At 65.5% G+C, this 55,333-nt stretch carries 55 protein-coding genes and 4 pseudogenes (1 of these 59 running past the window's edge); 32 read left to right on the top strand and 27 right to left on the bottom strand.

Going from position 1 to position 55,333, the window contains the following annotated elements; genetic code table 11:
• Positions 1-209 precede the first annotated feature (209 nt).
• Positions 210-650 (top strand): GNAT family N-acetyltransferase, encoded by a 441-nt coding sequence (locus WS68_RS21550; RefSeq protein ID WP_059572672.1) that lies wholly within the window; start codon positions 210-212, stop codon positions 648-650.
• A gap of 311 nt (positions 651-961) precedes the next feature.
• Here the strand turns inward: WS68_RS21550 and WS68_RS21545 are convergent, their stop codons facing one another.
• Together WS68_RS21545 and ygfZ are read right to left on the bottom strand one after the other, a co-directional pair.
• A complete protein-coding gene (locus WS68_RS21545; RefSeq protein WP_059572671.1) occupies positions 962-1,831 on the bottom strand; it encodes an NRDE family protein in 870 nt (289 codons plus the stop codon).
• Between the two features lie 97 nt (positions 1,832-1,928).
• Positions 1,929-2,954 carry a CAF17-like 4Fe-4S cluster assembly/insertion protein YgfZ gene (ygfZ, locus tag WS68_RS21540; RefSeq protein WP_059572670.1) on the bottom strand — a complete coding sequence of 342 codons (1,026 nt, stop codon included), beginning with the start codon at positions 2,952-2,954 and terminating at the stop codon, positions 1,929-1,931.
• A gap of 89 nt (positions 2,955-3,043) precedes the next feature.
• Between ygfZ and mltG the strand changes: the two genes are divergently transcribed.
• The 10 genes from mltG (at position 3,044) to WS68_RS21490 (ending at position 12,363) form a co-directional block, all read left to right on the top strand.
• Positions 3,044-4,063 (top strand): endolytic transglycosylase MltG, encoded by a 1,020-nt coding sequence (gene mltG / locus WS68_RS21535; protein WP_059572669.1) that lies wholly within the window; start codon positions 3,044-3,046, stop codon positions 4,061-4,063.
• Complete coding sequence (tmk, locus tag WS68_RS21530; protein WP_059572668.1) at positions 4,063-4,683, top strand: dTMP kinase; 621 nt, start codon at positions 4,063-4,065, stop codon at positions 4,681-4,683. Before mltG ends, tmk begins: the two co-directional genes overlap by 1 nt.
• Before the next feature lie 22 nt (positions 4,684-4,705).
• Positions 4,706-5,740 (top strand): DNA polymerase III subunit delta', encoded by a 1,035-nt coding sequence (locus WS68_RS21525; protein ID WP_059572667.1) that lies wholly within the window; start codon positions 4,706-4,708, stop codon positions 5,738-5,740.
• Positions 5,741-5,790: 50 nt separating this feature from the next.
• Complete coding sequence (locus WS68_RS21520) at positions 5,791-6,300, top strand: GNAT family N-acetyltransferase (protein WP_059572666.1); 510 nt, start codon at positions 5,791-5,793, stop codon at positions 6,298-6,300.
• Between the two features lie 55 nt (positions 6,301-6,355).
• A complete protein-coding gene (locus WS68_RS21515; RefSeq protein ID WP_059572691.1) occupies positions 6,356-7,165 on the top strand; it encodes a TatD family hydrolase in 810 nt (269 codons plus the stop codon).
• A gap of 12 nt (positions 7,166-7,177) precedes the next feature.
• Positions 7,178-7,900, top strand: coding sequence for an ankyrin repeat domain-containing protein (locus WS68_RS21510; RefSeq protein ID WP_059572665.1), 723 nt, complete (start codon positions 7,178-7,180; stop codon positions 7,898-7,900).
• A 73-nt stretch (positions 7,901-7,973) separates the two neighbouring features.
• On the top strand, positions 7,974-8,336 hold the full coding sequence (locus WS68_RS21505) for a Rap1a/Tai family immunity protein (protein WP_059572664.1): 363 nt from the start codon (positions 7,974-7,976) through the stop codon (positions 8,334-8,336).
• A gap of 81 nt (positions 8,337-8,417) precedes the next feature.
• Positions 8,418-9,614 carry a mechanosensitive ion channel family protein gene (locus tag WS68_RS21500; RefSeq protein ID WP_059572690.1) on the top strand — a complete coding sequence of 399 codons (1,197 nt, stop codon included), beginning with the start codon at positions 8,418-8,420 and terminating at the stop codon, positions 9,612-9,614.
• Positions 9,615-9,798: 184 nt separating this feature from the next.
• A complete protein-coding gene (locus WS68_RS21495; protein ID WP_059572663.1) occupies positions 9,799-10,974 on the top strand; it encodes an AAA family ATPase in 1,176 nt (391 codons plus the stop codon).
• 324 nt (positions 10,975-11,298) lie between these two features.
• Positions 11,299-12,363: a glycosyltransferase family 4 protein gene (locus WS68_RS21490; RefSeq protein ID WP_059572662.1), complete on the top strand. Its 1,065-nt coding sequence runs from the start codon at positions 11,299-11,301 to the stop codon at positions 12,361-12,363.
• 123 nt (positions 12,364-12,486) lie between these two features.
• Here the strand turns inward: WS68_RS21490 and WS68_RS21485 are convergent, their stop codons facing one another.
• The 3 genes from WS68_RS21485 to WS68_RS21475 all read right to left on the bottom strand — a co-directional run bounded on the left by WS68_RS21485 (position 12,487) and on the right by WS68_RS21475 (position 14,194).
• The gene (locus tag WS68_RS21485) at positions 12,487-13,074 is read right to left on the bottom strand and encodes a BPSL1445 family SYLF domain-containing lipoprotein (RefSeq protein WP_059572689.1); all 588 of its coding nucleotides are present in this window, start codon (positions 13,072-13,074) and stop codon (positions 12,487-12,489) included.
• A 177-nt stretch (positions 13,075-13,251) separates the two neighbouring features.
• Positions 13,252-13,695 (bottom strand): hypothetical protein, encoded by a 444-nt coding sequence (locus tag WS68_RS21480; RefSeq protein WP_059572661.1) that lies wholly within the window; start codon positions 13,693-13,695, stop codon positions 13,252-13,254.
• Between the two features lie 211 nt (positions 13,696-13,906).
• Positions 13,907-14,194 carry a PsiF family protein gene (locus WS68_RS21475; RefSeq protein ID WP_059572688.1) on the bottom strand — a complete coding sequence of 96 codons (288 nt, stop codon included), beginning with the start codon at positions 14,192-14,194 and terminating at the stop codon, positions 13,907-13,909.
• 248 nt (positions 14,195-14,442) lie between these two features.
• Here WS68_RS21475 and WS68_RS21470 point away from each other — a divergent pair, with 248 nt between their 5' ends.
• Entirely contained in the window at positions 14,443-15,483 is a 1,041-nt protein-coding gene (locus tag WS68_RS21470) for an asparaginase (RefSeq protein ID WP_059572660.1), read from the top strand.
• Positions 15,484-15,635: 152 nt separating this feature from the next.
• Here the strand turns inward: WS68_RS21470 and lysM are convergent, their stop codons facing one another.
• The 4 genes from lysM to gcl form a co-directional block, all read right to left on the bottom strand.
• Complete coding sequence (lysM, locus tag WS68_RS21465; RefSeq protein ID WP_059518211.1) at positions 15,636-16,106, bottom strand: peptidoglycan-binding protein LysM; 471 nt, start codon at positions 16,104-16,106, stop codon at positions 15,636-15,638.
• Positions 16,107-16,636: 530 nt separating this feature from the next.
• Positions 16,637-17,542 (bottom strand): 2-hydroxy-3-oxopropionate reductase, encoded by a 906-nt coding sequence (locus tag WS68_RS21460; RefSeq protein WP_059572659.1) that lies wholly within the window; start codon positions 17,540-17,542, stop codon positions 16,637-16,639.
• Positions 17,543-17,584: 42 nt separating this feature from the next.
• Positions 17,585-18,394: a hydroxypyruvate isomerase gene (gene hyi, locus WS68_RS21455; protein WP_059572658.1), complete on the bottom strand. Its 810-nt coding sequence runs from the start codon at positions 18,392-18,394 to the stop codon at positions 17,585-17,587.
• 88 nt (positions 18,395-18,482) lie between these two features.
• Complete coding sequence (gcl, locus tag WS68_RS21450; RefSeq protein WP_059572657.1) at positions 18,483-20,258, bottom strand: glyoxylate carboligase; 1,776 nt, start codon at positions 20,256-20,258, stop codon at positions 18,483-18,485.
• A gap of 156 nt (positions 20,259-20,414) precedes the next feature.
• On the opposite strand from gcl, the gene WS68_RS21445 reads away from it, so the two are divergent.
• Entirely contained in the window at positions 20,415-21,326 is a 912-nt protein-coding gene (locus WS68_RS21445; RefSeq protein WP_059572656.1) for a substrate binding domain-containing protein, read from the top strand.
• A gap of 13 nt (positions 21,327-21,339) precedes the next feature.
• Here the strand turns inward: WS68_RS21445 and WS68_RS21440 are convergent.
• Positions 21,340-21,728: pseudogene (locus WS68_RS21440) on the bottom strand (cupredoxin domain-containing protein).
• Positions 21,729-21,799: 71 nt separating this feature from the next.
• Positions 21,800-22,405 (bottom strand): annotated as a pseudogene (locus WS68_RS21435) (metallophosphoesterase family protein); the annotation flags it as partial.
• Between WS68_RS21435 and WS68_RS21430 the strand changes: the two are divergent.
• The 8 genes and pseudogenes from WS68_RS21430 to WS68_RS21395 all read left to right on the top strand — a co-directional run.
• Positions 22,292-22,795, top strand: a pseudogene (locus WS68_RS21430) (hypothetical protein); the annotation flags it as partial. The pseudogenes WS68_RS21435 and WS68_RS21430 overlap by 114 nt on opposite strands.
• Positions 22,796-22,994: 199 nt before the next feature.
• A complete protein-coding gene (gene rpsF, locus WS68_RS21425; protein ID WP_039221416.1) occupies positions 22,995-23,369 on the top strand; it encodes a 30S ribosomal protein S6 in 375 nt (124 codons plus the stop codon).
• Positions 23,370-23,402: 33 nt separating this feature from the next.
• Positions 23,403-23,702 carry a primosomal replication protein N gene (gene priB, locus WS68_RS21420; protein WP_059572655.1) on the top strand — a complete coding sequence of 100 codons (300 nt, stop codon included), beginning with the start codon at positions 23,403-23,405 and terminating at the stop codon, positions 23,700-23,702.
• 2 nt (positions 23,703-23,704) lie between these two features.
• Entirely contained in the window at positions 23,705-23,980 is a 276-nt protein-coding gene (gene rpsR, locus WS68_RS21415) for a 30S ribosomal protein S18 (protein ID WP_004193360.1), read from the top strand.
• A 27-nt stretch (positions 23,981-24,007) separates the two neighbouring features.
• Positions 24,008-24,460, top strand: a complete 453-nt coding sequence (gene rplI / locus WS68_RS21410; RefSeq protein ID WP_059572654.1) for a 50S ribosomal protein L9 — start codon at positions 24,008-24,010, stop codon at positions 24,458-24,460.
• Positions 24,461-24,592: 132 nt separating this feature from the next.
• Positions 24,593-25,975: a replicative DNA helicase gene (locus WS68_RS21405; RefSeq protein ID WP_059518196.1), complete on the top strand. Its 1,383-nt coding sequence runs from the start codon at positions 24,593-24,595 to the stop codon at positions 25,973-25,975.
• A 148-nt stretch (positions 25,976-26,123) separates the two neighbouring features.
• A complete protein-coding gene (locus WS68_RS21400) occupies positions 26,124-26,750 on the top strand; it encodes a DUF47 domain-containing protein (protein WP_059572653.1) in 627 nt (208 codons plus the stop codon).
• A 10-nt stretch (positions 26,751-26,760) separates the two neighbouring features.
• Positions 26,761-27,771, top strand: coding sequence for an inorganic phosphate transporter (locus WS68_RS21395; protein ID WP_059572652.1), 1,011 nt, complete (start codon positions 26,761-26,763; stop codon positions 27,769-27,771).
• A 339-nt stretch (positions 27,772-28,110) separates the two neighbouring features.
• On the opposite strand, the gene WS68_RS21390 is transcribed toward WS68_RS21395, so the two are convergent.
• Entirely contained in the window at positions 28,111-29,343 is a 1,233-nt protein-coding gene (locus tag WS68_RS21390; RefSeq protein WP_059572651.1) for a C40 family peptidase, read from the bottom strand.
• 238 nt (positions 29,344-29,581) lie between these two features.
• Positions 29,582-31,390 (bottom strand): PhoH family protein, encoded by a 1,809-nt coding sequence (locus tag WS68_RS21385; RefSeq protein ID WP_059572650.1) that lies wholly within the window; start codon positions 31,388-31,390, stop codon positions 29,582-29,584.
• Between WS68_RS21385 and WS68_RS29070 the strand changes: the two are divergent.
• Positions 31,319-31,557 (top strand): annotated as a pseudogene (locus WS68_RS29070) (hypothetical protein). The gene WS68_RS21385 and the pseudogene WS68_RS29070 overlap by 72 nt on opposite strands.
• 158 nt (positions 31,558-31,715) lie before the next feature.
• Here the strand turns inward: WS68_RS29070 and WS68_RS21380 are convergent.
• The 9 genes from WS68_RS21380 to WS68_RS21340 form a co-directional block, all read right to left on the bottom strand.
• A complete protein-coding gene (locus tag WS68_RS21380) occupies positions 31,716-32,177 on the bottom strand; it encodes a peroxiredoxin (protein WP_059572649.1) in 462 nt (153 codons plus the stop codon).
• Between the two features lie 91 nt (positions 32,178-32,268).
• Positions 32,269-33,165: a polysaccharide deacetylase family protein gene (locus WS68_RS21375; RefSeq protein ID WP_059572687.1), complete on the bottom strand. Its 897-nt coding sequence runs from the start codon at positions 33,163-33,165 to the stop codon at positions 32,269-32,271.
• 10 nt (positions 33,166-33,175) lie between these two features.
• Positions 33,176-34,231: a bifunctional UDP-4-keto-pentose/UDP-xylose synthase gene (locus WS68_RS21370; RefSeq protein ID WP_059518179.1), complete on the bottom strand. Its 1,056-nt coding sequence runs from the start codon at positions 34,229-34,231 to the stop codon at positions 33,176-33,178.
• The gene (locus WS68_RS21365) at positions 34,228-35,175 is read right to left on the bottom strand and encodes a formyltransferase (protein ID WP_059572648.1); all 948 of its coding nucleotides are present in this window, start codon (positions 35,173-35,175) and stop codon (positions 34,228-34,230) included. Before WS68_RS21365 ends, WS68_RS21370 begins: the two co-directional genes overlap by 4 nt.
• Positions 35,172-36,179 (bottom strand): glycosyltransferase, encoded by a 1,008-nt coding sequence (locus tag WS68_RS21360; RefSeq protein ID WP_059518175.1) that lies wholly within the window; start codon positions 36,177-36,179, stop codon positions 35,172-35,174. Before WS68_RS21360 ends, WS68_RS21365 begins: the two co-directional genes overlap by 4 nt.
• A gap of 6 nt (positions 36,180-36,185) precedes the next feature.
• Positions 36,186-37,337, bottom strand: a complete 1,152-nt coding sequence (locus tag WS68_RS21355) for a DegT/DnrJ/EryC1/StrS family aminotransferase (protein ID WP_059572647.1) — start codon at positions 37,335-37,337, stop codon at positions 36,186-36,188.
• A 111-nt stretch (positions 37,338-37,448) separates the two neighbouring features.
• Positions 37,449-37,820: an SMR family transporter gene (locus WS68_RS21350; RefSeq protein WP_059572646.1), complete on the bottom strand. Its 372-nt coding sequence runs from the start codon at positions 37,818-37,820 to the stop codon at positions 37,449-37,451.
• 15 nt (positions 37,821-37,835) lie between these two features.
• Positions 37,836-39,512 carry a glycosyltransferase family 39 protein gene (locus WS68_RS21345; protein ID WP_059572645.1) on the bottom strand — a complete coding sequence of 559 codons (1,677 nt, stop codon included), beginning with the start codon at positions 39,510-39,512 and terminating at the stop codon, positions 37,836-37,838.
• A 106-nt stretch (positions 39,513-39,618) separates the two neighbouring features.
• Complete coding sequence (locus WS68_RS21340; protein ID WP_059572644.1) at positions 39,619-39,993, bottom strand: Mth938-like domain-containing protein; 375 nt, start codon at positions 39,991-39,993, stop codon at positions 39,619-39,621.
• 288 nt (positions 39,994-40,281) lie between these two features.
• Between WS68_RS21340 and WS68_RS21335 the strand changes: the two genes are divergently transcribed.
• The 6 genes from WS68_RS21335 to WS68_RS21305 all read left to right on the top strand — a co-directional run bounded on the left by WS68_RS21335 (position 40,282) and on the right by WS68_RS21305 (position 47,081).
• Positions 40,282-41,520 (top strand): pyridoxal phosphate-dependent aminotransferase, encoded by a 1,239-nt coding sequence (locus WS68_RS21335; protein WP_059572686.1) that lies wholly within the window; start codon positions 40,282-40,284, stop codon positions 41,518-41,520.
• Between the two features lie 45 nt (positions 41,521-41,565).
• Positions 41,566-42,894, top strand: a complete 1,329-nt coding sequence (locus tag WS68_RS21330) for a homoserine dehydrogenase (protein WP_059572643.1) — start codon at positions 41,566-41,568, stop codon at positions 42,892-42,894.
• 9 nt (positions 42,895-42,903) lie between these two features.
• On the top strand, positions 42,904-44,358 hold the full coding sequence (gene thrC, locus WS68_RS21325; protein WP_059572642.1) for a threonine synthase: 1,455 nt from the start codon (positions 42,904-42,906) through the stop codon (positions 44,356-44,358).
• Positions 44,359-44,784: 426 nt separating this feature from the next.
• Entirely contained in the window at positions 44,785-46,041 is a 1,257-nt protein-coding gene (locus tag WS68_RS21315; RefSeq protein ID WP_059572685.1) for a molybdopterin molybdotransferase MoeA, read from the top strand.
• 20 nt (positions 46,042-46,061) lie between these two features.
• Positions 46,062-46,319, top strand: a complete 258-nt coding sequence (gene moaD / locus WS68_RS21310; protein WP_059572640.1) for a molybdopterin converting factor subunit 1 — start codon at positions 46,062-46,064, stop codon at positions 46,317-46,319.
• Positions 46,320-46,598: 279 nt separating this feature from the next.
• Entirely contained in the window at positions 46,599-47,081 is a 483-nt protein-coding gene (locus tag WS68_RS21305) for a molybdenum cofactor biosynthesis protein MoaE (RefSeq protein WP_059572639.1), read from the top strand.
• A gap of 33 nt (positions 47,082-47,114) precedes the next feature.
• Here WS68_RS21305 and WS68_RS21300 read toward each other — a convergent pair whose 3' ends face one another.
• The gene (locus WS68_RS21300) at positions 47,115-47,669 is read right to left on the bottom strand and encodes a group III truncated hemoglobin (RefSeq protein ID WP_059572638.1); all 555 of its coding nucleotides are present in this window, start codon (positions 47,667-47,669) and stop codon (positions 47,115-47,117) included.
• A 189-nt stretch (positions 47,670-47,858) separates the two neighbouring features.
• Here WS68_RS21300 and WS68_RS21295 point away from each other — a divergent pair, with 189 nt between their 5' ends.
• Positions 47,859-48,365, top strand: a complete 507-nt coding sequence (locus tag WS68_RS21295; protein WP_059572684.1) for an RrF2 family transcriptional regulator — start codon at positions 47,859-47,861, stop codon at positions 48,363-48,365.
• 179 nt (positions 48,366-48,544) lie between these two features.
• Positions 48,545-51,142 (top strand): ATP-dependent chaperone ClpB, encoded by a 2,598-nt coding sequence (clpB, locus tag WS68_RS21290; protein WP_059572637.1) that lies wholly within the window; start codon positions 48,545-48,547, stop codon positions 51,140-51,142.
• 142 nt (positions 51,143-51,284) lie between these two features.
• Here the strand turns inward: clpB and WS68_RS21285 are convergent, their stop codons facing one another.
• Both WS68_RS21285 and WS68_RS21280 read right to left on the bottom strand, forming a co-directional pair.
• Complete coding sequence (locus WS68_RS21285) at positions 51,285-51,710, bottom strand: YidB family protein (RefSeq protein WP_059572636.1); 426 nt, start codon at positions 51,708-51,710, stop codon at positions 51,285-51,287.
• 77 nt (positions 51,711-51,787) lie between these two features.
• The gene (locus WS68_RS21280; protein ID WP_059572635.1) at positions 51,788-52,408 is read right to left on the bottom strand and encodes a ComEA family DNA-binding protein; all 621 of its coding nucleotides are present in this window, start codon (positions 52,406-52,408) and stop codon (positions 51,788-51,790) included.
• A gap of 282 nt (positions 52,409-52,690) precedes the next feature.
• Between WS68_RS21280 and WS68_RS21275 the strand changes: the two genes are divergently transcribed.
• Together WS68_RS21275 and WS68_RS21270 are read left to right on the top strand one after the other, a co-directional pair.
• Positions 52,691-53,191 carry a MerR family transcriptional regulator gene (locus tag WS68_RS21275; RefSeq protein ID WP_059572634.1) on the top strand — a complete coding sequence of 167 codons (501 nt, stop codon included), beginning with the start codon at positions 52,691-52,693 and terminating at the stop codon, positions 53,189-53,191.
• Positions 53,143-53,583 (top strand): carboxymuconolactone decarboxylase family protein, encoded by a 441-nt coding sequence (locus WS68_RS21270; RefSeq protein WP_059572633.1) that lies wholly within the window; start codon positions 53,143-53,145, stop codon positions 53,581-53,583. Before WS68_RS21275 ends, WS68_RS21270 begins: the two co-directional genes overlap by 49 nt.
• 126 nt (positions 53,584-53,709) lie before the next feature.
• Here WS68_RS21270 and WS68_RS21265 read toward each other — a convergent pair whose 3' ends face one another.
• Both WS68_RS21265 and WS68_RS21260 read right to left on the bottom strand, forming a co-directional pair.
• A complete protein-coding gene (locus WS68_RS21265; protein WP_059572632.1) occupies positions 53,710-55,089 on the bottom strand; it encodes an MATE family efflux transporter in 1,380 nt (459 codons plus the stop codon).
• Positions 55,090-55,092: 3 nt separating this feature from the next.
• A protein-coding gene (locus WS68_RS21260; RefSeq protein WP_059572631.1) for an ArnT family glycosyltransferase crosses the window boundary here: on the bottom strand, positions 55,093-55,333 show its 3' end. It continues 1,511 nt past the right edge of the window; 241 of the gene's 1,752 nt are visible here — the last part of the coding sequence; its start codon lies beyond the right edge, outside the window; the stop codon is at positions 55,093-55,095.

Here is a 55,333-nt window from a genome sequence, read left to right as displayed (position 1 = left end):
ATTCGATCGGCGGATACATCGCGATTCGGTGGCCTGGCGCATCAACGTCCAGCGTCTTCATCTGACGCTTTTATATTTCGGACGCGTGAACGCCATCGTGCATCAGGCCGGATGCCGGCCGCGTCCGCCGTCGCGTGCATTTATCCGGCCAAGAAGCAAACGCGCGCCGTGTACGCGGGGTGCGACACCGGCAATGGACGAGGGCGCAGATGGGCAACATCGAGGTCGAAACTGGCGATTGGGCGCGACTGGGCAGCGATGCGGCGCGAATTCGCGATGCGGTGTTCGTGCGCGAGCAGCGGATTCCCGCCGAACTTAATCTCGACGACGACGATCCGCTCGCGCGCCATGCGATCGCCTATCTCGTTCAGCGCCGCGGTGGCGCGCGGCGCGCGGTCGCGACTGGCCGCCTGCTGTCGACGGGCGCGATCGGCCGGGTGTCGGTGCTGGCCGACGCACGCCGGCGCGGCGTCGGCACCCGTGTTCTCGACGCACTGCTCGCCGAAGCGCGCTCGGGCGGCATGGCGCTCGTTTGGCTGTATGCGCAGCAGCGCGTGGCCGCGTTTTATTTGCGGCTCGGCTTCAGGGTGGTCGGTGAGCCGTTCGTCGAGGCCGGCGTTGCGCATATCGAAATGGCGCGCGAACTCTGAGTGCGCGCTGTCGACCGTGCCGCCGCCATGCGGCGGAGGCTGAAGCGGGGAATGACGGAAATATTGCAGTCGAAAACTGCCGCGGGCGTCGTCCCATGAATCAGACGAATCGGCGGTGACATGCCGTGCCGGATCGGCGTGGATTCAGGCCGCTACGGTGCCCGCTCGTTGGCATCGTCCTTTGCATGCTCAAGTTTCGGGGCATGCCGGATCCGATTTCAACGATTCAATGGATTGGGCGGGCGCATTGCGGCCGTCGGGCCGTCGTTTTGGCGCCGGCGCACCGCGCTCGCGGCGGGCATACGCCGCGCCTAGCGCCGCGCCGCGCCGCCGCTTGCGTCGACATCGAACGCGAAGGCCCGCTCGAATGCGCCCGGCCGCACGATTCGGTGCGAGCCGTCGTCGTCGTTGCGTTCCTTGGCGTCGATTCTCAGCCTTCCTTCGATGTCGCGCACCACGCGCAGCGCCGTCGTGCCGCGCGTGCCGTATTCGGGTGTCTCGATAAACGCGGCGGACAGCGCGCGCTCGCGCTCGAACGGAATGCCGGTGCGCGGCAACGCATCGTCGGCGGCCTGGCGCGTGTCGCGCATCATCTCGATCAGCGCATCGAGAGGCGTCGCCGCATCGCGAGTGAGCAGGGCGCCGAGTTCGCTGCGCTTCGTGACGAGCTTCGGCCACGGCGTGTCGAGCCGCGCGTTCGACAGCCCGTGCATACCCGGCCCGATGAGCGCGGGCGCGTCGAGCGCGGGCGGCCCGCTCGCGGACTGGGCGCCCGCCGACCGGTTGCAGAACCATGCGAGCTGGCCGCGCGCGCAGTCACCGACGAGCAGCGTGAAGCCGTTGTAGAACATCGCCCGTTCGGCGACGTGCGCGAGATAGTCGAGCGGCGCGATGTTCGGGCCGCCGAGAAATTCCGATACCAGCTTGCCGCGCGTCGGCGCGCCGGCGCGGATGTCGAACGGCGCGCGGTAATTGGTGATGGCGGCGAAGCGGCCGTCGCGCGCAATCCCGAGCCAGGTGCCGCCGCCTTCGAGATCGCGGCCCGCGAGCACGCCGGGCGCGTCGCTCCACCAGGACAGCGGCGCACTCGTGCGTCGGTAGAATTCGTCGCGGTTCGCGGCGAGCGTCAGCACCGGGCCTTGGGTGGCCTCGGGCTGCCAATCGAATACGATCAGGCACATCGGGCGATATCCTCGCTGAGTGAGCGTCCTCGGTAAGCGTCGTTGCGTGCCGGGGCGGCGCGTCTCGTATCGTTATTCCGTTTGACCGCGCGGGCCGTCAAACCTCCGTCGGCAGCGCGTAGGGCAGTGGCCGGAACGCGAGCGCCGGGCCATGCGCCGACGCCAGATGGACCGATCCGCTGTCGAGCGCGGCGAGCTTGATCTCGACGAGCGCGTCGACGCCGCCTTCGGGCGCCGCCGCCGCGTTGACGATCATCCCGCACGGCTGCCCAGGGTCGTCCGAATGATAAAGCTCGACGCCCGCGCGTACCGCATCGGGTTCGCCCGCGACGTGCGCGAGCGCGGCGCGGCGCTTGATCGTGCCGCGATACTGGCTGCGCGCGACGATTTCCTGCCCCGGATAGCAACCTTTGCGGAAATTGACGCCGCCGATCACGTCGAAATTGACCATTTGGGGCACGAACTGCTCGACGACGGGCTGCGTGATGCGCGCTTCGCCCGCGCGCACGTCGAGCCAGTCCCAAACGGCGGACGGCACGCGGCGCAGGCTGCCGGCGAGCGCGGCCACGCGCGCGTCGACGTCCGCGCGCGCGCCGATCCACAGGTAGCGCGCGCGGCCGGCGGCGTCGGGCAGCCGGATCAGCGCGCCGGCCGGCGCGTCGACCTTCGTATGGACGCCGTCGGGCAGTGCGTCGAACACGCCCGACAGCGCGGTGCGCACGTCGCCGGCGAAGCCGACCGCGACGAGTGTGCCGCCGGCGTCGGCGAGCTTGGCCTTCGCGCGCAGCACGAACATCGACAGGCGCTTTTGCACGGCGGGCTGCACGTCCTTCGACACCAGCAGGCGCACGTCGTGGCCGGCACGCCACGCGAGAAACGACGCGAGCAGGCGCCCCTTCGGCGAGCAGTAGCCGGCGAGCCGCGCGGTGCTGGCGTCGAGGTGCTCGATGTCGTTCGTCAACTGGCCGTGCAGGAACGTTGCGGCGTCGGCTCCCGACACGTCGACGATGCCGAATTGTTCGAGCACCGAGAACGCGCCGCGCTCGAGCACGGCGGCGAAATCGTCGGCAGATGGGCGCGGCGGCAGCGGCGCGTCGGCCGTAGAGGCGATCGGTGTGCTCATTGGAATGGGACAGCAGTCAAAACAGTCAATCCTGACTTTGGATGAGACAAGCAAGTTATTATATGAAGTCTATCTGATTCACGTTCCGCATGTCCGTTCTGAAGAAGTGCGCCGCGTTCGCGGTGCTGGCCGTTGTTTTGCTGGGCGCCGCGTGCGCGGGCGGCGCTTATTGGTGGGTCACCCGGCCCGTGGCGCTGGCCGGTCCCGTCGTCGACGTCACCATCATGCCGCGCAGCAGCGTGAGGAGCGTCGCACAGCAGCTTGCACGCGGCGGCGTTCCGATCGAGCCGAAGTGGTTCGTCGCGTTGACCCGCGTGCTGGGGGTGTCGGGCCAGCTCAAGTCGGGCAATTACGAATTCAAGGCGGGCGTGACGCCTTACCAGGTGGTGCGCAAGGTGTCGCGCAGCGATCCTGGCGAATCCGCCGCCGCGGTGATCGAAGGCTGGACCTTCAAGCGCATGCGCGCGGAACTCGACGCGAACCCGGCGCTGCTGCACGCGAGCGCGGGGATGACCGATGCGCAACTGCTGCGCGCGATCGGCGCATCCGACGACGAAATCGCGCGCGGCAGCGGCGAAGGGCTATTCTTTCCCGACACTTATTTATTCGATCATGGTGCGCGCGATCTGGACGTCTATCGCCGCGCGTACCGTTTGATGCAGGCGCGCCTGGCCGAAACGTGGGCGGCGCGCGCGAACGGCCTGCCGTTCGGCACACCTTACGAAGCGCTGACAATCGCGTCACTGGTCGAAAAGGAAACCGGGCACGCGGCCGACCGCGCGCTGATCGCCGCGGTGCTTGCGAACCGGCTACGGCGCGGCATGCCGTTGCAGACCGACCCGTCGGTGATCTACGGGCTCGGCGACGCGTATTCGGGGCGGCTGTTCAAACGCGATCTGCAAACCGACACTCCGTACAATACCTATACGCGCCGCGGGCTGCCGCCGACGCCGATCGCGCTACCCGGCGAGGCGGCGCTGCGGGCCGCGGTCAATCCCGCCGTGACGTCGGCGCTCTATTTCGTGGCGAAGGGCGACGGCACCAGCGTGTTTTCCGACACGCTGGGGGATCACAACAAGGCCGTAGACAAATACATCAGAGGTCAGTAATGGCGCGTGGCAAATTCATCACGTTCGAAGGCATCGATGGAGCGGGCAAGACGACGCATCTGCAATGGTTTTGCGAACGGCTCGGCGAAAAACTCGCCGCAAGCGGCCGGCAAGTCGTCGTCACGCGCGAGCCGGGCGGCACGCAGCTTGGCGAAACGTTGCGCGAGATACTGCTCAAGCAGCCGATGGACATCGAAACCGAGGCGCTTCTGATGTTTGCCGGCCGGCGCGAGCACCTTGCGCTCGTGATCGAGCCCGCGCTTGCGCAGGGCAACTGGGTCGTCTCCGACCGCTTCACCGATGCGACGTTCGCCTACCAGGGCGGCGGCCGCGGGCTGCCGCGCGACAAGCTCGAGGCGCTCGAGCGCTGGGTGCAGGGCGGCTTCCAGCCGGATCTGACCGTGTTGTTCGATTTGCCGCCGCAGGTGGCGAGCGCGCGGCGGGGAGCGGCGCGCGCGCCGGACAAGTTCGAAAGCGAATCCGATGCGTTCTTCGCGCGCACCCGCGCCGAGTATCTGCGCCGCGCGCAGGAAGCGCCGCACCGCTTTGCGATCGTCGATTCGAGCGAATCGGTTGCGCAGATCCGCAAGAAGCTCGAAGGCGTGCTCGCCGCGCTGTAACGAACGGACAACGCAAACCATCATGATCTATCCGTGGCAGACCGACGACTGGAACCGCTTGCAGACATTGCGCGCGCATTGGCCGCACGCGCTATTGCTGCATGGTCAGGCCGGCATCGGCAAGCTCGCGTTCGCGCGGCATCTGGCCAAGGGGCTGCTGTGCGAGACCCCGCGCGAGAACGGCGAGCCGTGCGGCGCATGCGCCGCGTGCACGTGGTTCGAGCAGGGCAATCATCCCGATTATCGGATCGTCGTGCCCGAAGCGCTGGCGGGCGAGGCGGGCGTGGCGGGTGCCGCCGACGAGCCGAAGGCCGCCGACGCCGATGACGGCGGCAAGAAAACCAAGACGCCGAGCAAGGAAATCAAGATCGAGCAGGTGCGCGCGCTGGTCGATTTCTGCGCCATTGCGTCACATCGCGGCGGCGCGCGGATCGTCGTATTGTATCCGGCCGAAGCGCTCAACGTCGCGGCGGCGAACGCATTGTTGAAAACGCTCGAGGAACCGCCCGCGGGCGTCGTGTTCGTGCTCGTGTCGGCGCGCATCGACCGGCTGCTGCCGACGATCGTGAGCCGCTGCCGCCAATGGCCGATGACGATGCCCGCGCCACAGGCGGCGGTTGCCTGGCTCGCCGCGCAGCGCGTGGCCGATGCGCCCGCGCTTGTCGCCGAGGCGGGCGGCGCGCCGCTCGCGGCGCTCGCGCTCGCGAGCGACGAGAACCGGCCGCTGCGCGACTGGACGCTAGCGCAGCTCGCGGCCGGCGCCGCGTGCGATCCGTTCGCATGCGGCGAGACGCTGCAGAAGCTGCCGGTGCCCGTGGTGCTCGGCTGGCTGCAACGGTGGCTGTACGATCTGCTGGCCGAGCGCATGGCGGGCGCGCCGCGTTACTTTCCCGCGCAGCGCACGGCGCTCGCACGTTGCGCGCAGAGGCTCGATGCGGGCGCGTTCGCGCGCTTCATGAAGACGGTCACGCGGCAGCGGGCGGCCGAGAACCATCCGCTCAACGCGCGGCTGGTGTTCGAGGAACTCTTTCTCGGCTATCGCGAGCTGTTTGCGTAGTGCGCGGCTTCCCATCGTTCCGTTCATCGCTTTGCCCACCATCCCCCGCCATGAGCCAGCTTGCATACCGCGACGCGACCCTGGACGATCTGCCCGCGATCGTCGCCATCTACAATTCGACGGTTGCGTCGCGCCAGGTGACGGCCGACACCGAGCCGGTGAGCGTCGACAGCCGGCGCCCGTGGTTCGACGCGCATCAGCCGCACACGCGGCCGCTGTGGGTCGTCGAGGAGGCGGGGCGGATCGTCGCGTGGCTGAGTTTTTCCGATTTCTATGGCCGGCCGGCGTATGGCCACACGGCGGAGATCAGCATCTATCTGGATGAGTCCGCGCGCGGCAAGGGGCTCGGCAGCCGGTTGCTCGACGCGGCGCTGGCGCGCGCGCCGGCACTCGGCGTGCATACCGCGCTGGGCTTCATCTTCGGTCACAACGCGCCGAGCCTCGGGCTCTTCGCGCGCCACGGCTTTACGACCTGGGCAACGCTGCCGCGCGTCGCGGTGCTCGACGGCGTCGAGCGCGATCTCTTGATCGTCGGCAAGCGGCTCGTCGGCGACGCATAGTGCGCCGCGCTGTCCGCACGTTTCGCGCCGTATGCGTGGTAGCAAGGAATACATCATGTTTGTCGATTCTCACTGTCATATCAATTTCGAAGGGCTGGCCGAGAGGCTGCCGCAGGTGCTCGCGAACATGCGCGAGCATGGCGTCACGCATGCGCTATGCGTGTCGGTCGATCTCGAGACGCTGCCGTCGGTGCTCGCGATCGCGCGTGATCACGACAACATCTTCGCGTCGGTGGGCGTGCATCCGGATCACGAGCATGCGCGGGAGCCGACGCTTGCCGAGCTGGTCGAACTGGCCGCGCATCCGAAAGTGGTCGCGATCGGCGAGACAGGGCTCGACTACTATCGCCTCGACGGGCGCTCGATCGCCGACATGGAATGGCAGCGCGAGCGCTTTCGCACGCATATCCGCGCCGCGCACGCGACCGACAAGCCGCTGATCGTCCATACTCGCGCCGCCGCCGCCGACACGCTGCGCATCATGGCCGAGGAGCGCGCGAGCGTGCCGGGCGGCGTGATGCATTGCTTCACGGAGCCGTGGCCTATTGCCGAGCAGGCGCTTGCACAGAACTTCCATATCTCGCTGTCGGGGATCGTCACGTTCAAGAGCGCGGCCGACGTGCAGGACGTCGCGCGGCGCGTGCCGCTCGAGCGCTTGCTGATCGAAACGGATTCCCCGTATCTCGCGCCCGTGCCGTATCGGGGAAAGCCGAATGAACCTGCGCACGTCAGCCATGTCGGACGCTTTATCGCGGCGCAACGCGGGATGACCGACGAAGCGCTGGCCGCCGCGACATCGAGCAATTTTTTCCGGCTGTTCAAGATCGTCCAAACGGGCGGCGCCAGCCTAGTCAACCAGGGGTAGGAGTTGAAAAAAATGAAGTCGATCAAGTACTTGCCGAATAAGCGCGGGTTCGGCGCCGGATGCCGCGCGCTGCTGGTCGCGGGCGGGCTCGGCGTGCTCGCCGCGGCGGGCGCGCATGCGGAATCGCTCGACGGGATCGTGAAGGCGGTCAAGTTCGACGACATCAAGGACATCGCCAAGCAGCTCAAGAACGGCCTCGATCCGAATACGGTCGCCTCGAACGGAGACCCGCTGCTTGTGATCGCAGCACGTGAAAAATCGGATCAGGTGGCTGCTGCGCTCGCGTCGGCGCCGAACGTCGATCTCGAAAAAGAGGACAAGGCGGGCGAGAACGCGCTGATGCTCGCCGCGCTGAACGGCGATCTGCCGCTCGTGAAGCTGCTGGTCGACAAGGGCGCCGAGGTCAGCAAGAAGGGCTGGTCGCCGCTGCACTACGCGGCGACGAACGGGCATGACGAGGTCGTCAAGTATCTGCTCGAGAAGTCCGCCTACATCGACGCCGCGTCGCCGAACGGCACGACGCCGCTGATGATGGCCGCGCGTGGCAACCACGGCTCGACGGTCACGCTGCTGCTCGATCAGAATGCCGATCCGGCGATCAAGAACCAACTCGGCGTCACCGCGCTCGATTTCGCCAAGCACTACAACGCGCCCGATGCGCTCGCGATCCTGTCGAAGCGCACGACGCGCCTCGGAGACGCGCCGGCGCCCGACGCGCAAAAGGGTGCAAAATAAGTTGCGTCGGCGCGGCCCTGGGCCGCGCCTTTCGTTGTATCGGCGGTTACGCCTTCTGACACGAGGAAGATTCATGTTGCGGGCTATGTTTTGCGCCGCCGCGCTGGCCATGCTTACTGCGCCGTTGACGGCCGCGGCCTTCACGGCGGGCGATCTGGATAAGCTGTGCGCGAAAACCGACGTCAAGTCGCGGGCGTCGTGCGCGGCGTATATCGAAGGCGCGGCCGATGGCGTCTACAACACGATCGACGCGATCGGCGGCACCACGGGGCCGCGCGTCGGCCAATATTTCTGCTTGCCGGCCGACATCAAGGCGCAGCAGATGACGGATGCGGTGCGCAAGTACATCGCGGAAAACCCGAAGCTCGCCGACTACAACGCGAGCACGGCGGTGTCGCTCGGGCTCGGCAAGGCATTTCCCTGCCGAAGTTATTGACCGGTTTGGCGCGGATTGCGGCGCCACGCATTCGTGCGTGTGCCGCCTCCGTGCGTTGCACTCGACGGAGTCACGGCGCGCATGATGACGATCGACGATCTGTGGCGCATCGCCGATGCGCCGCTGCACACCTGGCTCGGCACGCTCGCCGTGTCGGCGCTCGTGCTGCTCGCGGTCACGCTCGTTCATCGGATCGGCGCGCGCGTCGTGGCGCGGATCGCGCGGCCTTATCCATTCATGGGCGTGATCGTGCCATACCTCGATCGGCCGTCGCTCGCCGTGCTGCTGTTTCTCGCGCTCGAATTCCAGTGGTTGCAAATCGCCGATGCGCTGCCGCTCGCGGGCGCATTGCGCACGATCGCGGCGGTCGGCGTGATCATCGCGATCACGTGGCTGCTGATGCGGCTTGCCGCGGCGGTGGGCGAGGCGATCGTGCGCGCGCATCCGATCGACGCGCCCGACAACTTGCAGGCGCGCCGCATCCATACGCAGACGCGCGTGCTCGCGCGCACCGTGATGGTGATGATCGTCGTGATCGGCACCGGCGCCGCGCTGATGACGTTTCCGAACGTGCGGCAGGTCGGCGCGAGCTTGCTCGCGTCGGCGGGCGTCGCGGGGCTCGTTGCCGGTATTGCCGCGCGGCCGGTGCTCGGCAACATGATCGCCGGTTTGCAGATCGCGCTGTCACAGCCGATCAGGCTCGACGATGTCGTCGTGATTCAGGGCGAGTGGGGGCGCATCGAGGAAATCACCGGCACCTACGTATCGGTGCGTCTGTGGGATCAGCGCCGGCTCGTCGTGCCGTTGCAGTGGTTCATCGAGAATCCTTTCCAGAACTGGACGCGCAGCAGCGCCGAGATCATCGGCACGGTATTCCTGTATGTCGACTACCGGCTGCCGCTGGAGCCGCTGCGCGAGGCGTTCGCGCGGATCGTCGCCGATGCGCCCGAGTGGGACGGCCGCGTTCACGTGTTGCAGGTGACCGATGCGACCGAGCGGTCGATGCAGTTGCGCGCGCTCGTCAGCGCGCGCGATTCGTCGCTCGCGTGGGATTTGCGCTGCCGCGTGCGCGAGGGGCTCATCGCGTTCATTCAGCAGCATTATCCGGAGTGTCTGCCGCGCGAGCGCGCGGAATGGTCGACGCCGTCCGATTCCACGGCACGCACGCCTCGGGCGGCTGCCGTGGCGGGCACTGCGGAGCCCGCCGCGAGCACCGCGGCGTTCACGGCGGCCGATCCGACCGCGCCCGAGGCGGGCGGCGCGCGTGCGCCGCATTGAGCAGCGGCGGAGGATGAGGGCGGGCACTTTGCGCGCTGGATTTGCTGGGTTCGCCGAAACCGCCGAAACCGCGGCGCAAAACCCATGCCGCTTCGCGCGGCCATTTCCGATCTGGCTGCCGCGCCTGCGCCGATATTCACCAGGCCCGCCCGTAACCTGATCCGATCCGTCGATCCTTCATCCTATGCCGCCTCTCACAGCTCTCGCCATTGCCGGCTACCGGTCACTGCGCGACTTCGTCATGCCGCTCAGCGCGCTCAACGTGATCACGGGGCCGAACGGCAGCGGCAAATCGAGCGTTTATCGATCACTGCGTCTGCTCGCTGATACCGCCCAGGGGCGCGTGATTCCGTCGCTCGCACGCGAAGGCGGCTTGCCGTCGACGCTTTGGGCCGGCCCCGAGCGTTTCTCGCGCGCCATGCTGTCGGGCGAGGTGCCGGTGACGGGCACGATTCGCAATCAGCCGGTCAGCTTGAAACTCGGCTTCGCGTGCGACGATTTTGGCTATGCGATCGATCTCGGCCTGCCGATTCCGAGCCGCTCGGAATTCGGGCTCGATCCGATCGTCAAGCGTGAATGCATCTGGAGCGGGCCGGTGCCGCGGCCGTCGACGCTGCTGGTCGACCGGCACGGCGCGCAGTTGCGTACCCGTGACGCAACCGGCGCATGGCAGACCGTGCCGCAGCCAGTCGCGAGTTTCGACAGCATGATGACCGAGTTCGCGGACCCGCGCGGTGCACCGGAGATGATCGCGTTGCGCGAACGGATTCGTTCATGGCGCTTCTACGATCACTTGCGTACCGACGCCCTCGCGCCTGCACGGCTGCCGCAGGTGGGCACGCATACGCCGGTACTGGCCGACGACGGCGCCGATCTGGCCGCCGCGTTACAGACGATCCGCGAGATCGGCGATCGTGCGGCGCTGGAAGCGGCGATCGATGACGCGTTTCCGGGCGCGCGGATCGATATCGACAATCCGGGCAGGCAGGGCCGCTTCGAGACGCTGATGCATCAGCCGGGCTTGCTGCGGCCGCTGCGCGCGGCCGAGCTGTCGGATGGCACGCTGCGCTATCTGCTGCTCGTCGCGGCGTTGCTGACGCCGCGCCCGCTCGCGCTGCTCGTGTTGAACGAGCCGGAGACAAGCCTTCATCCCGATCTGCTGCCGGCGCTTGGCCGCCTGATCGCGCAGGCCGCCGAGCGCTCGCAGGTGATCGTGGTGTCGCATGCGGCGCGTCTCGTCGCGTCGCTCGAGCGCGAGCCGGGTAGCCGCTCGATCGTGCTCGAGAAGGTGCTCGGTGCGACACGGATCGCCGACGCGGATGCGCTCGATCTGCCGCCATGGAAATGGCCGACGCGCTGAACGGCGTCGACAACGCTTGCGGTGATGCGAGTGTGGCGGGCGGATGCCGCGGATCGATGCGGCAGATAGCAGATAGCACGCTCATGGGCTCCTCAACGCCGCAACTGTCTGCCGATGCTGCAAGGCAATAACCCAACGAAACTTTTGGCGCGGCTGGACAACGGCCTGCGCGACTGCAAACATGCGGGTTTTCCGAATGTATCCGTTCTGTAACAAGACCGAAAAAATGCAATCGGCCGCGCAGGGCCACGCGCCGGTGGCGATAATGATTTATCGCGATGGCGTTCGACGCCGGCGCGCCGGCCGTCATGGGAGGCAGTACCGATGAGAATTGCGCAGATCGCCCCGTTGACCGAGTCCGTGCCGCCCAAGTTGTACGGCGGCACCGAGCGCGTCGTGTCGTACATCACCGAAGCGCTCGTCGATTTGGGGCACGACGTCACGCTGTTCGCCAGCGGCGATTCGGTTACGCGCGCGAAGCTCGACGCAGTGTGGCCGCGCGCGTTGCGGCTCGACACGTCGATCCGGGACCGGATCGCGCCGCACATGCTGCTGATGGAAACCGTCGCGCGTCGCGCGCAGGAATTCGACGTGCTCCATTTCCACATGGACTACTACTCGTTTTCGGTCTTCAACCGTCAGCAGACGCCGTTCGTGACCACTCTGCATGGCCGTCTCGACCTGCCGGAACAGCAGCCGGTGTTCGACACGTTCGATACGGCGCCCGTCATTTCGATTTCGAATGCGCAACGCCAGCCGATGCCCCAGGCGAAATGGCTGACGACCGTCTATCACGGCTTGCCGGAAAAGCTTTATACGCCGCAGCCCGCCGAGCAGGCTTATCTCGCCTTCCTCGGCCGGATTTCGCCGGAAAAGCGCGTCGATACGGCAATCCGGATCGCGCAGCGCTGCGGGATGCGAATCCGGATCGCAGCGAAGATCGATTCGGCCGACGAGGCGTACTTCGAGCGCGAGATCAAGCCGCTCTTCGCGCTGCCGCACGTCGAATTCATCGGCGAGATCGCCGATCATGAAAAGGCCGCGTTTCTTTCCGGCGCGCACGCATTGCTGTTCCCGATCGACTGGCCGGAGCCGTTCGGCCTCGTGATGATCGAAGCGATGGCGTGTGGCACGCCCGTCATCGCGTTCAATCGCGGCGCGGTGCCTGAAGTGATCGACGACGGCGTGTCGGGCTTCATCGTTGAAGACGAGATCGGCGCGGCCGCGGCGGTGAGCCGCCTGCCGGCGCTGTCGCGTGCGCGCGTGCGGCAGCGTTTCGAGCAGCGCTTCACGGCCAGGGGAATGGCGCAGCAATACGTCGACGTCTATCAAGCGCTGATTCGCGCGCAAAAGCGCTCGCGCTTCAAGGTGATCGATTCGGCATCGTGAGCGGCGAGGGCGGCGTCGGCAACGCCGCGCGCGGATGCGCTGCATAAAAAAACGGCGATGCGCGCCTGCGCCTCGCCGTGGTGCATTCGCCGCTCGCTATGCGAGCGGCAATTGATGCGTGCATCAGATCTTCAGCTTCGTGACCTTGGTGCCGCTGATCGACACGTCGCCCATCAGGCCAGCGTTCGTCAGCACGATCACTTCGACGGGCGCGGTGGCGGTCGTCGTGTCGATGGCGCCGTTCGCGCCCATCTTCACGAGCGCGACGGAAGCATCGGCGCCTGCGGCCCAGCCGTCCGAGCTGCGGAATTTGTCGAGCGCGTCCTGCGTCATGAAGAGGAACACGATCGCCTTCGACTGCGCACCCGCCTGCAGGCCGACCGAGATCGACGACGTGTTGTAGTAGCCGACCGTCGCGCCGCCGACGCGCAGCGCGCCATTGCCGCTCTGGCCGCCGATGATGAGACCTGCTTGGATCACGTCCGGGAACACGAGCACGCCGCGCGATTTCGCGACCAGCTCGCGCGAGCCCTTCACCGTCGAATACAGGCGCGACAGCGTCGCGTCAACGCTCGCATCGATTGCTTGACGCTTCGACGCGTTGGTCGTGGCGTTGTCGGGCTTGTTCGGCGTGGTCGTGCAGCCGGTGAGCGCAAGACTGCCGACGACAAGTGCGGCCGCAGCTTTCAACACGAGTTTGCGTTTTTGCATCGCTTTTTTCTCCATCAATGTAGTTCAGCGTATTTCCCGAGAACGGGGCGTACCACGCCGAACTTTATAACACAGAGGGCCGTATCGATTGCCCGGCGTAAGGTGAAGCAACGTCAAATTGCCGGATTCCCGCGGCACTCGTGGCACGGGTGGCGGTTGCCGCGCGGGGCGCGGCCGTCAATGAGGGGAAACCGGTGGCTTGATCGGGGGGCGGCGCAGCGCGCGGCGCACGAGGGCGATCAGCACGCCGCACGCGAACAGGAATGCGGCAGGCACGATCCAGTAGCCGACGAATGCGTGCCACAGGTAGCTCGCGAGCGTGCGGCGGCGCAGCGCGAATTCGTTGCGCGCCTCCTGCTGGCGATGCGCATTGGCCGCCAGCACGTCGGCCGGGCAGCCGGCGGCGCGCGCTTCATCCGGCTCGCCCCGGCAGACGGCGGCGGCGCCTGCCGCGCGCTGCGCGTCGGTAAGCTCCCAGGTCGTCAGCGCGAGCTTCAGGTCCGCGTAGTTATAAGCCATTTCCTCGCGGATTTCCCGCACGGCGACGATCGCGACGGGCACCGCCCAGAACACGATGACGATCACCCAGCGCCGGAACCAGCGATTTTGTCTCCATGCCATCCGTGCCTCCGTTTGACGCGCGCGATGCGCGTCTGTCATGAGGGCGGCCCGATGGCGCTTCTTCTATGGGGTGACGAGGGCCGCGCTGCAGCCATCATAGAAGAAAACGGCGGAAGATGCGGCACAATGCCGCGGCGCCGATGTGCGCCGGAAAAGAAAATGCCGCGCCCGCCGAAACGGTGCGCGGCATCGTGCCGATCGGCAGGCAGCCTCAGGCGGCCGGCTGGCTCGACAGGCAGCTCTTCATGAAGGTCTTGCGCTCGTCGCCCTTCTTGTCGCCGGCTTGCACGTTGCACGCCTTCATCTTTTCCTGCTGCGACAGCTTCTTCGGCTTCGCAGACAAGCATTCCTTCATGAAGGTCTTGCGCTCGTCGCCCGTCTTGCCGGCAGCCTGCGCGTTGCATGCTTTCATCTTGTCTTGTTGGCTGTTTGCGGCGAAAGCAGGCGTTGCCAGCACGCCGCCGACGAGCAGCGCGGCCATCAGCGATCGGATCTTCATTGGACACTCCCGTTGGGTGAATTGCATTTTGTTCGTCAAGCCGCGAATCGCGCGGCAGCGCGCATCGCGCCTTGCATTATGGCAAATCATCGATGAAACAACAAAATGACCCACGAAAGCGCCGATTGATGCGCGGCGCCGCACCGCGCGCCGTGCCGTGCCGTGCCGTGCGGCGGGCTGCCGGCCGGCGCCGGTTTCGCGGCGGCGGGGATATTGCCGCATGCCCCGCAGCCGGTACAATCGCGGCCATGAATGCACCGACCTCCCATACTCCTGACATTTCGAATCCGGCGCCACGCGCGCTGCCGCGTATCGCCGTGCTTGCCACGGGCGGCACGATCGCGGGTGCTGCCCCCGACGCCACGCAGACGGCCGGCTACCAGGCCGGCGCGCTCGGCGTCGACCGGCTGCTCGACGCCGTGCCGGCGCTTGCCCAGATCGCGACGATCCGGGCCGAGCAGTTGGCGAGCATCGACAGCAAGGATCTGTCGCACGCGCTGTGGACGACGCTCGCCGAGCGGGTCAACGCGCTGCTCGCCGATGATGACGTCGACGGCGTCGTCGTCACGCACGGCACCGACACGCTCGAGGAAACCGCGTACCTGCTGCAATTGACCATCAAGCACGCGAAGCCTGTCGTGCTCACGGCGGCGATGCGGCCCGCGACCGCGCTGTCGTCGGACGGCCCGCTGAACCTGCTGAACGCGGTGAACGTCGCGGGCAGCGGCGCGGCGCGCGGGCACGGCGTGCTCGTCGTGTTCAACAACCGGATTCACGGTGCGCGCGATGTCGTGAAGACGAGCACCTATGCGCTCGACGCGTTCCATTCGCCGGAACTCGGTGCGCTCGGTTGGGTGCAGGACGGGCGCATCGAGTTCGCGCGCCGCGCGACACGGCCGCATACACTCGATTCGCGCTTCTCGATCGGCGCGGCGTGGCCGCAGGTGGAGATCGTCGCGAGCTATGCGGGTGTCTCGCGCGTGGCCGTCGACGCATGCATGGCTGCGGGCGTGCGCGGACTCGTCGTCGCAGGCACGGGCAACGGCTCGATTCATGCGACGTTGCAGGCGGCGCTCGCCGATGCGGCGGCCAACGGCGTCGCGGTAGTGCGGGCTTCGCGCGTCGGCTCGGGGCACGTGATGCGCAACGGCGCGGCGAACGACGACGCGCTCGGCTTCGTCAGCGCAGGCTCGCTCAATCCTTACAAGGCACGCGTGTTGCTGATACTCGCGCTCGCGGCGGGCGTGACGGATGCGCGCGCGTTGCAGCAAGTGTTCGACACGTATTGAATCAGCCGCACGATCGCGCGTTGCGCGGCAGCGCGCCGCTGCGACGATGCCGGCAGCCTGCCGGCGGCGCCAGCTGCGCTTGCGATTGAACGATATAAAAAAGCGGACCGTCAGGTCCGCTTTTCGCATCATGCCGGTAACGGCCGCATCGATCAGGACTGCGGCGGAATCACCAGCTTCTGGCCCGGATAGATCTTGTCGGGGCTCGACAGCATCGGGCGGTTCGCCTGGAAGATCACGTCGTTCTTCGCGCCGTTGCCGTAGTACTTCTCGGCGATCTTCCACAGGTTGTCGCCGGACACGACGTCGTGGTACTGCACTTGCGGATCGTCCGGCTGCAGGTTGTCGTCGTTGACGCCGGCGACGCCTTGCACGTTGCCCGCGGCCACCTTGACCTTGGCCTTCGTATCGAGGTCGCCGGCGTTGCCCGACAGCGTGACGGTGCGCGATGCGCCGTCGAACTCGACCGTCAGGTTCGACGTGTCGAGACCTTGCGCGGAGATGTAGTTCTTGATTGCGTCAGCGGCCGTCTGGTTTGCCGCGGCCGGATCGGTTGCGGCTTGCTCATCGCTCTTGCCGAGCAGCTTTTCGCCTGCCTCTTTGATGAACGAAAGAAGACCCATCGCAACACTCCTTCAGGTGATTGACAAAAGATGCGCCATCAGGCCGGGATACGTGGCGCGAAAAGCGCCGCGCCGGCACGCCCGGCTCTCGGAAGGCGTCGCGAAAGTGTAGGCGTTCGCGCTGTAAATTGCATGAAAAATCGCGCTGGCGAACGTCAAGAAATGTAATAGGCAAGGTCATGGAAAAGGGCGGGTGCGCGTCATCCGACAGACGGACACCCGACGACGACGTCTGACCGACCAAGGCTTGCCCGTCGTCGCCGGGCGCCGCTGTCATGGCCGGCGGCGCGCACCTTCGATCGAAAGCGCTGAAGCGGCGCTTTCGTTGCAGCTCGCGCCGGTTCATTCCGGCGACTTGTTTGTGTGATAAATGCGGATGCCGTAACGGCAACGGCGTTGCCCTTGTCCGAATGGCCGTCGTATCACGCAGTCCGGAGCCCGCGAATCGCAGCCCGCATCACGCGGCCTGCGCCACCGCTACCGCCATAGCCAGCAAGAGCACCGCATCCCCAACCACCATTACCGTCGCATCACGCGGCCTTCGCCTCGGCGCGCGGCTCGGCGATCTCGTGGTTCGACATGATTTCGAGCGCGCGCACGATCGCCGAGTGATCCCACCCGCCGCCGCCGTGCGCGGCGCACACGCTGAACAACTGCTGCGCGCTCGCGGTGTGCGGCAGCGCGATGCCGAGCCGCCGCGCGCCGTCGAGCGCGAGGTTCAGATCCTTGCGATGCAGATCGATCCGGAAGCCCGGCTCGAACGTGCGCTTCGTCATCCGCTCGCCGTGCAGCTCGAGAATGCGCGATGACGCGAAGCCGCCCAGCAGCGCGCGGCGCACGCGTTCGGGATCGGCGCCCGAGCGCGCGGCGAACAACAGCGCCTCGGCGACCGCCTCGAGGTTCAGCGCGACGATGATCTGGTTCGCGACCTTGCAGGTCTGGCCCGCGCCGTTTTCGCCCACGAGCGAGATGTTCTTGCCCATCTGCTCGAACAGCGGCTTCGCCCGCTCGAACGCCCGCTGCGGGCCGCCGGCCATGATCGTCAGCGTCGCGTCGCGCGCGCCCACTTCGCCGCCGGACACGGGCGCGTCGAGATAGTCGCAATCGAGCGCGTTGATCTGCTTCGCGAACTCGCGCGTATCGAGCGGCGAGATCGAACTCATGTCGATCACGAGCTTGCCGGCCGTGAGGCCGCGGGCGACGCCGTCGTCGGCGAACAGCACGTCGTGCACGTCGGGCGTATCGGGGACCATCACGATCACGATCTCCGACGCGTGGGCGACGGCCGTCGAATGCGCGACCACCAGCGCGCGTGCGCGCACGTCGTCCGGCACCGGGTGCGCGCCGTTGACGACGAGCTGGTGGCCGCCATTGAGCAGGTTGCGCGCCATGTGCGCGCCCATGATGCCGAGGCCGATGAAGCCGATCGCTGCCATTGCGTTGTCTCCTGAAAGAGGGGGCGTAGGGGGCGGGCGCGGTTACCCGATGTGGCGCGCGCGGCCCGCGCCGGCGCGGCGTGCTTCGTCGAGCCAGCCGAGGCCGCCGGCCGTCGTCGTGCGCGGTTTGTATTCGCAGCCGATATAGCCGTCGTAGCCAAGCTCGTCGAGCAGCGCGAACAGATACGGGTAATGGATTTCTCCCGTGCCGGGCTCGTGGCGGCCCGGATTGTCCGCGAGCTGGATATGCGCGATCGCGCCGATGTGCCGGCGGAGCGTCGCCGCCAGCTCGCCCTCCATCCGCTGCATGTGGTAGATGTCGTATTGCAGGAACAGATTGTCGGCGCCGACCGCGCGGATCACGTCGAGCGCGTCGGCCGAGCGTTGCAGCGCGAAACCGGGGAGGTCGTACCCGTTGCACGGCTCGACGAGCAGGCGCAAGCCGGCCTTTTTCAGTTCGGCGGCGGCAAAGCGCAGGTTTTCGACGATCGTCGCAAGTGTCGTGTCACGGCGCTGATCCGCCGGCGCGATGCCGACGAGGCAATTGAGCTGCGGCACGTTCAGCGCGCGCGCATAGTCGATCGCACGGCCCACGCCGTCCTGGAATTCGCCGACGCGATCGGGCAGGCAAGCGATTCCGCGCTCGCCGCGCTCCCAGTCGCCCGCGGGCAGGTTGTGCAGCACGAGCCGCAGGCGGTGCGCGTCGAGCCGCTCGGCGAGCGCGTCCGGCGCATACGGGTACGGAAACAGGAATTCGACGGCGTCGAAGCCTGCGTCGGCGGCGGCCTTGAAGCGCTCGAGAAACAGCGCTTCGTTGAACAGCATGGTCAGGTTGGCGGCAAATTTCGGCATGACGGAGTTCTCGCGGGTCGGTCAGAGAAAAAACGCTCGACACTGAACGGTCGAAATTTCCAGGCAATGCGACACACCCGGCGCGCGCTCAGTCGAGCAGCGAGATCGCGGTGGGCGCGTGCTCGGGCTTGTCGGCGAGATCCTCGAACTCGTTGATCGCGTCGATCTCGGCGCCCATCGAGATGTTGGTCACCCGCTCGAGCATTACCTCGACGACGACGGGCACGCTGAATTGAGCCGCCATCTGTTGCGCGCGCTCGAGCGCGGGCGCGATCTCCTCGGGCTTGAACACGCGCAGCGCCTTGCAGCCGAGCCCTTCGACAACGGCGGTGTGATCGACGCCATAGCCGTTCAGCCCGGACGCGTTGACATTGTCGAACGCGAGCTGCACGCAGTAGTCCATGTCGAACGCGCGCTGCGCCTGGCGGATCAGGCCGAGATATGAGTTGTTGACGACGACGTGCACGTAAGGCAGCTTGAATTGCGCGCCGACCGCGAGTTCCTCGATCATGAACTGGAAGTCGTAGTCGCCCGACAGCGCGACGATCGGCCGGCTCGGATCGGCCGCGCGCACGCCGAGCGCGGCGGGTATCGTCCAGCCGAGCGGGCCGGCTTGCCCGCAGTTGATCCAGTTGCGCGCCTTGTACACATGCAGGAACTGCGCGCCCGCGATCTGCGACAGCCCGATCGTGCTGACGTAGCACGTGTCGCGGCCGAACACCTTGTTCATCTCCTCGTACACGCGTTGCGGCTTGATCGGCACGTTGTCGAAATGGGTTTTGCGCTGCAGCGTGCGCTTGCGGGTCTGGCAGTCGGCCACCCATGCGCTGCGGTCCTTGAGCCGGCCCGCGGCCTGCCATTCACGCGCGATTTCGACGAACAGCGCGAGCGCGGCCTTCGCGTCCGACACGATGCCGAGATCGGGGCCGAACACGCGGCCGATCTGCGTCGGTTCGATGTCGACGTGGACGAACTTGCGGCCTTTCGTGTAGACGTCGATGCTGCCCGTATGACGGTTCGCCCAGCGGTTGCCGATGCCGAGCACGAAATCCGACGCGAGCAGCGTGGCGTTGCCGTAGCGGTGCGCGGTTTGCAGGCCGACCATGCCCGCCATCAGCGGATGGTCGTCGGCAATCGCGCCCCACGACATCAGCGTCGGGATCACCGGTACCCCGACGGTTTGCGCGAACTCGACGAGCAGCGCGTCGGCCGCCGCGTTGATCACGCCGCCGCCCGAGACGATCAGCGGCCGCTCGGCATCGTTGAGCATCGCGAGTGCGGCCTCGATCTGCGTGCGGCTCGCACAAGGCCGGTAGACGGGCAGCGGCTCGTAGGTCGAGATGTCGAATTCGATCTCGGCCAACTGCACGTCGATCGGCAGGTCGATCAGCACCGGCCCGGGCCGGCCCGAGCGCATCAGATGAAACGCCTGCTGGAACACGCGCGGCACCAGTGCCGGTTCGCGCACCGTGACCGCCCATTTCGTCACGGGCTTGGCGATCGCCTCGATGTCGACCGCCTGGAAATCCTCCTTATGAAGCCGCGCGCGCGGTGCCTGACCGGTGATCGCGAGAATCGGGATCGAATCCGCCGATGCCGAATAAAGGCCGGTGATCATGTCGGTGCCGGCGGGGCCGGACGTGCCGATGCACACGCCGATATTGCCGGGCGCGGCCCGCGTGTAGCCCTCGGCCATGTGCGAGGCGCCCTCGACGTGCCGCGCGAGCACGTGGCCGATCGCCCCCGAGCGGCGCAACGCCGAGTAAAGCGGGTTGATCGCCGCGCCCGGCACGCCGAACGCGGTTTGGATGCCTTCCTTCTCGAGCACGAGCACGGCGGCGTCGACGGCTCTCATCCTGGCCATGGTGTCTCCTTGATTTCGCTGCGGATCGCGAGGGTTGGACATACTTTAGGGATACGTAAAAGCTTTGATAAGATCCGCTCCAGTCGCTTATTTCGAAACTAAAAGTATCGAATGCTCGGCTGCGCCGGATGGGCAAAAGAGCGTGGGAGACAGCGGATGGACCGGTTCAAGCAAATCGAAACCTTCGTGCGGGTCGCGGATGCGGGCAGCCTTGCGGCGGCCGCGCTCGAGGAAGGGGTGTCGCCCGTCGTGCTCGGCAGGCGGATCGACGCGTTGGAAAAGCGCATCGGCGTGAAGCTGATGTACCGGTCGACGCGAAGGCTGGTCGTCAGCGAGGACGGCGCGGCGTTTCTCGAGCGCTGCCGGGGCCTGCTTGCCGACTGGGCGCATGCGGAAAACGAACTCGCGGCCGGGCGGCGCGCGGTGAGCGGGCATTTGATCGTGTCCGCGCCGGCCGCGTTCGGCCGCAAGCATGTCGCGCCGCTCGCGCCGGCGTTCATGGCCGACAAGCCCGATTTGCAGATGTCGTTCAACTTGACCGACCGCGTCGTCGATCTGGTGCGCGAGGGCTACGATCTGTCGATCAGAATCGGCGGCGCGGTCGATCCGAATTTCGTCGCGGTGAAGCTGGCGTCGAATCTGCGCGTCGTTTGCGGCACGCCCGCGTACTTCCGACGGCACGGCCGCCCGAAGTCGCTCGACGATCTCGCGCATCACAACTGCCTCGCGTTCAATTTGCAGGGCGGGCAGAACCGCGGCTGGTATTTCCGCCGCAACGGCAAGCTCGTGACGATGCGCGTATCGGGCACGCTCGACTGCAACGACGGCGAACTGCTGCATCGTTGGGTATCCGAAGGGCTGGGGCTCGGCTGGCGCTCGACGTGGGAGATCGCGCAGCAACTCGCGCGCGGCGAACTCGAAACCGTGCTCGACGAATACGCGCTGCCCGATTACGACATCCTCGCCGTCTATCCGCAGCAGCGCTACGTGCCGGCGAGGGTGCGCTATTTCATCGACTATCTGCGCGACGTCTATGCACGGCCGGGCTATTGGGAAGGCGCCGGTTGACGCGCGCCGCCGGTCATCCGACGACGATCACGCGGTTCATCGTCTCATGCCAGGAGCCGCAGAAAATGTCGCACGGAAAATCGATCGTGCCAGGCTCGCCCGCTCGCGCGGCAAGCCGCACGGCGGCGCCCGGCGGCACGTCGGCGCGCACGCCAAGCTGGGGATCGAAAAGCCCATCACGGTGTCCTCGGCCGTCAGCTCGAACACCACGGCTTCGTGCGGCGCGAGCGCGCTGCGGTTCGGCGTGAAAACGAAGCGGCGCGCATGAACCTTGATGACGCGCGGCACGCCGGCCGCGCGCACGGTTGGCGCAGCGAGCGCGCAGATTGCCGCGCCGGTTGCGGCGAGCCAGCGGCGGCGCGCCGGGTGCGCAGGCGACGGGCGTGCGATGGGAGCGTGCATGTCGGTTGATCTTGTATTCGTTCACTATGCGTGCCGCTCGGGCGGTGCGTCAGGTACGCCGTTGGCGTGGCCGGCGCGTCAGCTGCGATCGGCCGCTCGGCCAGCGTGAACGCGCCCGGTGCGTCGTCCGCACGCACTTCGCGTCAGTCAAGCCCGGGATAGGGCACGCCCGCGTTCCACGGCGCCGGTAGGCGCTTGGGCTGCAAGCCCGCGGCGGGCAGCGCAAACATCGGCGAGCGCGCGGCGTGGTGGGCGATATGCCCGGTCATCGCGTGATGGGTCTGATGGATGTGCCCGTAGAACACCATCACGTTCGCATAGGGCATCAGCATCTCGAGCACCTCGGCGGCGTCGCGCGTGGCCCCGTTCCATTGCGGCGCGAGGTCGAACAGCGGCCGGTGGGTGAAGGCGGCGATGCGCGCGTTTTTCGGCAAGCGCGCAAGCTCGCGTGCGAGTCAGTCGATCTGCGCGTTGCCGCCGCCGGCCGGGTCGGACACGTTATCGAGCACGATGGAGTGCACGCCGTGGCGATCGAAGGTGTAATGCGTGTCGCCGAAGATTTCGCGATACGCGGCGCCGGCGTCGAGGCTCGCGTCGTGTTCGCCCGGCATCAGGTCGCGGAGCTGGTGTCGAGCCACGTGCGCGCGGCGCTGTCCGGGCGCGACATCGACGCTGTGTCGACCGATCGGCATACGGTGAAGCCCTGGTTCAACGGCCGCCCAGACTATGCGCCGCCTGTCGTGGTTCTCGCTTCGAGCGGCTTCGCGCTCGCGGGCGGGCGGCTCGATTATGTCGGCGGCCGGCGGGTGGCGGTGCTGGTCTACCGCTACCGGCGGCATGTCGTCGACGCTTATGTATTCCCGATGCAAGGCGGCTTGAGCGGCAGCGCTGATTCGGTCGTCGAGCAGGGCTATGCGCTGGCGCGCCGGCAGGAAGGCGGCATGACGTGGTGAGCTGTCACGGGTGCCGAGCCGGGCGCGCTTGCCGCGTTCCGCGCGGCCCTTGCGGTAAATCTGCCGGCCACGGGGCGGCGGCCGCCGCGCGAGCGCCGGGCCGCAGCGCCTTAACAAGGGTCGGAATACAGGCGGCCGCCCGGTCGCGGCAAGCGTCGGCCGGTGGCCGTCAAGTCTTTGAATACATGGCCGAAATCGGCGGAAAATCAACGTAAGTCTTGTGTTGTTGCGTCAATCGGGTTACACTTTCCGGCTTCTCACTTGCCACACCGGTTCAGACGCCCGGGTGGCTTCTATCCACAAGGAGTGTGTAATGCGTCATTACGAAATCGTCTTCATCGTGCACCCCGATCAGAGCGAGCAAGTGCCCGCGATGATCGAGCGTTACAAGACCACGATCACGTCGCACGGCGGCCAGATCCACCGTGTCGAAGACTGGGGCCGCCGCCAACTGGCCTACATGATCGAGAAACTCGCTAAGGCTCACTACGTCTGCATGAACATCGAGTGCGACCAGGCGACGCTCGACGAACTCGAACACGCGTTCAAGTTCAACGACGCCGTGCTGCGTCACCTCATCGTCAAGATGAAGAAGGCCGAAACCGGCCCGTCGCCGATGATGAAGGAAGTTCAGCGCGAAGAAGCCAAGAAGGCGGCTGCTGCTCAGCCGACCGAAGCGCAGGCTTAACGTATTCAAGCCATCAAGGAGCGCGTCGCTTTCGTGAACAGGCTGCAACTGACGGCGAGCGTCGTCGAGCGTGAACCGGTGCGGTATACCCCCGCCGGCGTTCCGATCGCCAGCGCCACGTTGCAGCACAGGACCGAAGTCGTCGAAGCAGGCATCGCCCGGCAGGTCGAATTGACGATCCCGGCCGTGGCGGCAGGCGAGGCGAGCGGTAAGCTGGAAAGCTGCGAGATGGGCGTTGAGACGCTCTTCACCGGCTTTCTCGCGAAAAAGAGCCGCAACGCGAGAACCTTGGTGTTTCACATCACAGCATTGCAGGACATTGGAAAGGACTGAACATGGCCCGCCCCACTGGTAAGAAATTCGACAAGCGTCGTCAGCAGCAAAATCCGCTCTTCAAGCGTAAGAAGTTCTGCCGTTTCACGGCAGCCGGCGTCGAGCAGATCGACTACAAAGACACCGAAACGCTGAAGGACTTCATCGGCGAAAACGGCAAGATCACGCCGGCGCGCCTGACGGGTACGAAGGCCCACTATCAGCGCCAGCTCGATACGGCGATCAAGCGCGCGCGTTTCCTCGCGCTCTTGCCGTACACCGATCAGCACAAGGCGTAATCAGGCGACGCAATAAGGAGAATTCGAATGCAAATCATTCTGTTGGAAAAAGTCGCCAATCTGGGCAACCTCGGCGATATCGTCAAGGTCAAGGACGGTTATGCGCGTAACTTCCTGATTCCGAACCGCAAGGCGCGCCGCGCGACGAAGGACGCGATCGCCGAATTCGAAGTCCGCCGCGCGGAACTCGAAAAGGTCGCCGCCGAAAAGCTGGCAGCCGCGCAAGCGGTTGGCGAGAAGCTGGGCGGGCAGACGTTCGAAATCACGCAGAAGTCGGGCGTCGACGGCCGTCTGTTCGGCTCGGTCACGAACGCGGACGTTGCCGAACTGCTGAAGAAGGTCGGCTACGATGTCGAGAAGGCGCAGGTTCGCATGCCGGAAGGCCCGCTGAAGATGATCGGCGAGCATGGCGTGCAAGTCGCGCTGCACACGGACGTCGTCGTCGACGTCACGGTCAACGTGATCGGCGACCACGCGTAAAACGCGTGTCTTCTCCGGGCGGCGCCTGCCGCTCGATATAAAGGGCAGGGGCCTGGGCAACCGGTTCCTGCCTTTTTTCGTTCCACGGCGCCGGCTGGTGGAGCTGCGTCTATTTCGCGATAATCCCAACCCATGAACGCGCCTCAAGATCCCCAAATCGAATCGCTGAAAGTCCCGCCGCACTCGATCGAGGCCGAGCAGTCCGTGTTGGGCGGACTGCTGCTCGACAACGGCGCATGGGACCGGATCGCCGATTTCCTGTCGCAGAGCGATTTCTACCGGTACGACCATCGCGTCATCTTCGAGCACATCGGCCGTCTGATCGCGACGACGCGCCCGGCCGACGTCGTGACCGTCTATGAGGCGCTGACGACGTCCGGCAAGGCCGAGGAGGTGGGCGGGCTCGCGTACCTGAACGCGCTGGCGCAGAATACGCCGAGCGCGGCGAACATCCGCCGCTATGCGGAAATCGTGCGCGATCGCGCGGTGCTGCGCCGGCTCGTGTCTGTCGCCGACGAAATCTCGGCCGACGCATTCAATCCTCAGGGCCGGGAAGTTCGCCAGTTGCTCGACGAGGCCGAGGCGAAAGTGTTCTCGATTGCCGAGGACGGCGCGCGTGGCACGCAGGGCTTCCTTGAGATCGGACCGTTGCTCACGCAGGTGGTCGAGCGGATCGACACCCTTTACCACACTGCGAATCCGAGCGACGTGACCGGCACGCCGACGGGTTTCGTCGATCTGGATCGTATGACGTCCGGGATGCACGGCGGCGAGCTGATCATCGTCGCGGGGCGCCCGTCGATGGGTAAGACCGCGTTCTCGATGAATATCGGCGAATACGTCGCCGTCGAATACGGGCTGCCGGTCGCGGTGTTCTCGATGGAAATGCCGGGCACGCAACTCGTGATGCGGATGCTCGGCTCGGTTGGCCGGCTCGACCAGCACCGGATGCGCACCGGCCGCCTGAGCGACGAGGATTGGCCGAAGCTTACGCACGCTGTGCAAAAAATGAGCGAGGCGCAACTGTTCATCGACGAGACGGGTGGCCTGAATCCGATGGAATTACGCTCGCGGGCGCGCCGTCTCGCGCGCCAATGTGGCAAGCTCGGGCTGATCATCGTCGACTATCTGCAACTGATGACGGGCTCGTCGCAAGGCGAGAATCGTGCGACCGAAATCTCGGAAATCTCGCGATCGCTGAAGAGTCTTGCGAAAGAACTCGACGTGCCGGTGATCGCATTGTCGCAGTTGAATCGAGGGCTGGAGCAACGGCCCAACAAACGGCCGGTGATGTCGGACTTGCGCGAATCGGGCGCTATCGAGCAGGACGCGGACGTGATCCTGTTCATTTACCGCGACGAGGTCTATAACCCGGACAGCCCCGACAAAGGCACGGCCGAGATCATTATCGGCAAGCAGCGTAACGGCCCGATCGGGCCCGTTCGGCTCACGTTCCTGGGGCAATATACGAAGTTTGACAATTTTGCAGGCGCGCAAAATTTCTACGGCGAGTAGCGCCGGATGTAAACCCCTCGTGAGCAAAACGTTGTATCCCGTTGTCGTCCGGGCGGACTTGTGCGATCGAACGCTTCGCGGGAACCGGTAAAACAGTACAATGTCGCCGGTTTTTGTGACAGCTGTTTGACCATTTTCCAGGAATCCCATGTTCGGTCGATTCATGCCCACCGAGGGCAAGTTCTTTGAAATCTTCAACGCGCACGCGAATTACATCGTCTCCGGCGGACGCGAGCTCGAACTCCTGATCGACAATCTCGCGGACGCCGAGATTCACAAGCAAAACGTGCAGAAGGCCGAGAAAGCGGCTGACAAGCTCACGCACGAAGCGATCGACTTGTTGCACAAGACGTTCATCACGCCGCTCGATCGCGACGAAATCCACAAGCTGATCACGACGATGGACGACATTCTCGATCTGATGGAGGACGTCGCGACGGCCGTGTCGCTTTATGACGTGCAGGCTGTCACGTCGGAGGCAAGCCAGCTTGCGCATATCGTCACGAAGGCCGCGCAGCACGTGCAGGAAGCGGTCGCGTTGTTGTCGGACATGAAGCAGTCGAGCCAGATTCTGAAAGCGTGCGAAGAAATCGATCGCTGGGAGTCCGAAGGAGATCGCGTGCTGCGCGCGGCGATGTCGAAACTCTTCCGCGAGGAAGACGATGTCAAGACGCTCATCAAGCTGAAGGCGATCTACGAATTGCTCGAAGAGATCACCGACAAGTGCGAGGATGTCGCGAACATCATCGAAGGTATCGTGCTGGAAAACGCCTGAGCGGATCACGATGCATTCGATACAACTCGCTTTATGGGCTGTCGCGGCGCTCGTGCTCGTCGCACTCGTGTTCGATTTCATGAATGGCTTTCACGACGCCGCGAACTCGATCGCGACTGTCGTGTCGACCGGGGTGCTCAAGCCGCAGCAGGCCGTCGTATTCGCGGCCGCGTTCAACGTCATCGCTTATTTCATCTTCCATCTGAAGGTTGCGCAGACCGTCGGCAAGGGCACGATCGATGCGAGCATCGTCGATCACTACGTCGTGTTCGGCGCGCTCTTCGGCGCGATCGGCTGGAACATCATCACTTGGTACTACGGAATTCCGTCGAGTTCGTCGCATGCGCTGATCGGCGGGCTCGTCGGCGCCGCGGTGTCGAAGTCGGGCTGGGCGTCGCTCAACGTCGACGGATTGATGAAGACGGTCGCGTTCATCTTCATTTCGCCGTTGCTTGGCTTCGTGCTCGGGTCGTTGTTCATGCTCGGCGTCTCGTGGCTGTATTTCAGGACCGCGCCAAGCAAGGTCGACCGGCGCTTCAGGCGCTTGCAACTGCTGTCGGCGAGCCTGTACAGCCTCGGCCACGGCGGCAACGACGCGCAGAAAACGATCGGCATTATCTGGATGCTCCTGATCGCGTCCGGTTACGCGTCGGCCGCAGCCGATGCGCCGCCGGTCTGGGTGATCGGTGCGTGCTATCTGTCGATGGGGCTCGGCACGCTGTTCGGCGGGTGGCGGATCGTCCGCACGATGGGTCAAAAGATCACGAAGCTCAAGCCGGTGGGCGGATTCTGCGCGGAGACGGGGGGGGCCGTGACGCTGTTCATCGCGTCTTGGTTGGGAATTCCGGTGTCGACGACGCATACGATTACCGGCGCGATAGTGGGCGTGGGCGCGACGCGCAAGCTGTCGGCGGTGCGCTGGGGTGTCGCAGGCAACATCGTGTGGGCCTGGGTGTTGACTATTCCTGCGTCGGCGCTGATCGCGGCTGTCGGCTGGTGGATTGGGCATCGAGTGTTTTGAGCCTCGATGCGCGGCGTCCGACGCCGCGATAACGCGAACGCGGAGTACACGCAGTGCGCCGCATGCCGTTCAGGCTGCGGCGCATTGTTTTTGGGCCGGCGCAAGGCAAAGCCGCGCATTACGACGGCGCGGGAGCGGACATGCGGCGCGCAAGCCGCCGGAGTGCGGGCGCGGATTCGATTGCGGGCTTGGCGGCGCAGGCGAACGGCTGTTTCGACGCGTGTCGTAATTGTGGCGCTGACGATCAAGCGGGTTTGGTCGGAACGACAGTGTGCCGCGAATTGGCGGCGCCATATGGATGCTCCATGCACCCGGGAATGCTCCATGCACCCGGCGCTATCAGTAGCTGCCGTTCGCGAAACGGGCGATCGGATCGTCGTGCGTGCCGGGGGCGGCCGCACCCGGCGGCTCGGCCGCTGTCGATGCGCGCAGCACCTGCGCGCTACCCGGTGCGGCAAGCCGCGCTTGGCGGGCGGCAGCGCGTGCAGTGGGCGGGGGCGGCTCGAATGCATCGGCGGCGTCGATCGGATCGGCAGACGTCGAGGGACGGACGGCGGTTGTCGTGGCGGAGCCTGCGGCCGGCGCATACGCAGGCGATGAAGTGGCATCCGAATCGACCGGAGCGGCCGCCGCGTCTATCGCACCTGCCGCCCGGGCTTGCTGCTGCGCGGCGGACATCGCCGACGGCGGCGGCTCGTAAGGATCGGCGGATGCGGCGGCCGTCGTGCCGCCCGCGAGACGGGATGGCGCGCCCGCATCGGGCCGATTCGCCGCGTAGGCAGGCGTGCCGGTTGCAGCCGGGCGTGCCGGTGCGGCGGCGTTTGCCGCATGAGCCGACGCGGTGGCCGGCGCGCCTGCATTCGTCGCCGCGAACACGGGCGGCGCTTCATTTGCCGCGGCGCTGCGCGGGCGGACCGGCGCGCTCGTGTTTGCCGCATAGGCAGCCGGCGCGGCGGCCGGGCTCGCGTGCTGCGTCACGTCAGGTTGCCGGCTGGCTTGATAAGTGGGCGCATCGAACGGAGTCGGCTTTGCCTTTGCCGACGCAACGCGGCGAATTCCGTCGAAGCGCTTCGCCCAATACGGGTTCGTCAGGTAATCCAGCCGCACGGTGCCGCCCGTCGATGGCGCATTCACGAAGCGGAGCTTGCCGACATAGATGCCGACATGCGAATGCGGCCGGCCGGACGTGTTGAAGAAGATCAGATCGCCAGGCGCGATGCCGTCTGGCTCGATCGAATCGCCGATCGCGCTCATGTCGGCCGTCGTGCGGGGCAGGTTGACGTTCGCGGCGCGGTCGACGACATAGCGCACGAGCCCGCTGCAATCGAAGCCGCTTTCGGGCGTATTGCCTCCCCACCGGTATGGAACGCCGACGAGGCTCATCGCCTGGATCGAGATTTCCTCGCGGCCGACGCTATGGTCGACGAAATTGGGGAAGCCGCGCGGCGGCGCATACGCACGCGGCGTGGTGATCGACATGCCGGATGACGACGGGCGCGCGGTTTTCTGCGGCGCGCCCGCGCAGGCGGCAAGCAATGAGACGACGAGAACGGACAGCGTGAGACGCAGCATCGGAGGCGGGCGAACGCGCGGCGCTCGCTTTTCGCATGACAACGGATATTGCGATGGTAGTCGGTGCGGCGGGGCTTTCGCAAGAATTCTTGAGAAATTACTTTAAGTTACACGCATAAGCGTGGTATTCGATGGACGATTCACTCGATCGAAATTCGACCCCAAAACAAAAACGGCGCCCGGCCATGCCGGACGCCGTTGCACGCATCGGCCGCATCGAGCGGCGCCTTGCGTGGCGTTACAGAATGTCGGACGCGTAGTCCGCAAGCCGCGAGCGTTCGCCGCGCGCGAGCGTCACGTGGCCGCTGTGCCCCCAACCCTTGAAGCGGTCGACGACATACGTGAGGCCCGAGCTGCCTTCCGTCAGATAAGGCGTATCGATCTGCGCGATGTTGCCGAGACAGATGATTTTCGTGCCGGGGCCCGCACGCGTGACGAGGGTTTTCATCTGCTTCGGCGTCAGGTTCTGTGCCTCGTCGATGATCACGTACTTGTCGACGAACGTGCGCCCACGCATGAAGTTCATACTCTTGACCTTCAGGCGCGAGCGGATCAGCTCCTGCGTCGCCGCGCGGCCCCATTCGCCCGCCGCGTCGTCGGTTTTCTGCAGCACTTCGAGGTTGTCGTCGAACGCGCCCATCCACGGCTGCATCTTTTCTTCCTCGGTGCCGGGCAGAAAGCCGATGTCCTCGCCGACTGGCACGGTCGCGCGCGTGACGATGATTTCGTTGTAGCGCTTGTCGTCGAGCACTTGCGCGAGGCCCGCCGCGAGCGCAACGAGCGTCTTGCCGGTGCCCGCCTGGCCAAGCAGCGTGACGAAGTCGATCTCGGGATTCATCAGCAGATTCAGCGCGAAGTTCTGCTCGCGATTGCGTGCGGTGATGCCCCACACGTTGTTCTTGTGATGGCTGTAGTCGCGCAGCGTCTGCAGCAGCGCCGTCTTGCCATTCAGTTCGCGCACGATCGCATGGAACGTCGGCTCGCCGTTATGCGGCTCGAGATAGACGAATTCGTTGACGAGCAGCGACGCGACGAGCGGGCCAGTCACGCGGTAATACGTGGTGCCTGTCTTCGTATCCTGCCAGCTCTCCATGCCTTTCGCATGCTTGGTCCAGAAATCCTGCGGCAGCTCGCGCACGCCGGAGTAGAGCAGATCCTTGTCTTCGAGAACCTGGTCGTTGAAGTAATCTTCCGCGGGCAGGCCGAGCGCGTGCGCCTTGATCCGCATGTTGATGTCTTTCGACACCAGCACGACCTGACGATCCGGCCGCTCGCGCTGCAACGCGCGCACGACGCCGAGGATTTGGTTGTCGGCCTTGCCTTGCGGCAGGCCGTCGATCGGCTCGATCTGCGTGAGCGTCGTCTGAAAGTACAGGCGGCCGAGCGCCTCGCGGCTGCCGAGGCGCGCGAGCGCAATGCCGGCCGAGATCGGGCCGGCATCGGCGACAAGCGCATCGAGCGTGCGACTTACCTGGCGCGCGTTGCGCGCGACTTCCGACATACCCTTCTTGTGATTGTCGAGTTCCTCGAGCGTCATCATCGGCAGATAGACGTCGTGCTCCTCGAAGCGGAACAGGCTGCTCGGGTCGTGCATCAGCACGTTCGTATCGAGCACGAAGAGCTTTTGCACTTCGGTTTCGGCACGTTTGCGGCTGCGCGTTTTCGTGCCGGTGCCTGTTGCGGCGGCTGTGCCGGCGGCCGGCTTCACCGCGTCGGTGGTCTTCGGCGCGCGCGCGACGGGCTCGACCACGTCGCGCGCGGGCACGGGTTGCAGCAACGCCGCGGTCTGCTTGGTTTTGCGTGTGCGCGCCGCGGAGCCGCCGTCGGTCGCGGACGCCCCTGTCGTGACCGCGCGCAAGGACGCGGCGGTGTTCGCGGCGGGCGCCATCGGATCGGCTACGCTCGCCGGGCCGTATTCGGCCGCGCCGTCATGATCGGAGTCCCCGGTTGCAGATGATTTCGCGGCTTTCGCCGGCTGTGCTTTCGCCTTGTATTCGTCGGGCGGCAGCAGGCTGCCGAGCTTGCTGGGGGGAGTAGGCAAAGGCATGGTGTCCCTCGAGATGAATCGTGTCGCAGGCATGCGCCGCTGTTCGCATCCTGCGCGCTTGATGCGCGTGCAGTTTGCGCGCGGTGGCGCAACATGGGGTTCGAATCGCCGGTTCGCCTAGATTTCGATCGTCTCCTTGGCGCGTCGAGCATCGCACGCGCTGCTAAAACCATGAAAAAAGCCGCTTCCCCCGAACAGGGGCAAGCGGCTCGGCTTCAACCGTCGCGCTGCGCGTCAGATGCACGCACGCATCGTGTCGATTACAGGCGCAGCAGCGAGAAAAATGGGGCGGACAGGCATTCATTGCGGCCCAATATAGCGCGCCTCAAAGCGCTTGTACAGCACTCAGCACCTCGTCGACGTGGCCCGGCACCTTGACGCCGCGCCACGCGTGGCGTAGCACCTGGTTGCCGTCGATGATGAACGTCGAACGCTCGATACCGCGTACTTCCTTGCCATACATTTTCTTCAGTTTCATGACACCGAACAGCGTGCACAGCGTTTCGTCGGGGTCCGAGATCAGCGGGAACGGCAGTTCGAGTTTCGTCTTGAAATTTTCGTGCGAGCGCAAGCTGTCGCGCGACACGCCGACGATTTCCGCGCCGGCCTTTTTGAATTTCGGATAAAGATCGCGGAATTGCAGACCTTCGGTCGTGCAGCCCGGCGTATTGTCTTTCGGGTAGAAATACAGTACGAGCGTCTTGCCGTTGAGGCCCGACAGCGAGAATTCGCCGCCGGTGGCGGGCGCGGTGAAATCGGGAACGGGGCGGTCGACTTCGACGGACACGTGTTTCTCCTGTTGTTATAAACGAATGCGGACGACGAAACGCGCTGTTGCATGAAAAAGCGCGGAACGGGCGTTGGCGATCAGCTTTTGTTCAGTCGGGCTGAACGATCAGCTCGCCGGAGCGGCCCGGAACTTCGCCCCACGCAACAGGGTATGATGGCAGCGCCGCGCGGTCCAGCGTCGCGTGATAATCGCCCATCGTCGCAAACGTATGGCCTTGCGCGCGCCAGCCGGCAAGCAGTTGCTCGAACACCGGCGCGAGCTTCTGGCCTTCGAGCTCCGCATGCAGCGTGAACACCTGGTCATGCGGATTGCGTTCGGTGTGCCGAAGAATATGCGCGGCGACATTGGACGAATCGATGCCGCCGGTGCCGAGCACTTCGTCGAGTGTCGGCAGCGTGGTCGGCATTTGCACGTGCGCGAGGGTCTTGCCGCCCACCACCGGCAGATACGGCGAATGGCCGCGGCCGTCGGATGCGTAGCGCATTCCCCATGCGTCGATCTGCTCGAACGCGGCGTCGTTCATCTGCCAGCCGGCCGCGCCATGCGTGACGGGCGGCGTGCCGAAGATCTCGACGAAACGCTGATGGCTCTTGCGCATCTCGCGCACGGTCCAGTCGCGCTCGCGACGCCGCACGTTGTCCTGCCAGTACACGTGATCCCATGTATGAATCCCGCATTCGAAGCCGGCTTCGTGAATCGCGCGCATATCGGCCATTGCGCGGCGGCCGATGTCGGGGCCCGGCAGCAGCACGCCATACAGCAACTGCTTGATGCCGTAATGCTCGACGACCGACGTGCGCGACACCTTCTTCAGAAAGCCCGGCCGCAGCGCGCGGCGCATCGCCCAGCCGGTGTGATCCGGGCCGAGGCTGAACAGGAACGTCGCGCGCGCGGCGTGGCGATCGAAGATGCGCGCGAGATTCGGCACGCCTTCGCGCGTGCCGCGCAGCGTGTCGACGTCGATCTTGAGGACGATGCGAGCCAAGAGACGGCCTTCAGCCTTGCTGTTCGACGAGCGCGCGCGCGTCGGCGACGTGGCCGCGGTATGCTTCGAAGATCTGGCGCAGCGCATCGTCGAACGTGAACTGTGGCGCCCAGCCAAGCTCCTGCATCGTGTTGTCGATCTTCGGCACGCGGTTTTGCACGTCCTGGTAGCCGTTGCCGTAGTACGCGCCCGACGTGGTTTCGACGAGCTGCACGCGCTTGGCCGATTCCGCGTATTCGGGAAACTCGGCCGCGAGTTCGAGCATCTTGTTCGCGAGTTCGCGTACCGAGAAATTATTCTTCGGATTGCCGATGTTGTAGATCTTGCCCGTCGCGACGCCGTTCGGATTCTCGATGATCTTCATCAGCGCGCTGATGCCATCGTCGACATACGTGAACGCGCGCTTTTGCGAGCCGCCGTCGACGAGGCTGATGTTCTCGCCGCGCACGATATGGCCGAGAAACTGCGTGACGACGCGCGAGCTGCCTTCCTTGGGCGTGTAGATCGAATCGAGGCCAGGCCCGATCCAGTTGAACGGACGGAACAGCGTGAAGTTCAGGCCTTCCATCCCGTAACCCCAGATCACGCGGTCCATCAGCTGCTTCGAGCACGCATAGATCCAGCGCGGCTTGTTGATCGGCCCGTAGGTGAGGGCGGACGCGTCCGGATCGAACTGCTCGTCCGCGCACATTCCATACACCTCGGACGTCGACGGGAACACCAGATGCTTGCCGTACTTGACGGCCGAACGCACGATTGGCAGGTTCGCCTCGAAGTCGAGTTCGAACACGCGCAGCGGCTGCTGGACGTAGGTGGCGGGCGTTGCGATCGCGACGAGCGGCAGGATCACGTCGCACTTCTTCACGTGATACTCGACCCACTCCTTGTTGATCGTGATGTCGCCTTCGAAGAAATGCATCCGCTCGTGCTTGACGAGATCGCCGAGCCGGTCGGTCTGCATGTCCATGCCGAACACTTCCCAATCGGTGGTTTCAAGAATGCGCTTGGACAGGTGATGGCCGATGAAGCCGTTCACACCCAGGATCAGGACTTTTTTAGCTTTCATGAATGACGGGAAGAATGAATGAACTGCGCGAACTGAGCCGGGGACACGATGGTTTCGCCGCCGTCGTGCTGCCGGCGCAGCTCGAGAATGGAGACGGCGCGGCTGTCGCCGCAAACGCCGAACAGCGCATTATCGCTTACGTGCAGGCCCGGCGGCAAATCGGCGGCGGCGCGCGCGGCTGCCGAGCCGGGGCGCGCGAGGCGCGCGCGCGCGATCACGAAGCGCGCGCCGTCGATATCGGCGAATGCGCCCGGATACGGCGGCGCGACCGCGCGGATCAGGTTGTAGACGCGCGCGGCCGGTTGCAACCAGTCGATGCGGCCGTCCTCGGGCCGGCGTGCGCCGTAATAGCTGCCCTGCGACAGATCGTTCGGCAGATGCGGCGCGTCGCCCGCGATCAGCGCGGGCAGCACACGCCAAAGCGTCTGCTCCGCGGCGACGGTGACCTTGTCGAATACTTGCGCGGCCGTGTCGTCGGGCAGGATCGGCACCGCGGTCTGGCCGACGATCGCGCCCGCATCGGGCTTGGCGGCCATTTCGTGCAGCGTCGCGCCGGTTTCGGTCTCGCCGTTGAGCACCGCCCAGTTGGTCGGCACGCGGCCGCGGTATTTCGGCAGCAGCGAGCCGTGCATGTTGTACGCGCCGCGCGGCGCGAGCGCGAGCAGTTCGACGGGCAGCATGTGCCGGTAGTAGAACGAGAAGATGAAGTCCGGCCGCGCAGCGGCGATGGCCGCGCGCAGCTCGGCGCCCGCCGGATCGGCGGGCGTCGTGATGGGAATGCCGTGCTCGGCCGCCACCGACGCGACGCTGCCGAACCAGATATTCTCGCTTGGGCTGTCCTCGTGCGTGACGACGAGCGCGACGTCGACGCCGCGCGCGATCAGCACCTGCAGGCAGCGCACGCCGACGTTGTGGTAAGCGAAGACGACCGCGCGCGGCTTCATCGGACGGCCTCGCGGCGCTCGACGGGCAGCGTGACGCTGGGTTTGCCATCGCGCGCCTCGAGCACGGTATGGATCAGGTAGCGCGGCCGCGCACGGACCTGTTGATAGATTCGGCCGATATATTCGCCAAGCAGGCCGAGCGCGAAGATGATCACGCCGAGCAGGAAGAACGTGATCGCGAACAGCGTGAACACGCCTTGCACTTCCGCGCCGACGATGAAGCGCCGGATCACCAGCAGCGCGAACAGGCCGGCCGAGCCGAGCGACAGGATCACGCCGATGAACGACAGCCACTGCAGCGGTACGACCGAGAAGCCGGTGACGAGATCGAAATTCAGACGGATCAGGCTGTACAGCGAATATTTCGATTCGCCCGCGAAGCGCTCCTCGTGCGCGACCTCGATCTCGGTCGGATTCTGCGCGAACGTGTACGCGAGCGCGGGGATGAACGTGTTGACCTCGCCGCAGCGGTTGATCGTGTCGATGATCCGGCGGCTGTACGCGCGCAGCATGCAGCCCTGGTCGGTCATCTTGATCCGCGTGATCCGCTCGCGCAGCCGGTTCATCGCCGACGACGCCTTGCGCCGCCACAGGCTGTCCTGGCGCTGCTTGCGGATCGAGCCGACGTAGTCGTAACCCTCGTGCATCTTGTCGATCAGCTTGCCGATCTCTTCGGGCGGATTTTGCAGATCGGCATCGAGCGTGATGACGATCTCGCCGTGCGACTGCTCGAAGCCCGCGAGGATCGCCATGTGCTGGCCGTAGTTGCCGTTGAGCAGTACGACGCGCGTCGTGTCCGGGCGCACGCGGAACTGATCGGCGAGCATCGCGGCCGAGCGGTCGCGGCTGCCGTCGTTGACGAGGATCACTTCGTATGACCTGCCGAGCGCGTCGAGCGCCGGATAGAGTCGTGCGAAGAGCGCGCCGAGCCCGGCTTCCTCGTTATACACGGGGATGACGACCGAAACTTCGGGGTTCGTCGCGCGTGTTTCTGCGTGATTCATGTCCGCTTATTTTCCGTGTTGTTCGCAAATCTGGTTGACGGCGTCGACGACGCGCAGCACGTCCTCGTCACGCATCTGCGTGAACAGCGGCAGCGTGACGGTCGATGCGCCGAAGCGCTCGGCGTGGGGGAACATGCCCTCCTTGAAGCCGCGCGCGCGGTACAGCGTGAAAAGATGGATTGCCGGATAGTGAACGCCCGAGCCGATTCCGCGCTCCTTCAACTGCGCCATGAATTCGCCGCGCGAGATCGCGAGCTTTTCGAGCGGCAGCGTGATCTGAAACATATGCCAGTTGCTGTGCTCGAAGTCCGCGATGGGCAGCCCGACGCCGAGCGCCGCGGCCGCGCCGGGCGCGAACGCGTCGAAATACCGGCGGGCGAGCGCGCGGCGCCGGTCGTTGAAGCGCTCGAGATGCGGCAACTGGCCGAGGCCGACGCGCGCGGCGACATCGGTCAGATTGTACTTGCCGCCGAGCACGTCGCAGTCCATGCCGTCCAGGCCGGTGCGCGTGATGCCTTGCAGCCGGTATTTCTGCGCGAGCGCAGCTTCGGCCTCGTCGTTGAGCACGAGCGCGCCGCCTTCGATCGTCGTCAGGTTCTTGTTCGGATGAAAGCTGAACGATACGAGATCGCCGAACGCGCCGATCCGGCGGCCCTTCCACGTCGAGCCGAGCGCCTGCGCGGCGTCTTCCACGACGCGCAGGCCGTGCGCGCGCGCGATCGCATACAGGCGGTCCATGTCGACGGGCAGGCCCGCCAGATAGACCGGGATGATCGCCTTCGTGCGCGGCGTGATCGCTTTCTCGACGAGATCGAGATCGAGGTTGCGCGTGACGGGGTCGATATCGACGAACACGGGCGTGGCACCCGTTTCCAGGATCACGTTGCTCGTCGCCACCCACGACGCGGGCGACGTGATCACCTCGTCGCCCGCGCCGACGCCCGCGATTCTCAGGCCGATCTCGAGGGTGCAGGTTCCGGAGTTGAACACGCGCACCGGGCGCCCGCCCAGATAGTCGGACAGCGCGGCCTCGAATTGCTGGCAATGCGGGCCGGTCGTGATCCAGCCCGAGCGCAGTACGTCGGCCACGCCTTGGATGGTGGCTTCGTCGATCTCGGGCTTGACGAACGGCAGGAAAGGAACGGAAGTCTGGCTCATGGAAGCTTCGCTCGTGGTCGGATGAAAGGATCGGACAAGGTCCGGCAGGCGTCATTGGACACGGATTGCCCGAAACGTTGCGTCACTTTTTGTCGCATTCGGCGCGCCGCTCTAGCTGCGGGCGAGCACGAACACGCCGATCAGAATGATGCCGATGCCGACCAGGCGCTGGACCGACAGCACCTCGCCGAACAGATACCACGCGGCGAACGCGTTGACGACGTAGCCGAGCGAGAGCATCGGGTATGCCACCGACACGTCGACCCGCGACAGCCCCACGATCCACACGACGACGGACAGCACGTAGCAGCCAAGCCCGCCGATGATCGGCAATTGGGTCGCGATTTTCAGGCCGACGGGCACAATGTTCGCACGGGTGAATTCGAAGTGTCCAACGGCGCGCACGCCGGCCTTGAGCAGCAGCTGCGCGCACGCGTTCAGCATCACGCCGGTGACGATGCAAACAAGCGAGACGGGATTCATCGCTTCGCGTCCTCCTCAGGATTGCGGTTTTTCGACGACGACGCGCCGGTTGTCACGGGCGATCACGCGCATCGGCAGGCCCGCCTGCTCGAGCTGCGCGTAGCGGCTCGGCGACATCAGCGCGAGCGCGTAGCGCTCGGCGCGCCAGCGCTTTTCCCACGCATCGACGGTCGGGATCCATTTGTCGGGCTCGACCGAGATGCCGAACGCGAGTTCGTCTTGCCGCGCGACCATGATCGTCGTGTGGCGCATGTAGAACGGCAGTGTGTGATCGAGCATCTCGACCGAGTAGAACGGCGTGTCGGGCGGCAGCTTGGCGAGCTGCGCGCGGATCGCGGGCGCGAGCAGCGCGCCTGAGCTGTAGCGGCCGAACGCATCGTGGCCGGTGCCGCCGATCGTGCCGAGCAGGAGCCAGCCGGCGGCGAACGCGGCCGCCGCGATGCCGGCCTGGCCGCGCCGGTTGAGCCACAGCGCGGCGACCGTCAGCGCGAACGCGACGGCGAGCGCCGCATACACCCAGTGCTGGAAGTCGACATATTGCGCATTCGGCGTGCGCGTGTCGCCGAAGCGCGACAGGAACGTCGCGCCGATCGCGGCGGCGGCGGTGAACGCCAGATAGCCGAGCAGGTGGCGGCGGAACCGGTCGCGCGATACGAGCGGCAGGTACGCGCCGATCGCAAGCGCGAGCGCGGGTGCGATCGGCAGCAAGTACGAAATCAGCTTCGAGTGCGACATGCTGAAGAACACGAAGATGAACCCGCTCCAGACGATCAGCACGAGCATCGGCGCGAAACCGTTGGGCTGGCGCGGGATTCGCAGCGCGTGGCGGATGCTTTGGAAGCAGACGGACAGCCACGGCAGAAAGCCGACGAGCAGCACCGGCACGAAGTAGTAGAGCGGGCCAGGGCGGTTTTGCTCGGGCGTCAGATAGCGGCGGAACTGCTGGACGATGAAGAAGAAATTGAAGAACTCGGGGTTACGCTGCTGGACGAGCACGAACCACGGCGTCGCGATCGCGAAGAAGATCACGAGCCCGCTCACGATATAGAGCCGTCTCCAGAGCGCCCAGTCGCGCGCGATGACGGTATAGAGGACGAGCACGGCGCCGGGCAGGATCAGGCCGACGAGCCCCTTCGACAGCACGGCGAGCGCCATCGACGCCCAGCACAGCCACATCCAGCCGCGCTCGGCCCGCTTCGGGATGCCGGGCCGCTGAGCGAGAAGGAGCGAGCACAGCGTGAGCGCCATCCACAGCGACAATCCCATGTCGAGCGCGTTGAAGTGGCCCATCAGGTTCCAGTACGGCGCGCTCGCGAGCACGAGCGCGGCGAACAGGCCCGCGCGCGGGTTGAATACGCGCGCGCCGGTAAAGCCGACCAGCAGTACGCCAGCAAAGCTCGCGAGCGCCGTGTAGAGGCGTGCTTGCCATTCCCCCAGGCCGAACCATGCGAACGTCAGCGCGTTCATCCAGGTTTGCAGCGGCGGCTTCTCGAAGTATTTGTAGCCGTTGTAGCGCGGTGTAATCCAGTCGCCCGTCGCGAACATCTCGCGGGCCATTTCAGCGTAGCGGCCCTCGTCGCTCGGCACGAGGTGGCGCAGGCCGAGCGGCGCGAACCAGATCACGGCGAGCGCCGCGACGAGCAGAAGCAGGGTGGCACGGTTGAGCGGTAGCCTCGACGGCGTATCGTTCATAGTCTTGTCGTAAAGGGTGGGGTGGAGGGCGGCGCGCCCGCAGGACGCGGCATGCGCCGCCGCGCAGTTATAGCGGGGCGCGGCTTAACGATTGCTTAACGATCGTTCAACGCTCGATCAGCAGCGCCGCGGCAACCTTGCGGCCTTCCGCCATCAGGATGTTGTATGTCCGGCACGCGGCCTGGAAATCCATCGTCTCGACGCCGATACGCTGCGCGGTGAGCTGCGCGGTCAGGCGCGGATGCGGAAAACGCAGCTTCGCGCCGCTGCCGAAGATCACCACTTCGGGCTGCGGCTCGAGCAGCAGCGCGAAATGCTCGGGGGCGAGCGCGTCGAACGAGCCGACGGGCCACGCGGCCACGGGCGCGCCCGGCAGCACGATCACGCTATGCGTGTGGCGTTCGAGATTGATGTCGACGTAACCGGGGCCATAGCCGGTGACGGTGTTGAGCGTATTGCTCGAATCCTGGTGCAGTTTCAAATCGGTTTTCCGCGATCTGGCGCGGTTTCGAAAAGGGCCGCAAAAAAGGGCGGCAACAACGGCCCGGTTCGTGCCGCCTGGTTGATGCATTGCGAAAGTCAGCCAAAATCCGCTAAATTATAACTTTTTAGCCGCTCCCGGGCGGCGTTTGTGTCTCGCGACGTCCCGGTCACAAGCCGCGCCGCGCCCGGCGCACGTGCGAAGCCACTTTCGGCCTACCGGCCGCCCTCCCGTTTCGATCCCCGTCCTTCTTCGAGTCCGCCGCATTATCCAAGGAACGTGCCCGTCGTGAAACCGATTCAAAAATCGAACAAATTGCTCAACGTCTGCTATGACATCCGGGGCCCTGTCCTCGAGCATGCGAAGCGTCTCGAAGACGAGGGCCACCGGATCATCAAGCTGAACATCGGCAATCTGGCCCCGTTCGGCTTCGAAGCGCCGGACGAGATCATCCAGGACATGATCCGCAACCTGCCGGCGTCGTCCGGTTACTCGGATTCGAAGGGCGTGTTCGCCGCGCGCAAATCGATCATGCATTACACGCAGCAAAAGGGCGTGAAGGGCGTTGGGCTGGACGATATCTACATCGGCAACGGCGCGTCGGAATTGATCGTGATGGCGACTCAGGCGCTGCTGAACGACGGCGACGAAGTGCTGCTGCCCGCGCCCGATTACCCGCTTTGGACGGCGGCCGTCAGCCTGTCCGGCGGCACGCCCGTGCACTACGTCTGCGACGAGGCGAACGGCTGGCTGCCCGATTGCGACGACATCCGCCGCAAGATCACGCCGAACACCAAGGCGCTCGTCGTCATCAATCCGAATAATCCGACGGGCGCGCTCTATCCGGACGCGCTGCTGCTCGAGCTGATCGCGATCGCGCGCGAGCACGGCCTCGTGATCTTCGCCGACGAGGTGTATGACAAGATCGTCTACGACGGCAAGACGCATACCGCGCTCGCGTCGCTGGCCGAGGACGTCATCACGGTCACGTTCAACAGCCTGTCGAAGAGCTACCGGTCGTGCGGCTACCGGGCTGGCTGGATGTCGGTGGCGGGCCTGACGGCCGAGAACCGCCGGCGCGCGAACGATTATCTCGAGGGGCTCGGCATTCTGTCGTCGATGCGCCTGTGCGCGAACGTGCCCGGCCAATACGCGATCCAGACCGCGCTGGGCGGCTACCAGAGCATCAACGAGCTGATCGTGCCGAGCGGGCGTCTGTACAAGCAGCGCGAGCTGGCATACGAGATGCTGACATCGATCCCGGGCGTATCATGCGTGAAGCCGGATGCGGCGCTGTACATGTTTCCGCGGCTCGATCCGAAACTCTACCCGATCGGCAACGATCAGCAGTTCATTCTCGAGCTGCTGCTCAAGGAGCGCGTGCTGCTCGTGCAGGGCACGGGCTTCAACTGGCCGGCGCCGGATCACTTCCGTGTCGTCTTTTTGCCGAACGTCGACGATTTGACCGATTCGATCGAGCGGATCGCGCGCTTTCTCGACGGTTATCGAAAACGCCATTCGGCCTGAGGCCGCAGGCTCCCTCTTCTCTATATTCAATCGATCACACGCAGCATGGAACCGATCAAAGTTGGCCTGTTGGGCTTTGGCACTGTCGGCGGCGGCACCTTCAAGGTGTTGCGCCGCAATCAGGAGGAAATCAAGCGCCGCGCGGGGCGCGGCATCGAGATCGCGGCAGTCGCGGTGCGCGATCCGGCCAAGGCGCTCGCCGCGCTTGGCGGCGATGCGGCCGGCGTGTCGATCGGCAACGATTTCAACGCGCTCGTCGACGATCCTTCGATCGCGATCGTGGCCGAGATGATCGGCGGCACTGGCATCGCGCGCGACCTGGTGCTGCGCGCGATCGCCAACGGCAAGCACGTCGTGACCGCGAACAAGGCGCTGCTCGCGGTGCACGGCACCGAGATCTTCGAGGCCGCGCGCGCGCGGGGCGTGATGGTCGCGTTCGAGGCGGCCGTCGCGGGCGGCATCCCGATCATCAAGGCGCTGCGCGAGGGCCTGACCGCGAACCGGATCCAATATATCGCCGGCATCATCAACGGTACGACGAACTACATCCTGTCGGAAATGCGCGACCGCGGGCTCGATTTCGCGACCGCGCTGAAGGCCGCACAGGAGCTCGGCTACGCGGAAGCCGATCCCACGTTCGATATCGAGGGCGTCGATGCCGCGCACAAGGCGACCATCATGAGCGCGATCGCATTCGGCGTGCCGGTGCAGTTCGAGCGCGCATACGTCGAAGGCATCAGCAAGCTCGCCGCGACCGACATCCGCTATGCGGAGGAGCTTGGCTACCGGATCAAGCTGCTCGGCATCACGCGCCGCACCGAGCGCGGCATCGAGTTGCGTGTGCATCCGACGCTGATTCCGGCAAAGCGCCTGCTCGCGAACGTCGAGGGCGCGATGAACGCGGTCGTCGTGCATGGCGACGCGGTCGGCACGACGCTCTATTATGGAAAGGGCGCGGGCGCGGAGCCGACGGCGTCGGCCGTCGTCGCCGATCTCGTCGACGTGACGCGCCTGCACACGGCCGACCCCGAGCATCGCGTTCCGCATCTCGCGTTCCAGCCGGACAGTCTGTCGAACACGCCGATCCTGCCGATCGACGAGGTCACGAGCGGCTATTACTTGCGCTTGCGCGTTGCCGATCAAACGGGCGTGCTCGCCGACATCACACGCATTCTGGCCGCATCGGGCATTTCGATCGATGCGCTGCTGCAAAAGGAGTCGGAGCAGGTCGACGACGCGAACGGCGAGACCGACATCATCCTGATCACGCACGAGACGCTCGAGAAGCACGTCAACGCGGCGATCACGCAGATCGAAGCGCTGTCGACGGTCGTCTCGAAGGTGACGAAGCTGCGGATGGAAGCGCTCAACTAAAGGCTCGACATGAATTACATCTCCACGCGCGGCGCCGGCATTGGCGAGCGCCACACGTTCTCTGACATTCTGCTCGGCGGCCTTGCGAAGGACGGTGGGCTTTACCTGCCGTCCGAATACCCGAAAGTCTCCGAAGGCGAACTCGCGCGCTGGCGCACGCTGTCTTACGCGGATCTCGCGTTCGAGATCCTGTCGAAGTTCTCCGACGACATTGCCGCGGACGAGCTGCGCGCGATCACGCGCCGCACGTACACGGCCGACGTTTATCGCCACGTGCGCGACGGCGCGAACGCGGCCGACATCACGCCGCTCACCACGCTCGGCGTCGAGAACGGCGCGAAGCTCGCGCTGCTCGAACTGTCGAACGGCCCGACGCTCGCGTTCAAGGACATGGCGATGCAGTTGCTCGGCAACCTGTTCGAGTACACGCTCGCGAAGCATGGGCAGACGCTCAACATCCTCGGCGCGACGTCGGGCGACACGGGCAGCGCGGCCGAGTACGCGATGCGCGGCAAGCAGGGTGTGCGCGTGTTCATGTTGTCGCCGCACAAGAAGATGAGCGCGTTCCAGACCGCGCAGATGTACAGCCTGCAGGACCCGAACATCTTCAACCTCGCGGTCGAAGGCGTGTTCGACGATTGCCAGGACATCGTGAAGGCGGTGTCGAACGATCACGCCTTCAAGGCGGCGCACCAGATCGGCACGGTCAATTCGATCAACTGGGCGCGCGTGGTCGCGCAAGTCGTCTACTACTTCAAGGGATACTTCGCCGCGACGCGCAGCAACGACGAGCGCGTGTCGTTCACCGTGCCGTCCGGTAATTTCGGCAACGTCTGCGCGGGCCATATCGCGCGGATGATGGGGTTGCCGATCGAGCGGCTCGTCGTCGCGACCAACGAGAACGACGTGCTCGACGAATTCTTCCGCACGGGAGCGTACCGTGTGCGCAGCGCGGAAAACACCTATCACACGAGCAGTCCGAGCATGGATATCTCGAAGGCGTCGAATTTCGAGCGCTTCGTGTTCGACTTGCTGGGCCGCGAGCCGGAGCGCGTCGTCCAACTGTTCCGCGACGTCGACGAGAAGGGTGGTTTCGATTTGGCCGCGAGCGGCGATTTCGCGCGCGTTGCCGAGTTCGGCTTCGTGTCGGGGCGCAGTACGCATGATGACAGGATCGCGACGATTCGCGACGTGTTCGAGCGTTATCGAACCATGATCGACACACATACCGCCGACGGCCTGAAGGTTGCGCGCGAGCATTTGCAGCCGGGCGTGCCGATGATCGTGCTCGAGACCGCGCAGCCGATCAAGTTCGGCGAGACGATTCGCGAGGCGCTCGGCCGCGAGCCTGGCCGGCCGGCGGCGTTCGAGGGGCTCGAGGCGCTGCCGCAGCGCTTCACGGTCGTCGACGCGGACGCGCAGCTGGTGAAGGCGTTTATCGCCGCGCATACGGCGGGAGCCTGAGCGGACGGCATGCACGGCGAAGCGGCGCCGGCGGCCGAGGGGTGCCGGCTCGGGCGCTGGCGTGCTTTCGCCGGCTGCGCCGGCAAGGGCCGCTGGCATCGCTTCGTGGTTCGCGGCGGTTTGATCGGACGAAATGCGGGACGATTTGCGCTGCAACCCCGGGGCGCGGAACGATCGGCGCGGCCTATCATTTTTGTGAGGCGTGAGGCGTGAGGCGTGAGGCGTGAGGCGTGAGGCGTGAGGCGTGAGGCGTGAGGCGTGAGGCGTGAGGCGCTTGCTCCTGGACGCGTTCGCCTTTCCCACTCGCGGCTCGACCGGCGCGCATGCGCTCGGCCGCACGCTGCGAGCGCATGCGGCCGAGCGCACCGCACGCGAAGCATCGGCGCCGTCGCTACAATGTCGGCATCCGGTTATTTTCATTCGACGATGTCCGAACTCAACACCCAGACGCCGCGAGCGCCGATGCTGTCGACAGCCGATGCGCTCGCGACGCTTCTCGCGGCCGCGCGCCCACTCACCGAAACGGAAACCGTCCCGAGCCTCGATGCGCTGAACCGCGTGCTCGCCGCCGACGTCGTATCGCCGCTCGATGTGCCGCCGATGAACACGAGCGCGATGGACGGTTATGCGGTGCGCGTCGCGGACCTGATGCGCGGCGAACGCCGGCTGCCGGTATCGCAGCGGATTGCGGCCGGCCATGCGGCCGCGCCGCTCGAGCCAGGCACGGCGGCGCGCATTTTTACGGGCGCGAGCGTGCCGGCCGGCGCGGATGCGATCGTGATGCAGGAGCAGACGGAAATCGTCGGCGATCACGTCGACATTCTGCACACGCCCACCGTGGGTGAATGGATCACCGCGCAAGGCGCCGATATCCGAAACGGCTCAGTGATCCTGCCCGCCGGCACGCGCATCACGCCGCAAGCAATGGGGCTTGCCGCATCGATCGGTTGTGCGACGCTCACGGTCACGCGGCGCGTGAAAGTCGCCGTGTTCTTTACGGGCGACGAGCTGACGATGCCGGGTGAGCCGCTCAAACCCGGCGCGATTTACAACTCGAACCGTTTTACGCTGCGCGGGCTGCTTGAGCGGCTCGGCTGCGACGTGACCGATTACGGAATCGTTCCGGACCAACTCGACGCGACGCGCGCGGCGTTGCGCGACGCGGCGCGCGAGCATGACGTGATCGTGACGAGCGGCGGCGTCTCGGTGGGCGACGAGGATCATGTGAAACCCGCAGTCGAAGCGCAAGGGCGGCTCGCACTGTGGCAGATCGCGATGAAGCCGGGCAAGCCGCTCGCGTTCGGCTCGATCCGCCGCGGCGACACCGCCGGCGCGACGGACGACGCCTATTTCATCGGCCTGCCGGGCAATCCGGTGTCGAGCTTCGTAACGTTTCTGCTGTTCGTGCGGCCTTTTTTGTTGCGTATGGCCGGCGCAACGCAGGTCGCGCCGCGCGCGCTGTCGCTGCGCGCCGATTTTACGCAAGGCAAGGCAGATCGCCGCAACGAATTCCTGCGCGCGCGCGTGAACGCAGCGGGCGGGCTCGATTTATTTGCGAACCAGAGTTCGGCCGTGCTGACCTCGACGGTCTGGGGCGACGGGCTCATCGATAACCCGCCGCATCATGCGATCAGCGCGGGCGAGACGGTGCGTTTCATTCCTTTTTCCGAACTGCTCGGCTGAGCGGGCCGCGGACATTGACGATGAAGATTGAATTGAGATTTTTTGCGAGCGTGCGCGAGGCGCTGGGCGTCGCGAGCGAGACGGTTACGGTGCCGGACGGCATCGTGACAGTGGGCGACGTGCGCGCATGGCTGCGCACGCGCGGCGGTGCGTGGGCGGAGACCCTTGCCGACGGCCGCGCGCTGCGAATGGCGTGCGACCACACGATGACGGATGCAGGAACGCGGATTACCGACGGCTGTGAAGTGGCGTTTTTTCCGCCAGTAACGGGGGGGTGAATTTGGAGAGTGGAGAGGCGGGGGTATGGGCTCTGTTTGGCCGATTTGGGTTGAGCGTTGTAGTCGAAAAAATCATGGAACCCCAATTTCAGTCAACCGCGCATGGAACTGGAGTGGAGGCCGAAACCAAGGCATGGGACCAGAGTAAGCGCTGAAGCGCTCGCTGTGGTCGACCGCCATGGGGTGTGAGTAAGCGCTAAAGCGCTAACTCACACCAACCAAGGCATGGGACCAGAGTAAGCGCTAAAGCGCTAACTCTGGTCGACAAAGGAACCGTCAATGGCAATAGTGCGAGTGCAGACAAGCGATTTCGACGTAAGCACCGAACTTGCAGCATTGCGCGCGCGCAATCCGAAGATCGGCGCGCTCGCATGCTTCGTCGGCACGGTGCGGGATTTGAACGACGGCGATCAAATCGACGCGATGGAACTCGAGCACTACCCGGGAATGACCGAAAAAGCACTCGGCGCGATCGCGGCCGATGCGCTCGCACGTTGGCCGGGAATCGACGTGGCGATCATCCACCGGGTCGGCAAGCTTTATCCGCTCGATCAGATCGTGCTCGTCGCAACGGTCGCCGCGCATCGCGGCGACGCGTTTGCGTCTTGTGAGTTCGTGATGGACTATCTAAAGTCGCAGGCGCCGTTTTGGAAGAAAGAGAAAACGCACGCCGGCGAACGCTGGGTCGACGCCCGCAGCGTGGATGACGCGGCACTCGCGCGCTGGGGAATCGCGTCGAGCAACGCGACGCAGTCGTCGTAGCAGGCCGAGGTCGGGAGCCGCGTGCGCAACCGGCTACGTACCGTCGCGCGCCCGGCCGATGATCTTTGCCGGAAACGGCTCGCCGCGCGGCGCGCGGGTGTGCCCGTCGTCATGGTCGCGCCGCTTCGGCGCGATCAGATCGAGGATCGCCTGCTGTTCGGGCGGAATCTGGTAATCCCAGCCGAATCGGCTCAGTTGCAGGCTTTGCGCGATCCGCAGCGCGGGTTCGATGAAGCGCACGGCCGCCGCCGGCGCATAGCGGGCGTCGACGGTCTTCAGAAAGAGGGTGAGCCAGCGGCTGAAATGCGCGGGTTCGATCCCTTCCAGCGGTTGATGCGCGGCCTGCACGTTGCCGCGATAGCTTTTGTCGCCAAGCACCAGGCTCGACCAGAAATGCGCCATTTTCGGCAAATGCTCGCCCCAGCGGCCAGCGAGTGCGCGTTCGAACACGGGACCAAGCAGCGTGTCATCCCGCACACATTCGTAGAAGGCATCGACTAGCGCGCGGATATTGGCCGGCGTCGGCTCGGCGGTGCGCGCCGGCGCGTCATTCGGAGAATCGGTCGGATCGGCGGAAAAATCGGTCATTAAAAAGGGCAGGATAACGAAGAAGCACGGGCCGCCAATTTTGTCGCACAATAGTAAATGGCCACTCCTTCAATAAAAAGTGCTGACGTCGTGCATCTTATGATGCGGCCGTCGGATCGGCAATGGCAGGCACGCGTTTTATCCCGCGTGGAATCGCCGATCGCACTGACACAGCGTCCATTTCACACAATGAGACTGACCGACTACACCGATTACTCTTTGCGCGTCATGCTATTCCTAGCGGTCCGAGGCGAAGGTTTGTCGACGATTCAGGAAATTTCGGACGCATACGGTATCTCCAAGAACCATTTGATGAAAGTGGTGCAGCAGCTCGGCGAGCTTGGCTGGATCGAGACGGTGCGCGGCCGCAATGGCGGCCTGCGCCTGAACGCGCAGTCGTCGTCGCTGACGATCGGTGAAGTCGTGCGGGCCACCGAAAACGACTATCTGCTCGTTGGTTGCTTCTCGGGCGAGGCCGAGTCGCATCGCAGTTGCGTGATTCAGTCGCAGTGCCTGCTGCGCGGCATGTTCGCATCGGCGCTCGACGCATTCTTCGCCGAACTCGACAAGCACACGATCGGCGAACTGTCCGCGCCCGCACCGCAGCTCGCCGCGCTGCTCGGGTTGCGGCCGGTGTCGGTGCCGGTTGTCGCGGCGAGCGTTTCTCATGCGCCGTCGCTGCGGGTTTCCGACTGACTTTCCATTCTTGCGCGTGACGCGCGCTCGTTCATTCGCGGGGCGCACGAGCCGGTTTCGCGCGCTCGCGTGTCTGCCGTGCGCTGGACCTTGGTTTGTCGCATGTCAAGTAAATTCCGGCTTGAAAGGCGAATAACCATCCTCATTTGGATGGTATTCGTCTATTGGAGGTCTCATTCATGAGAATCGACAAGCTCACCACCAAGTTCCAGGAGGCGCTCGCGGACGCGCAAAGTCTCGCGGCCGGGCGCGACAATCAATACATCGAACCCGTCCACGTGCTCGCGGCGCTCGTCGCGCAGCAGGACGGCTCCGCGCGCTCGCTGCTGTCGCGTGCAGGCGTTCATGTGCAGGCGCTGCAAAGCTCGCTGAACGACGCAATCGCACGCCTGCCGCAAGTCACGGGCACAGGCGGCGACGTGCAGGTCGGCCGTGAGCTTGCCGGCTTGTTGAACCAGGCCGACAAGGAAGCGCAGAAGCTCAACGACAGCTTTATCGCGAGCGAGATGTTCTTGCTCGCCGTGGCCGACGACAAGGGCGAAGCCGGGCGGCTCGCGCGTCAGCACGGCTTGACGAGGAAGGCGCTCGAAACGGCGATCGCGGCGGTGCGCGGCGGCTCGCAGGTCCATAGCGCGGACGCCGAAAGCCAGCGCGAGGCGCTGAAGAAGTACACCGTCGATTTGACCGAGCGCGCGCGGGCGGGCAAGCTCGATCCGGTGATCGGCCGCGACGACGAGATCCGCCGCTCGATCCAGATCCTGCAGCGCCGCACTAAGAATAATCCAGTGCTGATCGGCGAGCCGGGCGTGGGCAAGACCGCGATCGTCGAAGGGCTTGCGCAGCGGATCGTCAACGGCGAGGTGCCGGAGACGCTCAAGGGCAAGCGCGTGCTGTCGCTCGACATGGCGGCGCTGCTCGCGGGCGCGAAGTATCGCGGCGAATTCGAGGAGCGCCTGAAGGCGGTGCTCAACGACATCGCGAAGGACGAAGGCCAGACGATCGTCTTCATCGACGAGATTCATACGATGGTCGGCGCGGGCAAGGCCGAGGGCGCGATGGATGCGGGCAACATGCTCAAGCCCGCGCTGTCGCGCGGCGAGTTGCATTGCATCGGCGCGACTACGCTCGACGAATACCGCAAGTACATCGAAAAGGACGCCGCGCTCGAGCGCCGCTTCCAGAAGGTGCTGGTCGACGAGCCGAGCGTCGAGGCGACGATCGCGATTTTGCGCGGCTTGCAGGAGAAGTATGAATTGCACCACGGCGTCGAGATCACCGATCCGGCGATCGTTGCCGCGGCCGAGCTGTCGCACCGCTACATCACGGACCGTTTCCTGCCGGACAAGGCGATCGACCTGGTCGACGAGGCCGCATCGAAGATCAAGATGGAAATCGATTCGAAGCCCGAAGAGATGGACAAGCTCGATCGCCGGCTGATTCAACTGAAGATCGAGCGCGAGGCGGTGAAGAAGGAGCAGGACGAGGCGTCGCAAAAGCGCCTGGCGCTGATCGAGGAGGAGATTGAGCGGCTCGGGCGTGAATACGCGGACCTCGAGGAGATTTGGACTGCCGAGAAGGCCGCGGTGCAGGGCAGCGCGCAGCTCAAGGAGGAGATCGAGAAGGTGCGCGCCGATATCGCGCGGCTGCAGCGCGAGGGCAAGCTCGAGAAGGTTGCCGAGCTGCAGTACGGCAAGCTGCCGCAACTCGAGGCGCAATTGAAGCAGGTCACGCAGGCCGAGGAGAGCGAGCAGCATAATCCGTCGCGCCCGCGTTTGCTGCGCACGCAGGTCGGCGCCGAAGAAATCGCGGAAGTCGTATCGCGCGCGACGGGCATTCCGGTATCGCGGATGATGCAGGGCGAGCGCGAGAAGCTGCTGCATATCGAGGAAAAGCTGCATGAGCGCGTGGTGGGTCAGAACGAGGCGATCAGCGCGGTTGCCGATGCGATCCGCCGCTCGCGTGCGGGGCTTGCCGATCCGAACCGTCCGTATGGCTCGTTCCTGTTCCTCGGTCCGACGGGCGTGGGCAAGACCGAGCTGTGCAAGGCGCTCGCGGCGTTCCTGTTCGATTCGGAAGAGCATCTGATCCGCATCGACATGAGCGAGTTCATGGAGAAGCACAGCGTCGCGCGGCTGATCGGCGCGCCGCCGGGTTATGTCGGCTACGAGGAGGGCGGCTATCTGACGGAAGCGGTGCGTCGCAAGCCGTACAGCGTGATTCTGCTCGACGAAATCGAAAAGGCGCATCCGGACGTGTTCAACGTGCTGCTGCAAGTGCTCGACGACGGCCGGATGACCGACGGGCAGGGGCGCACCGTCGACTTCAAGAACACGGTGATCGTGATGACGTCCAATCTGGGTTCGCAAGTGATCCAGTCGATGGCGGGCGCGCCGCAGGACGAGATCAAGGATGCCGTCTGGGTCGAGGTGAAGCAGCACTTCCGTCCGGAGTTCCTGAACCGGATCGACGACGTCGTCGTATTCCACGGGCTCGATCGCAGCAATATCCAGTCGATCGCGAAGATCCAGCTTGCGCGCCTGCACGACCGGCTCGCGAAGCTCGACATGGCGCTCGACGTGTCCGAGGCCGCGCTCGAGCAGATCGGCAAGGTCGGCTACGATCCGTTATTCGGCGCACGTCCGTTGAAGCGTGCGATCCAGCAGGAGATCGAGAATCCGGTCGCGAAGCTGATCCTTGCGGGCCGCTTTGGTCCGAAGGATGTGATTCCGGTCGACGTGCAGGACGGCGAGTTCGTGTTCGATCGCGTCGTGCATTGAGCGGCCGCGTCGCGCTGCGCCTGCCGGTTGCGGCCCGATACGCGCACTGGGCCGGCAAATGCAAACACCCCGCTTACGCGGGGTGTTTGTTTATTGGCGAGCCGGTTTCGAGGCGCGCGCCGGGCGGCGCCTACCCCCGGTATTACGCCTGCTTATTGCCGCCGAACAGGCCGGCGAGCTGCGATAGCGTGCCGATCAGGTTCGACGCGTCGAGTTGACCGCCCGCCGGCACTTCGCCGTTCGGCGTCGCACCGTTGACCACGTGCGGCAACACTTGCGCGAGGATGCCGGACGCCTGCTGCGGATCAATGCCGATCTTGCTGGCGAGCGAGCCGATTGCTTCGGAGCCGAGCACGTTTTGCAGCAGGTCGGGCGAGATCTGCTGGTTCGCGCCGTTGCCCACCCACGAGCCGATGATGTCGCCCGCGCCGCCTGCCTTGAATTTGTCGATGAGGCCGTTGAGGCCGCCGGGCTGATTGTTGATGAGCTCCAGCGCGGCGCTGATGAGCGCGTTCTGATTGCCGCCTTGACCGCCGATCAGACCGCCAACGATATCGAGTAGACCCATGATTCACCTGCTAGGTTGATGCGGCGCCTCGAGGGCGCCGGTGGAACGAAAGCGCCGCGCGATGCGCGACGCCGGATTCAGACGCCCGACGCGGCGGACGCGGCCGCCGCTTTGCTCTTCTTGCCTTTCTTCGAGCCTTTGGCCTTCGGCGACGATGCCGCGGCCGGCGCATTCGCGTCGGTTGCGGCGCTTGCTTCGGCGGCGGTTTTCTCTTTCTTTTTCGACGCGCGCGTCTTTTTCGCGGTCGGCGCGCTTGCCGCCGCCGTCGGCGCGCTCGCGGCCGCCGGCGCGGGCGACGCAGTGGCCGGGGCGGGCGCGGGCGTGGCCGGCGCGGGCGACGCGGTGGCCGGCGCGGGCGTGGTCGCAGCGGGGGCCGTTGTGGCCGGCTTTGCCGCATGAGTCTTGGCCTTCGCGCCGCTCGGCGGCGCCGATGAGCCGCCGATCGTCAGCCCGGCCGCTTCGAGATTCGCGACCGATTTCGCGCCGAGGCCCTTCACGCGGCTCGCGAGATCGTCGGCGTCCTTGAACGGGCCGTTTTTCGCGCGCTCATCGAGAATGGCCTTCGATTTCACCGGGCCGAGGCCTTTCACGGATTCGAGCGCCGCCTGGTCGGCGGTGTTGACCTCTACAGCGCCGGCAAGTGCTGCGGACAGCGAAAGCGACAATGCGACGACCAGCATCAGCAGCTTTTTCAGCATGGCGAAAGGCTCCCTTGTGATGGAACGGATGAACGGTTGTCGTAGCGAACGCGCGCGCGGCGCGAGCCGGGTGCTGCGTTCAAGCATAGGATAAATGCATGCCCTTTTTAAGACAGCGCGGCAGTGTTGCTTATCGCAGGCTGCACTGTAAAGGCTGTGACGGCGTGCGCGGCCGGCTTTTACGATCTTTGACGGAAATGGGCATCGCGGGTGGCGGCAGGGACTGGCGCAGGCGCGGCACTTGACTTAGAGTGCGCTCTAAGTCCTAACCTTGAGCTTGCCATGTCGAACGCATCGAAGCAAACGTCGCCAACTGCATTGACGATCGGGCAGGTTGCCGTGTTGATCGGCGTGTCCACGCATACGTTGCGTTATTACGAGCAAGCCGGCTTGTTGCGATCGATCGCGCGCACGCATGCGGGACACCGGCTGTATGCGCCAGCCGATCTCGATTGGCTGCGTTTCGTGATGCGGCTGCGGGCGACCGGCATGCCGATCGCCGCGATGCAGGCGTTCGCCGAACTGCGCGCACGCGGCGACGCGACACTCGGGGCGCGGCGTGCGCTGCTCGTCGCGCATCGCGACGCAGTGCGTGCGCAGATCGATGCGTTGCAGGCGAATCTCGAGGCGATCGTCGACAAGATCGCCTACTACGAGCATGCCGAGCGCGACGCGATTCGACAGGCGCCGCGATCTCAACCGGATCATGATCCACATGCTGATGAGGACGAACGATGGAACCCTGTACCGAAGACCGCTACGCGCGGGGCTGGAACAAGCTGAAAGAGATCGACGGCGAGGCCGGCGAGCAAGTCGTTGCATCGCTCGCGCCGATGGCGCCAGAGTTCGGGCGGCTGCTCGTCGAATTCGCGTTTGGCGACATTTACAGCCGGCCCGGGCTTGATCTGCGCTCGCGCGAGATCGCCACGCTCGCGTCGCTCGCCACGCTTGGGACGGCGCAACCCCAGTTGAAGGTGCATATTGGCGCGGCGCTGAACGTCGGCGTCACGCGCGGCGAAATCGTCGAGGTATTCATGCAGATGGCGGTGTATGCCGGCTTTCCGGCTGCGCTCAATGCGCTTTTCGCCGCGCGGGACGTGTTCGAGCAGCGTGATGCGCAAAAGCGGGAAGACGCGGGAAGCCCGGAAAATTCGGACAGGCCGTTTATCGACTGACGCGATACGGCCACGGGGATCGGCGGTGCGGCGGCTCATGAGCCGCCGCACCGCCCGCATTTGCCCGCCCGCATTGCCGCAGCGCGACACGCCGTCCGCTGGCGCGCATGCCGCTTGGCGGGCGTGTCAATGGGCGTGCTGCGCCGGTTGCGCGGCGCCCGGCCCAGGCCGGCGCCGGCTCACGCGGCGCAGATAGAAGACGAGCCCGCCACCCGCAAGCGCGAGGCTCGCGGCATTGGCGATCCAGAAGCCGCGCGCGCCGGTCAGCGAAGCGGGCACAAGGCCGAGCACGTCAAAGCCGAGCAGATAGCCCCCACCCAGTCCGATGCCCCATAACGCGAGCGCATAGATCGCGGTCGGCACGACGGCGATCTTGTGCGCGCGCAGCACGAAGGCGGTGGTGATCTGCAGCGCGTCGAAGAAGTGATAGACCGCGACGATCGCGACGAGCGGCAGCGCCGCCGCGGCGACGGCCGGGTTCGGCGTGTACGCCGAAACGATTGCCGCACGCAGTGCGAGCACGGCGGCGCCATAGGCGCATGCGATCATGCAGGCGAACACGATTGCGTGCCAGCCGAGCGTGCGGGCGTCGTCCATCTCGTTGGCGCCGATTGCGCGCGCGACGAGCGTCGACGCGGCAATGCCGATCGACAGCGGCGTCATATACAGCACCGCGCCGATATTGCCCGCGATCTGATGGCCGGCGAGCGTGGTCGTGCCGAATTGCGCGATGAACAGCGCCATGAACGTATATGACGTGACCTCGATCAGATACGACAGTCCCATCGGCAGGCCGAGTGTGAGCAGCGCCTTTTGGCGCTGCCAGACCGGCGGCGTGAAGCGCGAGAAGATCGCGAGCGGCGCGAACACATCGAGCTTTGCGAGCAGCATGAAGCCGACGCACGCGAGAATCCAATTGATCAGCGTGCTCGCGAGGCCGCAGCCGGGGCCGCCGAGCGCAGGCAGCCCGAGGCCGCCGAAGATGAACCAGATGTTCAGCGGCACCTTCACGACGAGCGCGCCGACTTGCAGGATCATCGCGAGCCGCGGCTTGCCGGCCGCGTTCGTCAACGCGTTGTAAATCCGGAACAGCAGGCTCGCGGGCAGCCCGTATGACAGGATGCGCAGATACGCGAGCGTGCGCGCGTGCAGCTCGGCGGGAGTATGCGCGAGCCGCAGCAGCGGCTCGGGAAAATGCAGCAGCAGAAAGCCCGGGATCGCGAGCAATGCGGCGAGCCACATCGCCTGGCGCGCTTCCTCACCGATCTGCGTATAGCGCCGCGCGCCGTACAGTTGCCCCGCGATGGGCTGCAATGCCGACAGAATACCGGTCAATCCGATATAGATCGACACGTAGATCGACGCGCCGAGCCCGAGCGCCGCGAGATCGAGTGCGGAGAAGCGGCCCACCATCGCGGTGTCGATCACGCCGAACGCAATGATCGCGAGCTGGCCGATCAGCACGGGCCATGCGAGCCCGGCGATCCGGCGAATGTTCCCGAGCATGGATCAGCGGCGCGCCGGGCGTGTCGAGCGGCGTTTGACGGGCGCTTTCGGCCGCTCGATCCGTTCGTACAGACGGAAGCGTTCGTCCCGGTCGGCCGCGCGCCGGCCTTCCCAGACGAGACGCCATACGTATTGCGACATCGAGCTGGGTTCGCCGAAATCCGAGCGATCCTGACGCAGGATCACGTCGCAGTCGCCGTCGAACGAGAAATGCATGCCGCCGAAGTACGCGAACGTCGCGATC

It is taken from the genome of Burkholderia sp. TSV86 (assembly GCF_001522865.1).
GTDB lineage: Bacteria > Pseudomonadota > Gammaproteobacteria > Burkholderiales > Burkholderiaceae > Burkholderia.
This window is presented reverse-complemented; position numbering and strand designations above follow the sequence as displayed.

Bases quoted from the DNA above. Each gene is read 5' to 3' on its own strand.
- WS68_RS21550 (WP_059572672.1), top strand. From the start codon at position 210: ATGGGCAACATCGAGGTCGAAACTGGCGATTGGGCGCGACTGGGCAGC.
- WS68_RS21545 (WP_059572671.1), bottom strand. From the start codon at position 1,831: ATGTGCCTGATCGTATTCGATTGGCAGCCCGAGGCCACCCAAGGCCCG.
- ygfZ (WP_059572670.1), bottom strand. From the start codon at position 2,954: ATGAGCACACCGATCGCCTCTACGGCCGACGCGCCGCTGCCGCCGCGC.
- mltG (WP_059572669.1), top strand. From the start codon at position 3,044: ATGTCCGTTCTGAAGAAGTGCGCCGCGTTCGCGGTGCTGGCCGTTGTT.
- tmk (WP_059572668.1), top strand. From the start codon at position 4,063: ATGGCGCGTGGCAAATTCATCACGTTCGAAGGCATCGATGGAGCGGGC.
- WS68_RS21525 (WP_059572667.1), top strand. From the start codon at position 4,706: ATGATCTATCCGTGGCAGACCGACGACTGGAACCGCTTGCAGACATTG.
- WS68_RS21520 (WP_059572666.1), top strand. From the start codon at position 5,791: ATGAGCCAGCTTGCATACCGCGACGCGACCCTGGACGATCTGCCCGCG.
- WS68_RS21515 (WP_059572691.1), top strand. From the start codon at position 6,356: ATGTTTGTCGATTCTCACTGTCATATCAATTTCGAAGGGCTGGCCGAG.
- WS68_RS21510 (WP_059572665.1), top strand. From the start codon at position 7,178: ATGAAGTCGATCAAGTACTTGCCGAATAAGCGCGGGTTCGGCGCCGGA.
- WS68_RS21505 (WP_059572664.1), top strand. From the start codon at position 7,974: ATGTTGCGGGCTATGTTTTGCGCCGCCGCGCTGGCCATGCTTACTGCG.
- WS68_RS21500 (WP_059572690.1), top strand. From the start codon at position 8,418: ATGATGACGATCGACGATCTGTGGCGCATCGCCGATGCGCCGCTGCAC.
- WS68_RS21495 (WP_059572663.1), top strand. From the start codon at position 9,799: ATGCCGCCTCTCACAGCTCTCGCCATTGCCGGCTACCGGTCACTGCGC.
- WS68_RS21490 (WP_059572662.1), top strand. From the start codon at position 11,299: ATGAGAATTGCGCAGATCGCCCCGTTGACCGAGTCCGTGCCGCCCAAG.
- WS68_RS21485 (WP_059572689.1), bottom strand. From the start codon at position 13,074: ATGCAAAAACGCAAACTCGTGTTGAAAGCTGCGGCCGCACTTGTCGTC.
- WS68_RS21480 (WP_059572661.1), bottom strand. From the start codon at position 13,695: ATGGCATGGAGACAAAATCGCTGGTTCCGGCGCTGGGTGATCGTCATC.
- WS68_RS21475 (WP_059572688.1), bottom strand. From the start codon at position 14,194: ATGAAGATCCGATCGCTGATGGCCGCGCTGCTCGTCGGCGGCGTGCTG.
- WS68_RS21470 (WP_059572660.1), top strand. From the start codon at position 14,443: ATGAATGCACCGACCTCCCATACTCCTGACATTTCGAATCCGGCGCCA.
- lysM (WP_059518211.1), bottom strand. From the start codon at position 16,106: ATGGGTCTTCTTTCGTTCATCAAAGAGGCAGGCGAAAAGCTGCTCGGC.
- WS68_RS21460 (WP_059572659.1), bottom strand. From the start codon at position 17,542: ATGGCAGCGATCGGCTTCATCGGCCTCGGCATCATGGGCGCGCACATG.
- hyi (WP_059572658.1), bottom strand. From the start codon at position 18,394: ATGCCGAAATTTGCCGCCAACCTGACCATGCTGTTCAACGAAGCGCTG.
- gcl (WP_059572657.1), bottom strand. From the start codon at position 20,258: ATGGCCAGGATGAGAGCCGTCGACGCCGCCGTGCTCGTGCTCGAGAAG.
- WS68_RS21445 (WP_059572656.1), top strand. From the start codon at position 20,415: ATGGACCGGTTCAAGCAAATCGAAACCTTCGTGCGGGTCGCGGATGCG.
- rpsF (WP_039221416.1), top strand. From the start codon at position 22,995: ATGCGTCATTACGAAATCGTCTTCATCGTGCACCCCGATCAGAGCGAG.
- rpsR (WP_004193360.1), top strand. From the start codon at position 23,705: ATGGCCCGCCCCACTGGTAAGAAATTCGACAAGCGTCGTCAGCAGCAA.
- rplI (WP_059572654.1), top strand. From the start codon at position 24,008: ATGCAAATCATTCTGTTGGAAAAAGTCGCCAATCTGGGCAACCTCGGC.
- WS68_RS21405 (WP_059518196.1), top strand. From the start codon at position 24,593: ATGAACGCGCCTCAAGATCCCCAAATCGAATCGCTGAAAGTCCCGCCG.
- WS68_RS21400 (WP_059572653.1), top strand. From the start codon at position 26,124: ATGTTCGGTCGATTCATGCCCACCGAGGGCAAGTTCTTTGAAATCTTC.
- WS68_RS21395 (WP_059572652.1), top strand. From the start codon at position 26,761: ATGCATTCGATACAACTCGCTTTATGGGCTGTCGCGGCGCTCGTGCTC.
- WS68_RS21390 (WP_059572651.1), bottom strand. From the start codon at position 29,343: ATGCTGCGTCTCACGCTGTCCGTTCTCGTCGTCTCATTGCTTGCCGCC.
- WS68_RS21385 (WP_059572650.1), bottom strand. From the start codon at position 31,390: ATGCCTTTGCCTACTCCCCCCAGCAAGCTCGGCAGCCTGCTGCCGCCC.
- WS68_RS21370 (WP_059518179.1), bottom strand. From the start codon at position 34,231: ATGAAAGCTAAAAAAGTCCTGATCCTGGGTGTGAACGGCTTCATCGGC.
- WS68_RS21365 (WP_059572648.1), bottom strand. From the start codon at position 35,175: ATGAAGCCGCGCGCGGTCGTCTTCGCTTACCACAACGTCGGCGTGCGC.
- WS68_RS21360 (WP_059518175.1), bottom strand. From the start codon at position 36,179: ATGAATCACGCAGAAACACGCGCGACGAACCCCGAAGTTTCGGTCGTC.
- WS68_RS21355 (WP_059572647.1), bottom strand. From the start codon at position 37,337: ATGAGCCAGACTTCCGTTCCTTTCCTGCCGTTCGTCAAGCCCGAGATC.
- WS68_RS21350 (WP_059572646.1), bottom strand. From the start codon at position 37,820: ATGAATCCCGTCTCGCTTGTTTGCATCGTCACCGGCGTGATGCTGAAC.
- WS68_RS21345 (WP_059572645.1), bottom strand. From the start codon at position 39,512: ATGAACGATACGCCGTCGAGGCTACCGCTCAACCGTGCCACCCTGCTT.
- WS68_RS21330 (WP_059572643.1), top strand. From the start codon at position 41,566: ATGGAACCGATCAAAGTTGGCCTGTTGGGCTTTGGCACTGTCGGCGGC.
- thrC (WP_059572642.1), top strand. From the start codon at position 42,904: ATGAATTACATCTCCACGCGCGGCGCCGGCATTGGCGAGCGCCACACG.
- WS68_RS21315 (WP_059572685.1), top strand. From the start codon at position 44,785: ATGTCCGAACTCAACACCCAGACGCCGCGAGCGCCGATGCTGTCGACA.
- moaD (WP_059572640.1), top strand. From the start codon at position 46,062: ATGAAGATTGAATTGAGATTTTTTGCGAGCGTGCGCGAGGCGCTGGGC.
- WS68_RS21305 (WP_059572639.1), top strand. From the start codon at position 46,599: ATGGCAATAGTGCGAGTGCAGACAAGCGATTTCGACGTAAGCACCGAA.
- WS68_RS21300 (WP_059572638.1), bottom strand. From the start codon at position 47,669: ATGACCGATTTTTCCGCCGATCCGACCGATTCTCCGAATGACGCGCCG.
- WS68_RS21295 (WP_059572684.1), top strand. From the start codon at position 47,859: ATGAGACTGACCGACTACACCGATTACTCTTTGCGCGTCATGCTATTC.
- clpB (WP_059572637.1), top strand. From the start codon at position 48,545: ATGAGAATCGACAAGCTCACCACCAAGTTCCAGGAGGCGCTCGCGGAC.
- WS68_RS21285 (WP_059572636.1), bottom strand. From the start codon at position 51,710: ATGGGTCTACTCGATATCGTTGGCGGTCTGATCGGCGGTCAAGGCGGC.
- WS68_RS21280 (WP_059572635.1), bottom strand. From the start codon at position 52,408: ATGCTGAAAAAGCTGCTGATGCTGGTCGTCGCATTGTCGCTTTCGCTG.
- WS68_RS21275 (WP_059572634.1), top strand. From the start codon at position 52,691: ATGTCGAACGCATCGAAGCAAACGTCGCCAACTGCATTGACGATCGGG.
- WS68_RS21270 (WP_059572633.1), top strand. From the start codon at position 53,143: ATGGAACCCTGTACCGAAGACCGCTACGCGCGGGGCTGGAACAAGCTG.
- WS68_RS21265 (WP_059572632.1), bottom strand. From the start codon at position 55,089: ATGCTCGGGAACATTCGCCGGATCGCCGGGCTCGCATGGCCCGTGCTG.